The following is a 57671-nucleotide window of genomic DNA, read 5'->3' on the forward strand; positions in this document are numbered from 1 at the left end:
TTTGGTAGGCGGTAAAATTAAAGTAGCGCTTGAAGCTGCAGCTAGCGGTGCAGATAGCGCTAAAGTTGCTGATCTTACTAAAGAAGCATTGGATGCAAGCAAAGAAATCAACGCTAACGATAAAGTTGATATCGCTCGCTCAAGAGCAAATAACAAACTGAAAGCTGCTAAAAAACATGCTAGTGACGGTTCTGTAAAAGAAGCCGAAGCAGAGTTACAAGAAGCTGCTAAAATGTTTGCAGCTTTGAAAGGTTTAATCTAATATTGACCTGACCCTATCGGGACAACATTTGGTTTCCTGATAGGGTTTTAAAACTATTTACCGCTTCGAATCATTTTTTTCAACACAGCTGCTGCCTGATTGCACTACCCTCTCCTGAAGCACCTATTTATACACCTTCGTTATATTTTCTGAGTTCAAAGCGTAATCTTATTGTTGATTAGAGCACTAAACTTTGTTGTTAGAACGATATTGCTCCGATGCCAAAAGAAAAGCAGCCAGTTGCTTGTCAGTATTGAGTATATGATCGATTAGCCAATTGTTCAGAAAGGACAGCAAATCTTCCCGCGAAATCAGGATTCCGGCTTTAATATCATTGTGCACCGCGACCACCTTGGCCGAAAAACTCCGATGCTGCCTGATGTGCGTATTCATATCCTCAATCGTGTCCTCAATGTAGCTGTACTTTTGCATCAGCTCCTCTTCGGTTTCAAAATGGTACAACGCATAACTGAGCATATCACGAGTAATTTGTTCCAAAAATTCGGCGTTATTATTAACAGTTAGCTTGGTATTGGCCTCGTTAAAAAGATTGACGAGAATCTGATGCTGCTCGTCAATTTTATCAATTCCAGTGACCAGCCTGTCATTCCATACGATAAGATCATAATCGGCCATATATATTCCCTATGAATTTGCTATTTAAGTAATTCGTCAGCCAGCATAACCCGCAAGCTATGCAGGAGACTGATCATATTTTGCTGTAATACCAACAATTGTGCCTTGGCCGCGTCGGCCTCAATTTTCATACCGGCCCTATGATGCTCACACAAGCGAGCGGCGGTTTGGTGGACATTTTGGTGTACCGCGTCAAGTGCATGAAATTCGCTTATTGTATGGAAATGACTGGCGCTCTCGTCATAATACCACTGGCCAAATCGACATTGCCGGTAATCCCGTAGCGATTCCGGAGTGGTTTGATCGCGCGGATCGTCAAGATTGGTCAGTACCTGTTCAGTCCAATAGCGATGATTCACTTCAGCCTGCAGCAGCTCGAAATAATTCCGCGAGGTTAAATGAGAGGCGGATAAACTCCACAACGGATCCGGAGTAAATCCTACCAGCCATAAATTCATTTGTTTCGCAGTCATAGGTCTGGCGAGACCGTAACCCTGCATAACGTCACACCCCAGTTCCAATAACATTAATACCTGATCGACGTGTTCCACACCTTCGGCAACCACTTGTAACCGGAAAGACGCGGCCAAGCCGATCACACTTTTTACAATCGCCATATCTCCGCTGGTTGCCAACATCCCGGAAATAAAGCTTAAATCGATTTTCAAGACGTCGACCGCAAGATGCTTTAAGTTCGCCAGTGATGAAAACCCGGTACCAAAGTCATCCAACGCAACCCGAACACCCATAGAGCGGCATTTGCGGATGGCGTCGCCCCCGACAATCACGTTCTCCAATGCGGCCGTTTCGACAACTTCTATTTCCAGCCGCTCGATGATTTCAACATCATATCCGGCAAGTATTGATTGCAGACGTTCAGGAAATTCCTGATTGCGCAATTGGCGGGCGGAGATATTGACGCTAATCTGAATGTCAAATCCAGCCTTACGCCATTCGACCAGTTGCCGCAAAGCTTCCTGGATTGTCCACTCGCCCAAGGCGATAATCAGGTCGTCATGTTCGATCACCGGAATGAATTCGAATGGCGACAAAAGACCAAGAATCGGATGGTTCCAACGCACCAGCGCTTCGGCGCCCACCACCTTGCCTTGACGGCAATCGATCTTGGGTTGATAGTAAAGTTCAAACTGTCCTTTAATCAATGCGACACCGATTTTCTTAAGAAAGTCCTGAGCCGTTTGATTACGCTTTGCGTGTACCGAGTTAAACAGTTGATAACCGTTTTTGCTGGTTTGTTTGACCTCATACATAACCTGGTCGGCATGGCGCAACAATAAATCCGGATCGCTGCTGTCTTCGGGAAACAGGGTCACGCCGATGCTGGCTGAAATATGCGCCACCTGTCCGGCTATCCGGTATGGAGCCGCAATGGAGGTAACGATTCGTTCCAACGTTTGTTCGCACTCATCGACTTTTGTGAAGCCGCCGAGCAGCAGCGCGAATTCATCGCCGCCGAAGCGGGCAGCGGTGTCTTCCTGGCGTATGCATTCTTGTAAACGCTGAGCAACGTCGCATAGCAATTGGTCTCCTGCTGCATGACCGAGCATATCGTTGACTTGTTTAAAGCCATCCAGATCAAGCATGCAGATAGCGGCAATTTCCTGGTTGCGTCGACAGCGAGCCAAAGTCTGGTGCATGCGGTCGGCTAATAAAACTCGGTTAGGTAACTGGGTAAGGGGATCATAAAAAGCCAGATTATTGATTTTTTCCTCTATAACCTTGCGTTCGGTAATGTCGGTATAAGTGGCGACATAATTAATGACTTTTCCGTCATTGTTTTTCACCGCAGTAATGGTCACAAATTCAGGACGTATTTGACCATTTTTATGCCGATTCCAGATTTCGCCTTGCCATGTGCCGGTGCGAAGAAGGCTGTTCCACATTGCAATATAAAATTCCGTATCATGATAACCGGATTTTAATATGTTCATCTTACGATTAATCAGCTCCTCGCTTGAATAACCGGTGATTTTAGTAAAAGCTTGGTTGACTTTGACAATGACGTTATTGGTATCGGTAATGACCATGCCTTCCTGTGACTCGAAAGCAATAGCTGCGACTTGAAGCTCGGCTTCTACTTGCTTGCGCTCGGTGATGTCGGTGATAAAACCGTGCCAGAGCGTTGAGCCGTCAGCCAGCCGCTGCGGCAGCGCATTACCCAGCAGCCAGCAATCAGGCTCCTCGTCAAATTTTAATCGATACTCCTGAACCCAAGGCGTTAAGTCCTGCGCCGAGGTTTGTATGGAAGCTAGATGATTCTCTAAATCATCAGGATGTACTACGGTAAACACATAAGATGCATCTTCACGAACATCTTCCGGGCTAATCCGATAGATCTTGAGCAAGCTTTCATTGGCGTAAGGTACGCAGCAACTGCCATCGGGTCGCAGTTGAAACTGATACACAATTCCAGGCACTTGGCCGGCGATTTTCTGAAGTCGATCCAGCACTTCAAATTGCGTTCTTTCCGCTTGCTTCTGGTTAGTTAATTGAATTTTAAGCGGGCGACATACCAAAAAATAGATAGCAGGAAAGATCAAAGTCAAGAGCAACGCCGCATCGAGCAGCGCTTCATGCCATTGCGAAAGCGGCGGTAATCTGTCAATAAACAACATGACTAGTGTCTCGCCGACAAAAATGGAACCGATTAATGCCAACAGCAAGTGCTTGACTGATTGAGAATCTTTAATTGATATCACATCAACTTTGCTTCTCAAAAGCAAATTTCAAATTTATTTTTTGGAATAGGTAGCCGACTCATTAATGCCTTCAGACAATCAAGTTCTATGTAATCATTTGCTGATAGCCTGTCAGCATAACAACAATATACTAGTTTGTCTAACGGTGTTTATCCTTACCGAGTGCATATGTTTTAGGCTAGTTATCAAGAAGCTGCTTAACGCATTACATCATGAAAACACGAAGAAAAGCCGAGTAAAAATTTCGTGTTTTCATGATGGCTAATCAATGCGCCTACTATTTTTTTACATATTGATCCCTGTCTTTTTCGAGATTTCCGGCTTTAATTAAGCAGGCAAAAATCTTTCACTCAACACCTGCTTATCCGGCACCCCTTTAGCTTTCGCGGCCGCTTCGGCAGCGTCAATTAAAGCAGGGGGCCCGCACAGGTAAATGTCCGGCAATACAGTTGTGCTATCCAGATCTTGAGCCAGAGCATCTACCGGCGTACCGCAAAAGCCCTGCCAACTATTACCCGGCTTCCAGACACAATAAATCACCTGAAGCTGGGGCAGTTCTGCTTGCAACGCTTTCAACTCGGTCTGGCAAAACAATTCTTCGGCCCGGTTTGCGCCGAAGTAAAGCCGCGCCGGATGCGGTTCTTGAAACTCGGCCATACGCCTTAACATGGACAGCATAGGCGCAAGACCGGTGCCTCCGGCCACGAACCAGCGCGGCCTCAAACCGCTTTCAGATAAGCCGAAAGCGCCTTTGGGGCCGTGAACGATCAAAGTCTGTCCTACAGCAGCCTGTTCCCGTAGCCAGGTGGAAAAAAGCCCGCCGGGTTGCAGTCGAATCAGAAACTCCAGACGACCATCCCAGTTGCCTATATTGGCAAGCGAATAGGCACGCTTGATGTCCTGATCCGGCACTTCCAGTTCCATGAACTGGCCGGGTTCGAATTCGGCGACTGAGCCGCCGTCTTCATTCGGCGCAAGGCGTAATTCCAAGCGCAGGGTGTTTTCACCCACGGAATCGATAGCGGTAATTTCAGCATTTCGAATCTTGATTTCGCCAATCAGGATACGGTCATGATCGAAAGGCAGGTCAATGCGTAAATCGCTTTTAGGAAAGGTGCAACAGAGTAGGGTACCGCCTTTTGCTTCATCGTCTGCGGGTAGTGCGGCAGGATTATGTTTGCCCAACGTAAAGTCGCCATGGGTGACATCGGCATAGCAAGTGCCGCAATTGCCCTGTCCGCATTGGGCGGGCAGTATAATATGAGCATTGGCGGCAGCTTCCAGCAGATTCTGGTCAGCGGCGCACTCGAAACGAAGCTGTTCCCCGTCGCGAGTGGTAAGTTCAATAGCATGAGTGTTCATGATTTGTTTGGGCTCCAGAAAAAATACTGCCGGAAAATACAAACATCCAGGCTTCCTTCTTTGAAAAAGGGGGATTTCAAAGAAGGAAGGGATAAGGCTTTAGGGTTTCCGGCAGAGGAGGAAAGGTATAAATTAAGCAGCTTTGCGCGTCAGCGATGCTTCGATGTCGGCCTGCGCGGTGGTAATGGGTTGCAACCCGAACTTATCGACCAGCACCTGTACCAGATTAGGCGTCAGGAAGGCAGGTAGCGTGGGGCCGAGGCGAATATTGCGGATACCCAGCGCCAGCAAGGTCAGCAACACCGCGGCAGCTTTTTGCTCAAACCATGACACGACCAGGGATAAGGGCAGCTCATTCACTCCGCATTCAAAAGCGCCGGCCAGTGCGGTGGCAATTTTGATCGCCGAGTAGCTGTCGTTGCATTGGCCTATATCCAGCAGCCTCGGAATGCCGCCGATGTCGCCGAAATCATGTTGGTTAAAACGGTATTTGGCGCAGCCCAAGGTCATGACCACGGTGTCTTGTGGAGCCTGTTCGGCGAACTCGGTGTAGTAATTACGACCTGGCGCAGCGCCGTCGCAGCCGCCAACCAGGAAGAAATGCTGAATGGCGCCAGACTTGACTGCGTCTATGACTTTATCGGCCACGCCCAGTACCGCATCGCGGCCAAAACCGACGGTGACGAATTTTTCGCTGATGTCATCTTTAAAACCAGGCAATGCATTAGCGGCTTGAATTAAAGGCGCAAAATTTTTGTCGCTGATATGGCGCACACCGGGCCAGCCTACCGGGCCTGCGGTAAAAATACGCTGACGGTATTGAGCTTGCGGCTCGATGATGCAGTTGGAAGTCATCAAAATGGCGCCTGGAAACTCGGCAAACTCTTTTTGTTGATCCTGCCAAGCGCCGCCGTAATTACCGACCAGATGGGGATATGCCTTGAGCTTTGGGTACGCGTGGGCAGGCAGCATCTCTCCATGAGTATAGATATTGATGCCCGTGTCTTTGGTTTGCTCCAGCAAAGCGGCCAGATCGCCCAGATCGTGACCGGATACCAGGATAGCTTTGCCTTTGATCGGAGTGATGCGGACTTGCGTCGGCTGTTGCGCACCGAAATTACCGGTGTTGGCCTCATCCAGTAACGCCATCACCTCAAGGTTTAAAGTACCCAGCGCCATAGACTGGTTCAGCAGCGCTTCGACATCAGTGGGATTTGAGCTGAGAAAATCCAGCGCATCCTCGATTCCGGCGTAAATAGTGTTGCTTTCCTTACCCAGCACATAGGCATGGTGAGCGTAGGCGCAAACGCCTTTGAGGCCGTAAAGCACTAATGAACGCAAGCCGATAATGTCCGGGCCGACTTGGTCGAGTCCGGCATTAATGCCTACATTGGCGGCCTGTTTGAGCATTCCGTCCATATCGGCAGCAGGCTGCCAGACAGCTGGACCAGTGAGTTCTTCAGGCGTAAGGCCTGATGCAAGCGCAGCTTGCATGTAGCTTGCCTTGACTCGATCCCGTATCTGCGCGGCTTCTTGTATCATCGCAACGAAACGGGTCGCATTGAAATTCACGTTGGTCAAGGTGGTAAACATCGCGTAGAGGATGAAATCGTCGGCGGCGTTATCCGGAGCATTCAAAGCGCGAGCGCGTTTGGCATACTGGGCAATGCCTTTGACGCCGTGAACCAGTAAATCCTGCAAATCGGAAGTTGTAGCGTCTTTTCCGCACATGCCTTTGGCAGTAGCGCAACCGCTGTCGGCATTGGATCGGTCAGTTTGTTCGCATTGGTAACAAAACATCAGGTAGTCTCCCCAAATTAATAATTCAATTAAAGTCGCAGAAAAAACTGCGCCGTACGTATCTACCTAAGGTTTATCACCACGAAGACACGAAGTTTATGTTTTTCTTCGTGTCCTTCGTGTCTTCGTGGTGAATTAAATATTCAACTTAAGTTGATGCTTACAGATAACAGCACTTACCATGCCAAGCAAAAAACCTTGTGTTTACTGGCTTAGCCAAGGTATCGTTGTGTTTTTAACATCGCCTTTAAGTTGTGCAATTGACACCAGCGTTATCACTATGACAACAAACCTATTTTTTACCTCGCTAATTTCCATTGTTGCAGACCTGTCCACACGCATGTCGGCAGAACAACGCTACCAGCGCTTGTTAGAGCATTTGTGCCGAATTTTTCCTTGCAATGCGTCCGCGCTGCTTAAATTTGAAAATCCTTATTTGATACCGCTGGCGGTTAACGGCTTATCGGAAGATACCTTGGGTCGACGTTTTACAGTTAGCGAACATCCACGACTGGCGCAGATTTTGGCTTCCAATCAAGCGGTACGTTTTGCGGCCGATTCCGACCTGCCCGATCCTTATGACGGGCTGATTGAATCGGATAACGATCAACTGCTGGTGCATGATTGTATGGGGGTTACACTATTTATCGATGGGGAACCCTGGGGCGTTTTAACATTGGACGCGCTAACTCCCGGCACCTTTGATAATATCGACCCGATGCAGTTGAACACCTTTATCAGCCTTACTGCCGCCACGGTCAAGGCGGCTGGGCTGATTAGCTCTTTGGAACAGCGGGTGCGTTACGCGACTCAAACATTATTCAAAGAAAGTACCGATCAAGATATGATCGGTGACAGCGAATGCATGCGAAAATTGCGTAATGAAATTTCCATCGTCGCTCCGTCGGAACTTGCGGTTTTAATTTTAGGCGAAACGGGAGTAGGCAAAGAATTGGTTGCCCGGCGTATTCATCTGGAATCGAATCGCGCCGATCAAGTTATGGTCTACGTGAATTGCGCCGCATTGCCTGAGAGTATTGCCGAAAGCGAATTATTCGGTCATAGCAAAGGCTCGTTTACCGGTGCCGTTGGCGATAGAACCGGTAAATTCGAGCTGGCCGACGGCGGCACGATTTTCCTGGACGAAATCGGCGAACTGCCGCTTTCAATTCAGGCCAAATTATTGCGTACCCTGCAAAACGGCGAGATACAGCGCGTCGGCAGCGATCAGCCAATCAAAGTGAATGTGCGGGTTATTGCCGCAACCAACCGTAACCTGCAACAAGAAGTTGCGGCAGGACTGTTTCGCCCGGATCTTTATCATCGTCTAGCTGTTTATCCGATGAATGTCCCGGCTTTGCGGGAACGGGGCAAAGATGTTTTATTGCTGGCCGGCGCTTTCCTGGAAAAAAACCAGCAACGGCTGGGCATTAAAAAATTGCGTCTGGATCAGGACGCCAAAAAAGCCTTATTGGATTACCGCTGGCCGGGCAACATTCGTGAACTGGAGCATTTACTCAGCCGGGCAGCGCTAAAGTCGGCAACCCCGGAAAATCGCCAAGCGGATTTTATAACTATATCCCTGGACTATTTGGATATAGTGCCGGAGCCGTTGAATGATTCACATGCCGAAACTGTAGCAGATTCATCGACAGCTTTACCCACGCCGATGGATTTTAAAAATGCAGTTGACGAGTTTCAGCGTCGGCTCATCCAGCAGCAATTGGCGGCGCAACAGGGCAATATGGCGGCTACAGCACGAATGCTGGGGATAGATCGGGGTAATTTTCATCGTTTGCTGAAACGATTGGCAGTTAAAGTTGAGTAGGGCGTGCCGTGCGCGCCAAAGAGGTGTCGCATTGCTTGAAAAAAGGCGCGCATGGCACGCCCTACACTAAGCGTCCAATTTAAAACTCTACACGGACATGAAAACAAGATCGGTCCGGGAGTGTAAGCTTTGTTTGAATGTTACTTACCGATACAAAAGCTGGAAAATATTTTCCCCAGCAAATCATCCGAAGTGAATTTTCCGGTAATTTCCGCAAGGCTCATTTGCGCCTGTCTTAAATCCTCCGCGACCAGTTCTCCTGCTTGGCTGCTTCTTAACTGATTTAAAGCACTTTCAACAAACTCATGGCCTTTGTTCAAGGCTTCGATATGCCGTCTTCGGGCGATGAACACATTATCGGTAGCCTCATTAAAACCGACGCTCTGTTTGAGGTGTTGCTTTAACAGTTTCATACCGTTGCCGGTTTTTATCGACAAATAGATTTGGGTGCCGAGTTCCGTTTGCTTTATTTCCGGTTCTAGCCCCAGCAAATCTATTTTGTTGTAAATTTGGGTGACGTTGCTGCCGGGCGGCAGTGTTTTTAATACCGACTCTATATCCGGTTCCCTGGCATCGATCAGTAATAAAATCTTATCGGCGTTTTTGATTTCCAGATGAGCCCTGCGGATGCCTTCCTGTTCTATCGCATTGTCGCTTTCGCGCAGGCCTGCAGTGTCGATGATATGCAGAGGCATGCCGTCCAGCTGGATGCGCTCTTTTAACACGTCGCGCGTGGTTCCGGCTATGTCTGTGACTATCGCGGCTTCGTGTCCGGCCAGCGCATTGAGCAGGCTGGATTTTCCGGCGTTGGGTTTGCCGGCCAATACGACAGTCATACCGTCGCGCAGCAGGCGGCCTTGTTGCGCCGTTTGTTGGATTTGTTCGAGACGGTGCAGTATTTTAAGCATCCGGTTTTCGACTACGCCGTCGGTTAGGAAATCGATTTCTTCATCGACAAAATCGATAGCCGCTTCAACGTAAGTTCTGAGCTCGGTCAATTCTTCGACCAGTTCGTTGACCTGTACTGAAAAAACGCCCTGCATTGACTTTTGCGCAGAACGGACCGATTGCTCCGTACTGCTTTCAATTAAGTCGGCGACAGCTTCAGCCTGGGCTAGGTCGAGTTTATTGTTTAGAAATGCGCGTTCGGTAAATTCGCCGGGATTAGCTAAGCGTGCGCCTAAAGATAACACTCTACGTAACAGCATATCCAATACGACCGAGCCGCCGTGTCCTTGAAGTTCAAGGATGTCTTCGCCGGTGTAAGAAGCCGGGGCCGGAAAATAGAGAGTGATGCCGGAATCGATGACTGAACCGTCTTTATCTATAAAAGATGAATACAGGGCCAGTCGAGGAACTAATGGTTTATCTCCAGGGATGGAGTGTATGTCGCTGGCCTGCTGAGAGCAGGCGCGACGGATTAGGCGTTTGGCGATGTCAGAAACTAAAGTCCCCGAAATGCGGATGATACCGACACCGCCGTTCCCTGGCGGTGTTGCAATGGCTGCAATGGTATCTAGGTTTTCAATTTCCACAAAAGCTTAGAGTCATACAGTTTTAGCTATCTGTTTGGTGATATACGACTGTTGAATGATAGACAGGGTGTTATTGACCACCCAGTATAAAACCAAACCGGCCGGGAAAAACAAGAAGAAAATAGTGAAGACGATCGGGAACATCCTCATTACTTTAGCCTGTATCGGATCAATCGGCGCAGGATTTAAGCTTTGCTGGATTTTCATGGTGATACCCATGATGACCGGCAATACATAAAACGGATCTTGTATCGATAAGTCCTGTATCCACAACATAAAAGGCGCTTGACGAAACTCAACAGTCTCGCTCAATACCCAGTATAAACACATAAATACCGGAATCTGAACCAAAATCGGCAAACAGCCACCCAATGGATTGACCTTCTCTTTTTTATACAGGGCCATCATTTCGGTATTGAAACGCTGTCTGTCATCGGCAAAACGCTCTTGCAGTTCTTTAAGACGCGGCTGAATTTTGCGCATCTTGGCCATTGATCTGTAACTTGATTGCGACAATGGGAAAAACAGTAATTTGATACACAGCGTTACGCCGATAATGGCTATGCCCCAATTGCCTGCGGCATTGTGGATCTGGTTCAATAACCAATAAATCGGTTTGCCGATAAAGGTTAAAAAACTGTAATCGACGGTAAGCTCCAAACCAGGCGCTATTTTTTCCATCATAGGCTGGATTTTAGGACCGGCGAATAATTTGGCAACAAATTGCGCATCCGAGTTTGCGTTAACGGTAACCGGTGGAGAATAAGTCCCGATAACATAGCGTCCGTCATTCAGTGCCTTGGTATAAAAGTGATTTTCTTGATCGGTAGGCGGAATCCATGCGGAAGCAAAATAATGCTGAATCATTGCTGTCCAACCGCCTTTGGTCGCAACATCAAGATTCTCATCGGCCATATCGTCATAACTTATTTTTTGGTATTTCTCTTTTTCGGTATAGATAACGCCGCCTGCATAAGCTCTCATGCCGCCGGTCAACATTCCGCCACTGCTGCTTGTCGTATCCGGTGCTCTAAGCAACTGGCTGTATTGTCTGCCGGACCAAGGCTTATCGGAATTATTTTTGACTTTTTGTTCCAGCGTTATGTCATAACTGCCGCGTTTAAAGGTAAACAGTTTGGTAACAGTTAGGCCATTATCAGTCCATGTTAACGGTACTGTTAAACTATCTTGCCCGGGTTTTAGATCGTAACTGTCCTGTTCATTTTTAAATACCGTGTGATGAGTCGGCGCAGTTGCAAAACCGCTATCGGCAATTAAACCGCTTTGCGCGACAAATAACTTTTCCTGGCTGCTGTCAAATAGGCGTACCGGAGCAGTATTTTTTTCAGCAACAGATAAACCGACCATTGCGCGTAGCTTATCTACGACAGTGTTGGATTTCTCAACCGGATAGTCCAGTAAATCCAAATTCTGGATTGTGCCTCCTTGCAGATCAATTTGAAGCGCAAGCACATCGGTTTTGACGGTAATAATGTTGGCGGATGAAACTGTCGCCAATGGAACGGCTGCGGTATTTTGCTCTGCCGGTTCTGTTTGAGCCGATTCACCGCTGGCAGAAGGTAAATCTTCTTTAGTATTGGCGGCTATAGGATCTACAATAGGAGCAACTTCGGGTTTCGGGCCATAATCCAGTTGCCAAGCTTGTTGCATCAAAATAACAAGCGTCGCAAAAGTAACGATCAGTACAAATCTTATGTTATCCATTCTTATTACCAAATTTTTCCGGAACGGGATCAATGCCACCTTCATGGAACGGGTGGCATCTTAATAATCTTTTGAGGGTGAGATAAGAGCCGATAATGGCTCCATGGAGCTGAAGCGCTTCCAGAGAATAACTTGAACAACTTGGATAGAAACGACACCTGTTTCCAAGCAAAGGACTAATAAAGTACTTATAAAACTTTATAATTGCTATGAGCATGAATCGCATCGGGATACCAACTTAAGCCAATGCCTTTCCAACGATTTTCTCAACAAATCCAGCGGAGCATCTACGGCTTCTCTACGAGCCAAAACAACAATATCAATATTCCCCAATCCATGTTGTTTTATTCTAAAGTTTTCCCGGACAGTTCGCTTAATCACATTCCTTTGCACTGCCTTTCTTATATTTTTTTTAGCAATCGCCAAACCCAGCCGAGGATGATCGAAATCATTCTTTATGGCTAATAGAGTAAAATATTGGTCACTTGATTTTACAGGCTTAGCAAAAACCTTTTTATATTCAGCCGGTTTTTTTAACCGTAACTGCGGGGGGAAACTAAAAACTTCTTCAGCCACCAACCGTCAACTAAACGGTTAACTGGGCGCGACCTTTTGCTCTACGAGCATTGAGAACTTTACGGCCACCTACAGTTGCCATTCTTGCACGAAAACCGTGCGTTCTTACGCGTTTAATTTTACTCGGTTGGTATGTTCTTTTCATTTACTTAAAGCCTAATCGGATGAGAGTGTTAACAAAAACAGATAAAAAAGACAGCGGATGATAAAATAAACCATCAGGCGTGTCAATTCTGTAGCGTAATGTTTTATTGCGGTATAGTGATAAGAAGCTATATTACTTTATTAATTATAATCAAATTTTTACTATTTCGATGAGCTCAATTTGGAACAATTGTCTTTCTAAACTTGAAAATGAAATTTCAGGTTCTGACTTCAGTACCTGGATACGGCCTCTTCAGGCTATAGAAAGAAATGGACAAATAAAATTATTAGCTCCAAACCGGTTTGTACTGGATTGGATTAAAGAGCATTATTTTGCAAAAATTGAAGAGACCATTCATGAGTTTTCTAACGGCACATTAACGTTGAGCCTGGAAATCGGTACTAAAAGCTCATCCATTCCTCCGGCAGCTAAAATGGCCAAGCCGGCCGGAGCTCAAAAAACCAGTCCCAATTTTCTCAATAAAGCGTTTACGTTCGACAATTTTGTTGAAGGTAAATCCAATCAATTGGCTAGAGCGGCTTCAATGCAGGTTGCTGAAAATATCGGCAAAGCTTACAACCCGTTACTGATTTACGGCAGTTCGGGTTTGGGTAAAACTCATATGATGCATGCGATAGGCAATGCTGTTTTACAAAAAAATCCTTCTGCGACTGTTGTTTATCTTCATTCTGAAAAATTCGTTCAGGATATGGTCAGGGCTTTGCAACAAAATGCGATTAACGCTTTTAAAGAATTTTATCGCGGCGTTGATGTGCTTTTAATTGATGACATTCAATTCTTTGCCGGCAAAGAACGCTCTCAGGAAGAATTTTTTCATACTTTCAATACGCTCTTAGAAAAGAAACACCAAGTCATTTTAACTTGCGACAAATATCCTAAAGAAATCATAGGTCTTGAAGACCGCTTAAAATCACGGTTTGGTTGGGGGCTTCCTGTTTTAATCGAGCCGCCCGATATGGAAACCAGAGCCGCTATTTTAATGAAGAAAGCTGCTTTGGTTAATATTGAGCTGGTTCAGGATGTGGCTTTCTTTATTGCGAAAAGGATTCCTTCCAATGTTCGAGATCTGGAAGGGGCTTTAAGAAGAGTCATTGCCAACGCCCAGTTTACCGGTCGTGAAATCACCATTGAATTTACCAAAGAAGCTTTGCACGATTTAATTTCGCTACAGGATAAGCTGGTTAATATCGACAATATACAGAAAACAGTCGCCGAATATTTCAAAATCCGAGTCGCCGATTTGTCTTCTAAAAACAGGAAACAATCCATTACAAGGCCTCGGCAAATGGCTATGTGTCTGGCTAGGGAGCTGACATCACAGAGCTTTCCGGAAATCGGCGATGCTTTCGGCGGTCGCGATCACACCACGGTAATGAATGCCTGTAAAAGAATTACCGAATTAAAAGAAGCCGATAGCAAGATTGCAGAAGATTACTCCAACCTGTTGAGAACCCTGTCACATTGACGGGGAGCAACCTGTGGATAAAATGCATTTTTGTTAACAGCTTTTATTTAACTACAAACCGTACACGTTAAGGCAGCATACTTAACCACATTATTTATAACAACACAGCTAATTGATTATTAAGGAAAAAATACTGTTATCAACAACTTCCTTTTAACCTAGTAGTAATAATAGAAAAATAATATTTTATGAAATTTATTATTAATAGAGAAGAAATTCTGCTTCCGTTGCAGCAAATAGTCAGCGTGATAGAAAAAAGGCAAACAATGCCTATCCTTTCCAATGTCTTAATGGTTATCGAGGAAGATCAGCTGATATTGACGGGAACTGATTTAGAGATTCAGATCATCGCCAAAATCAATATTTCAACAGCTGTGCCAGGTTCAATTACGGTTCCGGCCAGAAAATTTTTGGATATTTGCAGGCTTTTACCGAGTGGTGCAGAAATTAAATTTGAATTGCATGATGATATCGCCAAGGATGGTGAGTATGCCGCAAGCCTGCCGGGAGCAGGTGCGGCAAAAGTAAAAATCGCCTCCAATCGCAGCCGTTTTTCTTTGAGTTGTTTGCCAGCTGCTAGTTATCCTGAATTTGCCGAATCGGAATTAGAGAATCACTTATTCATCAATGCCGGCAAGTTTAAAAAAGCACTTGATAAAACCGTATTCTGCATGGCTAACCAGGATGTTCGTTATTATCTGAACGGTTTGTTGCTTAATGTATCCAACAGCAAGTTGAAGCTAGTTGCTTCCGATGGACATCGCTTATCCATTTATGAAGACATTCTAGATCAAGCTACCGGCTTCGAATCCAGAATTATTCTTCCCAGAAAAGGCGTTCTTGAATTGAGCCGATTGCTTGACGATCCCGATGCTGAACTGAAGGTTGAGTTCTCCAGCAACAATATTAGAATTTTTATCAAGAACCTGATTTTTTCGGCAAAGCTGGTCGATTCAAAATACCCCGATTTCGGCAAAGTTTTTCAACAGGAATTTTTCAACCAAATTCATATTCAAAAGCAAATACTAAAAGATGCGTTGACCCGTGTTGCGATCTTGTCGAATGAAAAATTCAAAGGCGTCACTTTCGATATTACCTCCGAAAGCCTGAAAATCAGCACACATAATCCGGAGCATGATGAAGCCGAGGAGGAATTGTTTATTGAATACACGGGCGAACCTTTAACTATCGCTTTTAATGCCCAATATTTATTAGATGCTGTGTCAAATCTGGATTCGGAACTTGCGGTTCTGACAATTGCCAGTAACGCCAGCAGTTGTTTTATCGATGAACCGAGTGACTGCGGGTATAAATTTATCGTTATGCCCATGAGACTGTAATATCGCATTAATGAGTTTGTTGAAACTGGATATTTATGCTGTTAGGAATATCCAACAAGAATCGATCATCCCTTCTCCGGCAATTAATCTAATTGTCGGAAAAAATGCCAGTGGGAAAAGCGCACTTATTGAAGCCATCTTTATTTTGGGACGAGCCAAGTCTTTTCGTTCTTCAACCATCAAGCCGGTTATTAATTTTGTGCAATCTCATTTGATTGTCTCAGCACAAACTTTGCAGGCCAACGGTTCCCAGATGCATTTGGGCATACAGTTGGATGGTAAAAATATCGAGATTCATATCAATCAGCAATTAAAGCAAAGACGCTCGGATTTAGCCTATGCTTTGCCGTTGCAACTGATTCATCCTAAAAGTTACGAGCTACTCGATGCCGGTTCTCAGATGAGAAGAGAATTCTTGGACTGGGGTGTTTTTAATAATGATGAAAATTTTTTGCCAGTTTGGCGCAGATTTAAAAAGGCCTTATCGCAGCGCAATGCATTGTTAAAAACAAGACGGCTTGAACAAATCAATGTTTGGGATAAAGAATTGGTTTATTACGGTACAATAGTCGATTGTTACCGACAGCAATATTTAGAAAAATTCAAGCCGGTGTTTATTAAAATTATCGGCAGATTTTTAGCCCTTGATGGAATCGATTTGAAGCTTGTATCCGGATGGGACACAGCTAAGGAATTTAGTCATGTTTTAACCGAAGATCAGGATAGAGATTTGCGCTATGGATTTACTCATAGTGGACCGCATCGGGGAGATTTTCAATTATTGGTCAATAATCGGTTAGCAAAAGATTTTGTCTCACGAGGCCAATTAAAATTACTGGTCATGAGCTTGAAGCTGGCTCAGGTTCAATTGCTTGTCAATGAACAGAGCCAAGCCGGCTGTATTTTGATTGACGATTTCGCGGCAGAACTCGATGTAATTAACCGAGCTAAATTATTGCGCTATTTGTCCGAGATGGATTGTCAGGTATTTATAACAGCAACAGAAGCAATTGATTTTGGCGATTTAAGTCAGATAAAAAATTATAAAATGTTCCACGTGGAACAAGGTTCCATAAAACCCGTGTAGTGTTCCACGTGGAACATTCGCAACCAACAGGAAAGAAATAATCATGAGTAACCTTAGTGATCAAGTTGTCGAAACGTTAAGCCCAGCGGCTACGCCTGAATACGACAGCACCAATATTCAAGTATTAAAAGGGCTGGATGCGGTAAGAAAACGGCCGGGCATGTATATTGGCGATACGGATGACGGTTCCGGCTTGCATCACATGGTTTTTGAAGTTGTCGATAATTCAATTGATGAAGCCCTAGCTGGTTACTGTAAAGAGGTCAGGGTAGTTATTCATAGCAATGGTTCAGTCTCAGTTTCCGATGATGGCCGAGGCATTCCAGTCGATATTCATAAAGAAGAGGGCAGGTCAGCGGCAGAAGTTATTATGACCGTACTGCATGCCGGAGGTAAGTTTGACGATAACGCTTATAAGGTTTCCGGCGGCTTGCATGGCGTGGGGGTATCGGTTGTTAATGCTTTATCCGAAGAATTAAATCTCGAAATCCGCAAAAACGGCCAGCTTTACAAACAACAATATCGCATGGGGGAGCCGGTTGCTCCATTAGCCGCAGTAGGGCCTGCGGAAGGTTCCGGCACCTTGATAAATTTCAAACCCAGCGCAGAAACGTTTACCGATGTCGAGTTTCACTACGACATACTGGCAAAAAGACTCAGAGAATTATCCTTCCTGAATTCCGGTGTACGCATCAGCCTGGAAGACGAGCGTTCCGACAGACAAGATGTATTCGAATTTGAAGGCGGCATAGGCGCATTTGTCGAGCATCTGAATAAAAACAAAACGCCGCTGTTTCCCGAAGTATTCCATTTCGTCGCAGAAAAAGAAGGCGTTACCGTTGAAGTCGCTATGCAATGGAACGATTCTTACCAGGAAAACGTATTTTGCTACACCAACAACATTCCGCAACGCGACGGCGGCAGCCATTTGGCAGGTTTTAGGGGCGCTTTGACTCGAACCATCAATCAATACATCGAGTCCAGCGGTTTAGCCAAAAAAGAAAAAGTGCAAACTACCGGCGATGATGCACGTGAAGGTTTGACCGCAGTGCTGTCGGTTAAAGTACCCGACCCGAAGTTTTCCTCGCAAACCAAAGACAAGCTCGTTTCATCGGAAGTCAAGCCGCTGGTTGAATCGACGATGAACGAAAAGCTCCAGGAATTCTTGCTGGAAAAACCCCAAATAGCCAAAGCCATCGTCGGCAAGATTGTCGATGCGGCCCGTGCCAGGGAAGCGGCCCGTAAAGCGCGTGAAATGACCCGTCGCAAGACCACACTGGATATAGCCGGATTGCCGGGCAAACTTGCAGACTGCCAGGAAAAAGATCCCGCATTATCCGAACTGTTCCTGGTGGAAGGGGACTCTGCGGGCGGCTCGGCAAAGCAGGGTAGGGATCGTCGTACCCAAGCCATCCTGCCGTTAAAAGGAAAGATCCTTAACGTAGAGAAAGCCCGCTTCGACAAAATGATCTCCTCGGAAGAAGTCGGAACGTTAATTACCGCGTTAGGTTGCGGCATCGGCAAAGACGAATACAACCTGGACAAGCTGCGTTACCACCGCATCATCATCATGACCGATGCGGACGTCGACGGATCGCACATTAGAACCTTGTTGCTGACATTCTTTTACCGCCAATTGCCCGAGATTGTCGAGAAAGGTTATATCTATATTGCCCAGCCGCCGTTGTACAAAGTTAAAAAAGGCAAGCAAGAGCATTACGTTAAAGACGATAGCCAATTGAATGAATACCTGATCCAGCTCGCGCTGGATAAAGCCCAGCTTTTTACCGACGTATCGGCGCCGCCTATCCAAGGTCAAGGCCTGGAAAAACTGGCTAAATTGTTTACCGACGTAGACAGCATCAATAATCGCTTATCCAGACGTTACGATGAAGTTTTTCTGGAGCAGTTTGGTTATATGGATGTGATCAGTGACGAACTTAAGCAAGATCAGCAAAAGCTCGCAGCTTGGTTTGCCGATATGGAGCAAAGGTTGACTGACTCTGACAGCAAGGCGATATTCACCATTGAGTTGGATTACAAATCGAGCAGTGATTTTTCTGTCGTGGTTAATAAGCGCCTACACGCAATAACCAAAACCTTTGTATTGCCATCGACTTTTTTCAACGGCAAGGATTATCAAAAAATCGCGCAATATGCAGCAGATACCGCGGGCATGTTTAACGAAGGCTCCTTCATGCAAATGGGCGAAAGACAGCAGCCGGTCAGCAACTTTAAACAGGCTTTTGAATGGATGATGAAGGAAATCAAAAAAGGCCAGCATATCCAACGCTACAAAGGTTTGGGTGAAATGAACCCTGAACAGCTATGGGAAACCACATTGGACGCCAACAACCGGCGCTTGTTGCAAGTCAGAATCGAAGACGTGATTGCGGCCGATGAAATCTTCACGACATTAATGGGCGACGTGGTCGAGCCGCGTCGGGATTTCATCGTCAAGAACGCGTTGGATGTTACCAATCTGGACGTGTAATTTTTATTGTCAGTTCTCATAATTGTTATACGAATTCTCAAAATTTATTAACTGAGCATGGAAAAAGCCCGCTAGAGGCTGGTCGCTTTTAGCGCAGAACTTAAATAGGCAAAAGTGATTGGAGAAGGAATGTTTTTTAAACGAAAATTGACAGGCAAAAAACAACCCGTTACTGTCTTTCGGTCAATTATATTCAGTAAAATCAAGCGTAATGCTTTGAGGAGATCCCATTGACCAAAACGGTAATCCATATCGTCGATGACATTGAGCGACTCTTCGTGATCCGTTGGTCCAACAACCACGACATGCAGCAAATTCACGATTGGTTACAGGAAGAGGATGCGCAGGAAGTTTACGGCAATTTCCTCTGTAACTGGAACCTAACTCAGCAGTGCCATGAAGAAGGCACGCTGTTGGTTCTGATTGATGTAATTGAAGGTATTCCAGTCGCGTACCAGTGGAGCCAGTTGCTGAGGCCGGGCATCCTCCAAGTTCGTAATGATTGGAGAGGCAAAGGTCTTGGGCGGCTAATTGTTCAATATTGTATCGAGCTTGCATTGCAGCAGGATGAGATGGTTTTGGAAATTGAGTGCAAACCTTCTTCCTCTATCCCATTTTGGGAGGCAATGGGCTTCACGATCATTAAGGGTGAATTCGGAGAAACCGCCAAGGGCTTCAAGGTCTTGAGCAAAGAGCTAGCGCTACCGCCAGGCGGAAGACCGGCATTAGTGACGATTAGCTCGTTTCCCGAGGAAAGTAAATGGCGAGAGGGTGTTCCAGCAATAGTTAGTTATCGACTCGACGCCATCTTTGCTGATGATGAGAAGGTCCATTTGTCTGAGCGCGCGTCGTTTCCGAAGGACTTTCGCCGCATGGGTCGCGATCCAGTCATAGAAATCATAGTGGATGATAAGTTGATCTTCAGGGATAAGGCTAAGTATCAGACAGCCCAAGCTCACGGCGTGAAGTGGTGCCGCAATGGTTTCTACATCGATGCAGTCACAATATAAATGAGCTATATGCATTTCATGGTTCGATCTCACAACGCGATGAAGTGGCTGTACTCGTTTAATGCATGCTTGGTTGAAATCGATGCAAATTGGGAATCGATAATTCTCCTGGGATTGATTGGAATCCCAAAGCGTCCGGCTCCTGCCGGCCATTACCAGTCGATCATTCATTCCAGCTCAATGGCAGGTGGGAGCTTGAAAACTGCCATTCAACGGCACCTCTGCACCATTTGTTTTAATAGCGTCCTCTCCAAAATGATTTTTTATAGTTAGTTTTGAATAAAATCGTTTTACCAACTATAAGCACTCGCCATTTTCCCCATGATTTCAAACTCGAATACTCTTTTTGCTGCGGTGCTGGCGACGCCATAGCAAACATGTAGCGGCAACAAGTGCTCTTCTCTGGGATGGCAGTATCTTGCGGCAGGAGCGCGCTCCCAATTAATCAACCTGTGCTCCCGCTCCTCTTCAGTAATCTGTCTATTTGAACAGGTGTCAATCAACCAATGCTCGAAGGCCTGATTCATGGCCTGGGATTGTTGTGTCGATGGCGCAAAGAACGCTTTAAGATTATGAAATGAAAAACCGGACCCAATCACAAGTACATTATTTTTCCTCAAATCAGCCAAGGCCTTACCCATTCGGATATGCTGTTCGGGCTGCAAGTTATTGACCAAAGACAATTGAACACACGGAATGTTTGCTTCCGGATACATCAGCTTTAACGGCACAAATAAACCGCGGTCAAAACCTCGCTGATCATCAAACTGGGCGTCAATGCCAGCACGGCCTAATAGATTATAAATCTTGTTCGCTAGCTTAGGCGCACCCGATACAGGATACTCAATTTCATAGGCTTCTTTAGGAAAGCCATAATAATCATAGATCAGTGAAGGAAACACCCCGCTGGTAATAGTTGGCTTATTTTCTTCCCAATGTGCGCTAATGACTAAAATTTCAGACGGTTTTATAAGCGTTGGCGTAACCGTTCTAATAAAATCTATCATGTTTTGGTGGCCCTTATCGCCCAGCAGAGGCAGCGGGCCTCCTCCATGAGAAAGGTACAAAACAGAACTTCGTTGATTAGTTGATTCGTTGTTCATGTGAACTCAACACCTATAAACGTTGGTTAAGGATCGGTACGTGAAATCCGGGGTTAAGCCTTTCGGAACAGTTAAGGCGCCAAATCAAATACCAATATTTCTGCCTTCTTGGCATCCGTAATCTGGATTTGGCTTTCTTGCTCTAGCAATAGCGCATCGCCCGTACTGATTTTTTGGCCATTTACCTTAAGTTCTCCACGGATCAGGTGAACATAAGCCTTTCGGTATGGATCCAGCTTAAGGATAGTAGTTTCATTGCCATCAAATAATCCCGCATAGAGTTTGGCATCGGCATGAATGACGACAGAGCCTTGCTCTCCTGTGGGCGATGCTACTAGCCGCAATGCTCCCTGTTTCTCTGCTACTGGAATCGTCTTTTGTTCGTAACTTGGAGGGATTTCTTGCGCATTAGGCTCGATCCAAATCTGCAAAAAATGAGTTATGCTGCCTTCGGCGTGATTAAACTCACTGTGCGTCACGCCGCTACCTGCACTCATACGCTGCACATCGCCAGGTGGAATCCCTTTGATATTGCCCATGCTGTCTTGATGGGCAAGCTCCCCCAAAAGAACGTAGCTAATAATTTCCATATTGCGATGACTGTGCTTACCAAAGCCAGTACCCGGCTCAATGCGGTCTTCATTGATCACCCGCAAATTACCCCAACCCATATGATCAGGGTCATAGTAATCGGCAAATGAAAACGAGTGGTAGCTTTTGAGCCAGCCATGATCGGCATAACCGCGTTCTGAGGATTTTCTGAGTTTCAACATAGTAATCACCTAACTAGTTAACTGGATTATCCGTTACCGTTGACTGTTACCATTCTGGAACGAAATAACTTTAAGATTCGGCTTTAGCCTAAAGTTATTTTTTGACCGCTTCAACCGAAATAGTCAGCGTCACATCGTCACCCACGTTGGGGGCATATTTGCCCATGTTAAAGTCAGTACGTTTAATAACGGCTGTCGCATTGGCTCCGCAAGCATCCTTTTTCAGCATCGGATGTGGTATGCACTGGAAAGAGGTCAAAGTCAGTGTCACTGGTTTGCTGATGCCTTTAAGCGTCAGTGCGCCATCAACCGACGAAACTTTATCACCCTCGAAATTGACTTTACTGGAGGTAAAGTCAGCAGTTGGGTACTTGGCGGTATCCAGAAAGTCGGCACCCTGTATATGTTCGTTGAACAAGGGGTAGCCGGTATCAACCGGTTTATGTGGTCAATTTTCAACCGGTGTCAACAATTTAAGTCTAAAAAGGTACGCGATGCGTACCCTACGGGGCTTATTTTCCGGATAGACGATCAGATCGGCGGGGCGTTATCGCCGGGCTTGCGCCTCATCGGACAGACCGAGATTTTTCGTGGTTTCGATACTGAACAGCTGGATATTTCGTCTGTCGCACTGCAGCGCCAGCTTTTCCCCTTGCCGGATCGGCAGGGAGGGATCGAGGCGGGCGATCAGGCTTAACGCGCCGTCGGAGCCGATTCTTTCGCGGAGTGCTTCCGGCCAGGGATGATTCCGCCATTCCTCTGGAAGCCGGATCTCGCAATAGACATACAGTTCGGCGCCCAGCCATTCGAGCCGCTCCACGGAGGTATTCCAAATGATCGTATCGGGCATGGCGCTGACGGATGCGGCCAGCCGGAAATGTTCCGGACGAATGCCGGCAACGCCATAAGCGCCGTCTTTGATCGTTTCGGGCCAATCGACGGCACCGATGGGCAAATGCAGCTTTGGTCCGGCGATTGCCGCCGGCAGCAGATTCATGGCCGGCGAGCCGATGAAGCCGGCCACGAACAGATTGGCCGGATGATGATAGAGCGCTTGGGGTATGCCGATTTGCTGCAATTCTCCCCGGTTCATCACCGCGACCCGGTCGCCCAGCGTCATCGCTTCGGTCTGGTCGTGCGTCACATAAACCATAGTCGTACCGAGCCGCTTCTGCAGCCGGGCTATCTCGTTGCGCATCTGCACGCGCAAACGGGCATCCAGATTGGAGAGCGGTTCGTCCAGCAGGAACACCTGCGGTTCGCGAACCAGGGCACGTCCCATCGCGACACGCTGGCGCTGGCCGCCCGATAGGGTGGCCGGCTTGCGATCAAGCAATGGGGTCAACTCCAGAATTGCCGCCGCTTCGTCCACGCGGCGGTCGATTTCGGTATTCGGCAGTTTGGCCAGCCGCAACGGGAAGGCGATATTGTCGCGCACGCTCATGTGCGGATAAATTGCGTAGCTTTGAAAGACCATCGCCATGTTGCGGTTTTTCGGATCGAGGTCGTTCACGACTCTGCCGTCGACGCGGATTTCGCCTTCACTGACCTCCTCCAAGCCGACGATCATATTCAGCAGCGTTGATTTGCCGCAGCCGGACGGGCCGACCAGAATAAAAAATTCGCCGTCGCGAATGGTAAAGTTGGCGGCTTTCAATGTCACGGTGCCGTCCGGGAAGCGTTTGCCGACATGATTGAACTCAATCTTGGCCATCTTTTTCCTCCTAGCCTTTGACCGCGCCGGCCGTCAGTCCGGCCACGATGTGGCGCTGAAACAAAAGGACCATGATCACGATCGGCACGGTCACCACGACCGACGCCGCGGCGATCGAGCCGGTCGGTTGTTCGTACTGCGAAATGCCGGTAAAAAACGCGATTGCCGCGGGAACGGTGCGGGCGGCATTGGTGGACGTGAGCGAGGCCGCGAACAAAAAATCGTTCCAGGCGAAAATGAAGACCAGAATCGCCGAGGTGAACATGCCGGGCGCCGCCAACGGCGCCAGCACATAACGGAAGGCCTGGAACGGGGTGGCGCCGTCCACACGCGCAGCTTTATCCAAATCCCACGGAATTTCCCGAAAGAACGCCGACAGCGTCCAAATCGCCAGCGGCAGCGTGAACGTCATGTAAGGCAGGATCAGTCCGGCCCAGGTATCGAACAAACCCAGAAGCCGCCATAGCTCGAACAGCGGTCCGATAATCGCGACCCCCGGAAACATCGCTATTGCCAACGCCCCGGCCAGTAGCGTATTTTTGCCCGGAAATCTGAGGCGCACGATTGCATAAGCGGCGAACGTCGCCAGCACGACGGCCAGTAGCGTGGCGATCAGTCCGATCCCGGCCGAATTCCAGAGCGCAGACGGAAACTGAATGTCGGCGAATACGGCCCGGTAATTGTCGAAACTGACTTCGACTGGAAAAAAACGGCGGTCGTTCAGGTCAGCCGGACGCTTCAGCGACAGCGATACGATCCAGATGACCGGCAGCACAGCATAGAAGACCGTGACCAGGCTGGAAGCCACCCAGAACAGATATTCGATTGTATTGCCATTGCCCGGTTTCTTCATGGCCGCCCTCCAGGAGAGCGAGCGAAGGCGGGGCCGAAGCTTTTGAGGAACAGTAAAGCGATCGCCATCATGGTGCAAAAAATGAGTACCGCCACCGCCGCACCCAGGCCCAGATTGAGCCGCACGATCAGCGTATTGTAGGCGACGATCGAGACCGTTTCGGTGTCCTGCGCGCCGCGTGTCTGGACATAGACCGAGTCGAAAATGCGGAGGGCGTCCAGGGTGCGGAACAATAGCGCGACCCCGATCGTCGGCATCATCAAAGGCAGGGTAACTTTGCTGAACCGCTGCCACGCGTTAGCGCCGTCTACCCGCGCCGCCTTGATCAAATCGTCCGGAATCAGGGTCAGGCCGGCCAGCAACAACAGGGCCATGAACGGCGCGGTTTTCCAGATTTCGGTAAAGATGATCACAAATAATGCCGGCCCGCGTTGCGTGAACCAGGATATTTCGAGATCGAGCAGGGCATTCACGAAGCCGGTAATCGGATCGAAGGCGAATTTCCAGGCCAAGGCGGCGACTACCGTGATGATCGCATAAGGGATCAAGACAGCGGTGCGCACCGTGCGCCGGCCCCAGGCGGCCTTGTGCATCAACAGCGCCAGTGCGAGTCCAAGAATCAATTCGAACGCGACCGATATGGCCGTGATGACCAGCGTATTGGTCATGGCCTGCCACCAGACTTCCGAAGTCAGCACTTCCGTATAATTGGAGAAACCGACGAATTTTCGGTGCTCCGGAAAGCGCAAGTCGTAGCGGAACAACGAGAGCCAAAGCGCATAAAGGATAGGATAGGCCGTAACCAATAGCATCGCGGCAGCTGCCGGCGCACAGAGCAGCCACCCCAGCCGGTGCTCGGCGCGCTGCAGCCGGTTCATAATAGCCCTTCCGAATGCAGCGCCCGGGTGATGGCCTGGTGCAGATTCACCGCGTCCTTTTCGGGATCGATCGCATGCAAGGGATGCAGCGTGCGGCCGACGGCCAGGGAAATATCGTTATACGCCGGCGTCTTGGGCCGCAATGTCGCATCGCGCAGCGTTTCGCGCAGCACATCGGCGAACGGAAATCGGCGGCGGACCTCGGGATCGTCGTAAAGCGCTTCCAGGGTCGGCGGCAAGCCGCTTTTAACTGCGGCGCGGATTTGATTGGTCTTCGAAGCCAAACATTCGGCCGCCGCAAAAGCAAGCTGCGGATGACGGCTAAAGGCCCCAATGCCGAGGTTGAGACCGCCGGCCGCAACCCGGCTGGGCCTGTCGCGATAAACGGCCGGCCAGCGTGCGACCGCCATCTCGGACGCTACCTTCGGCGCGTTCCGCTGTGCGCTGTGCCAGACGTAAGAATAATTGACCATAAACACCGGTTGCCCGGTTTCAAACGCCATCCGCGCTTGGTCCTCTCTTGCCGTATCCAGCGCGATGTCGGCTGCCGGTGACTGCGCCAACCGTTTCATCAACGCCAGCGTCGCAACGGTGGACGGCCGATCCAGGGCCACGGCGTTGCCGGCCGTATCGAGGATCGAGCCGCCGGCCGAAGCCAGCAGCGAGACAAAGAATACGGTTAGCCCTTCATAGCGTTGCCCCTGGATTTGAAAAGTACCCGCTTTGCCCAAAGCTTCCGCCTGCTCGATCAGCTCGTCCCAGGTGGCTGGGGGCTTGTTTACTCGGTCGCGACGGTACCAGAGCAATTGCGCGTTGCTGGTGAACGGCGCCGCCCACAGCCGATCCCGGTACGTGGCGCTGGCCACTGTAACCGGCAAACGCCCCGAGGTAACCTGCTTGGCCGATAATTCGGGCCAGGGCAACACCCAGCCCGCTTCGGCGAATTCGGACGTCCAGATCACGTCCATGCCGATAATATCGATGTCCGCGTCTTTGGCAGCCAAACGGCGCACCAACTGTTCCCGCTGCGGGTCGGCATCGGGGGGTAACGGCGTCAGCACAATGCGGTAGCGGCCGGCGGACCGTTCGGTACAGTCTTTGGCAGCCTCGAGAAAGGCGCCGGAGGGTTCGTTGAAGACGTACCAGGCCAGCGCCGGCGTTTGTCGATCCTCGACGTGGCGGCAACCTGCCGCCGCCGTGAGCGCGCCGGCGAGCAGCAAGAGAAGACAGAAGTTGAATCCGGATCGACAATACACAGTGTTGAAATCCTCTTCGACAAGCTGGGCTAGGTTCGAAATCTCTTTTGCAGCCGCAAATAGGCTCCCTAAAAAATTAGACTCTGAAAATGGTATTCATACTGCATGCCGACTCCCGATTCCATCACAGCAATTTATCGAAAACAGGTGCTTGCCCGGTTCTTTCTCGTTCAGTAGCGTCTGTAGTAGTTCAAACCTAATCTGACAGTTACTGGTTTTTAGAGGTGTCTGTCTGGTTAAGTCTGAACTAATACACGTTATTGTTGTTGAGACATCTCTAAGCATTGCCTATACTGCAGTGGAAAGCAATAGCACCTCATTTTCATTGGCAAGTGTGCGAAACTTTTTAAACAGTTTCTTCAGGGCTTCGGTTGTTAACGTTGCCCCTTCTTGCTTTATTGTTTGCAGGAGTTGTTCACCGATATACTTTACCACTTCCGTAACTACTCCTAGGACTATTGGAGTGATCAACATCGCTGCTTCAGCGACTCCAAAGCCCAGCATCTCATCTTTAGCTGTATGACGTTGAAGTGTCTTTTCCGGATCTTTAAAATACGCTTCTTTAATAGGTCGGAAGAGTGGAGCTCCTGAGGAGCAATTTGGGCTACCAAGTCACGAGCTAGATCGCCTACCAATTCAGTTTGAGCGGGTTGCGTCATGTGCATGTGCACCTCCACATTCGTCCTCGTTAGTGAAATCGAATATCAGTTTCTATTGGCTCTGAAAGATATTGATTTTCTAAAACATTTAAAATACACAAGTACTATTCAGCTTAAGATTGCTAACTCATACACTTCAGATTAATGGTCAAAATATAGTATTCCGATTTAAATACAATACGCGCAGTTACCTAATTATAATTAAATCGGAAAGTAGGCGGACTTGGTAATTAAAAAACTGTTCAAGTTTTTTGTGCAGCAAACAACAGTAAAGATTATCAATATCTCTCAATGGCTGACTTAGTTCTTATAGCAGTCTTACTCTGTATATTTTGACTGTCTGTTGTGGGTCGATTGCGATAATTCACACAACTGCTTCTCTACTGGCGCAATCATATCGGAATTGGTCGCGGTTTTGCGACCGGAATTCGGCCAGTGCCAACCACGCTGAATCCAACCACGGTTTGCACAAAACGGACAGTTATCACTTTGGGCAGGAATGGAGCGGGCTTAGATACAGAAACTTAGGAAGTAGAGACCCGACAGACAGTGAACATTTGCTATCGACCCTGAGCTGCCCTTCACCGCAAGTGCGTGGACGGCTGGTTAGTATCGAACAACAGCCGGTCGATAGAGCATGTAAACCCTATATTAGCCGATACAGGAAGAGCATTTACAGGGGAATCACTGATGTATTGCCTGTAATGAGTCGATCATGGATGATATAAAGAAACCGTCTACTTGCTGTCAGACTTTATTGGAGCCAAATTGCAGAGCTAATGGCAATAAACAAGAATCAACATTTCGTGCCTCGGTGCTATCTTAGGCCATTCACTATTGATGAGGAGGGAGTCGCTATCAACCTCTATAACATCGATAAAGAAAAATTCATAGAGCTTGCGCCGGTTAAGAATCAGTGCTCCAGAGACTATTTTTATGGACAAGATGATTTGCTTGAGAGGGCAATCCAATCCGTTGAAGTCGGATATGCAACTGCATTACGCGACATCCTGAGACCTGGCTACACATTGACTGATGAACACCGGACCATATTGCGGATGTTTTGGTTATTTCAATATCTGAGAACAGAAGCCGCCGCAAAGAAGTCAGTAGAAATGCTAGCATCTATGGGTGATGTGACAGGAGTTACAGACCCTGTTTTTCAACTCAGTATTAAAGATGCCGTAATTATCGCTATGCGTCAATTTGCAAAAGTAATGCACGCAATTGACGACTTGAAAATCTGCCTCATCAGAAACAAAACGCAAATTCCTTTCTTTACTTCTGATGACCCTGCCGTTCTCACAAATAGATGGTGGCAAACTGACAAGCGAACCCAAGGACGCTCATTCGGGGTGGGTTCTGCGGGTGCCATTATCCTGCTTCCTCTCAGCCCGAAACTTTTGTGCCTTGGGTATGATGGTTATGTTTATAGTGTTCCGCATAATCGAGGCATGGTAGACGTGTGCAAAGAACAAGATATCGCTTCATTCAATCAGCATCAGATTCTCAAGTGCCACGCAAACTTGTTTGTTCAGCGTGCCGAACACTCTGGAATTATTCATGAGGCATTTGCGGAGGTTGCAAAGAACCGTCCGACGAATCGCTACAGAATCAACTATGCGGTGCTTGATTGTAGTGAAGGGGAATATACTCGATATCGTGTTGTCGCCCCAGATGAACGCGAAGAACACACTGACATACTGCTTCACACTCAGGAAATTCATCCTGTCCCTCTTTCGTGGCCAAGGCAAATAGCTTTCAGGAGCAAAGGCACAGTCTTTACAAATGGAACAGGAATTGGATTTATCAGAGATGCAGGAATAGCGCGACCAACTAGGAAGCCATTTTATAAGGAACCGGCATAGTTTGCCTGCTCGGCGCATGAAGCCCTTGACGTCGGGCCAGTTAGCATCCGTTTAATGGCGGTTTTTAAGCTTTCACCTGCCATTAGTCCGAAATTATTGATTAGTCGCTCTTGGCCGATCCTTGCCGGTCCAGATTTCATAAATTGTGAGATTTCGTTAGATTTTTACCTTTAATTATGAGATTTTTAACCAAAAGCCTAACCTCATAATTTGTGTAACCTTTTGATTTTTATAAATGGTGTTAAGCCATAAATTATGAGATCCGACAATACCGGATGAGTACAGTTGCACAAATCCATGCCGATATTGAAGCGCGCGTACAACTGATCCGGGGCAACAATCCCGATTGGTTGTGCGGTCTGGGGTGCGACGGGTGTTGCCGAAAACTCGCCGAAATACCATTGCTCATCAAGGCGGAATGGGATTTGTTGCGGGAGGGGCTGGCTGCATTGCCGCAGGAGCAGTTTCAGGAAATAGGCCAGGGCATCGCTGCATTAGCCGAGCAGTCATCGCGCCCCATAGTCTGTCCGATGTTGGATCGGTCGGCTGGGGCCTGCAGGGTCTATGCCCATCGCCCGGCAGCTTGCCGCACCTACGGGTTCTACGTCCAGCGCGATAAGGGACTTTACTGCAAGGACATCGAGTCACGCGTAGCTGGCGGCGACTGGGCCGAGGTGGTCTGGGGCAACCAGGATGCTATCGACCGCCGTCTCTGCGGTTTGGGTGATACCCGCGAATTGACCGAGTGGTTCATGAGCAGGAAGAAGGATGCAGACACCGTCTGAAAGGTGTAGCTGCTGATGATTCGCACTATCGAGTGGAGTTTCAATTTCCCAGAGGAACTGTATGACGGGGGAAAACTATTAGGGATGCGCTGACAAATTATTTCCGCTCATGATTCGACAAGGCTCTCCTGAGCGTAGGTATCTATCAAGTACTCTATTTCTAACAGGAGAAGGGGTAATGTAAATTTGCAATCCATTGTATTTATGAAATAAAAAAGTTATGTAGATACCTATGGAGAATGAGAGGGAGATTAGGTGAGCCAAGTTAAAAATGTTCGAAATTGTATATTCCTTAGCCACGCTACTCCGGAAGATAATGAGTTTACTCGTTGGCTCGCTGGAAAGCTTACACTTGCAGGATACAGTGTTTGGTATGACTTAGACCGGTTAAAAGGGGGTGATTATTTTTGGAATAAGATAGAGGACGCCATTCGCAATCACTCGATTCGAATGATCGCGATAGTTTCAGAAGTTTCCCACAATAAAGATGGTGTCCGTAATGAATGGGATCTCTCTGTTACGGTAGAAAAACAAATTCCAGGCTTTTTAATCCCCGTTCGTATAGATGATTTTGATTTCAGCAAGCTCCCCATCACCATACATCGGAAAAATGTTATTGATTTTTATCGAGGCTGGCACTTTGGTCTTGATCAACTTCTTGATACATTGGCAGATTCTAATATTGATAAGTCAGAGTCTTCCGACCCTCAAATCGCAAAATTGTGGTTGTCACCAATTACAGAACACGCAATAGACTGGGTAGACAATGAGGAAACGCTTGAGTCGAACTGGTTGCCGATTATTTCTCTGCCATTGGCCTTGGAAACCGCACGGATTCTTAGCGATGCTCGACGAATTCCGATGACAGATAGCACACGGAAACTGCCTTGGTTTGAATTCGAAGATCAAATAGTTGGATTTGCCCCGAGGAAGGATTTAGTGGAGCTGTTCAAAGATTTTGTAGCGTTGGAAGTTGATTCTGCTGTCGAAACTTCAAACTTCATCAAAAATGGGGTTACTTGGGGAACAAATAAAGTCTCTACATTTGATGCTCGTAATCGTATAGCCACACTCGTGCGCCAAGCATGGGATTTAAAAATGGAAGAATTTGGCTTAAAACGTTATGAGCTTTCAAACCAACGACTAAGTTGGTACGTACCATCTGGTTTTCTACCCAAAGATAAAGTTGAATTTCTGGACGCTAATGGAAAACGACGAAAGAAACAATTAACTGGAACCAGCAGTAAGTACAAAGTTAACTGGCATTACGCCATTAGCATTCATCCAGTATTGAACGATATTCAAAGAATAGAATTAACTGCACATATTGTTTTTACCGATTTAGACGGGCAATTAGTTGCATCAACAACTCGAATGCATTTGTTACGTCGACGATTCTGCAAGAGCTGGTGGAATGACCGTTGGAGAGGTTTCTTACGAGCATTCCTAGCGTTAATTTCGGAGAGAACTAACTCAATTTCCCTACCAGTTGGGGGACAACGCACCATTGAGATCAGCGCGTTACCGATGAATTTCCAATCCCCAAGAGGACTGAGCGATCTTGCGGATTTGACCGAAGAAGACGAAATTCAGTTGGAAGAAAACATTGACGATTCGCTGGACGACTTTTCTACTGAGAATGAGGATGAACTCGAATGAGTAACGCAAGAAAACTTTTAGTGTTACCTGAGCCATCGCTGACTTTCGGCTACGAACAGCAGTTAGAACACCCCAAGGACGGTTTGCTTCTATATGGTCCTTATTTTAATCCGCATAAAGGCGGACGAATTCGGATAGGGTTAATTGGAACAAAAGATGGCGCTATACGCTACGGAAAATGGGTGCAACGTCTTTCTAAAGTGATTGCTCCAAAAAAAGCCAACGATCCTAACCATACAATTTTTCCTGGATTCCAAGCAGTTTTTCAGTCTGAGTGGTCTGAAGAGCCAACAGCAAAATTATTAGTAGATCAGAAAGAACTACATCTAGCTATCTGCATGGAGGACAGGCATCAAGCGATATATAAAGCGGTATCACTTTACGCCAATTTAATAACATCTTTTATAAGGGAAAGCGAGGTATCCATTGATCTTTGGATAGCAGTAATCCCTGAAGAGGTCTACCGTTTAGGAAGGCCACAATCAAAGGTTACGAAAGACGAACGACAGCAATCAGAACTGTTAATGAATAAAAAGGTTGCAACAAGGCTGCTAATGCAACCTTCAATTTTTGATGAAGACAATCGCGCCGCAGAAATATACCAATATGAATTAAATTTTCACAATCAACTCAAAGCTCGGTTGTTGCAACATAAAGCTGTTGTCCAAGTGATCAGAGAAACTACACTAACACCAGATGAATTCACTAAAAGTAATGGAATGCCAGCTCGCCTTTTGCAAGACCCTGCGACTTTGGCTTGGAATTTGGCAACCACCGTGTTTTTTAAGAACGGCGGACAGCCTTGGAAGTTAAGTTCTCCAAGGCCTAGTGTATGTTATGTTGGTATAGTTTTTAAGAGAGAAGCACTTGGTGCCGATGAAAATAACGCTTGCTGTGGTGCGCAGATGTTTTTGGACTCTGGTGATGGTGTGGTATTCCGGGGAGCTGTTGGGCCTTGGTATTCTCCTACAAATAAGCAGTTTCATTTGACTCGCGAGAAAGCTCGCGAACTTATGACTCTGATAGTAAATTCCTACCGGGCGTACCATAGCGGAAACTCCCCATCAGAGCTATTTATTCATGGTAAGACGCATTTCTCGTTAGATGAATGGGAAGGCTTTCGAGAGACTGTGCCGGAAAATTGTCGTGTAGCTTGCGTAAGGATTCGTGAAGATCAATCACTAAAGTTGTTTCGGTTAGGAGCAACGAACATACCTCGTGGACTTGCTTGGGCAGAATCGCCGAGGAAAGGGTATCTATGGACTAAAGGTTTTATACCAAAACTCCAGACTTATCCTGGCAGAGAAGTGCCTAATCCGCTTTCAATTGAAATTGTTAGAGGTGAAGCCGACATCAATGTAGTGATGGCGGATGTACTCGCCCTAACGAAGTTGAACTACAACACATGCATTTATAGCGATGGGGTGCCAGTGACTTTACGATTCGCAGATACAATAGGCGAAATTTTAACTGCTGGTCCTATACAAAATGACTTACCTCCATTGCCATTCAAGTATTACATATAGCTCATAGTAGGCTTAACAAAGTGAAGCCCATCGTTCGCGATTGATGCGCTTCCTTGCGTAGGATGCATCTTACGCAAGTTGTTGCCCACTTTGGAATGCCCCTTTAATTTGATTTAAACATCCGGTTGTTTCTAGTATATGATAGTTGCGACAGTAGCAACCATTGGAGATGAATCTATGTCTATCACTATAGGCGTTAAGCTCGATGAAGAAATACGTGACCGCCTCAAGTCCTTGGGTACGGCTAGGCAGCGCTCTACGCATTGGTTAATGCGTGAGGCGATCCGTGAATACCTTGAAAGGGAGGAATTCATAGAAACACGAAACCGCGAAGCCGATGAGGCTTGGGCGGACTACAAGCGCAGCGGAAAATTTGTAAGCCATGACGCCATGGCTTCATGGCTCGACACTTGGGGGACTGATCAAGAAGGTCATGCGCCAGAGACTGAACGTTGATGCTGAAATGGTCGGAAACCGCCTTGGCGGATGTGCAAAGACTGCGCCAGTTTATCGAACCCCACAACCCGGAAGCCGCCCGCCGTGCCGCTGAAGCTTTGAAGAAAGGCGCGGCGATTCTTATCGATCATCCCGGCCTTGGCCGACGACTTGATGGCCGACATGACCGCGAAATTGCCATTCCTTTTGGAAAGCGAGGATATGTCATGCGTTATCGGCTTGATGATGACGATATTGTGATCCTGAAGGTTTGGCATACGTTGGAAGATAGGAATCAAGATTCCTGATGACTTTGTTTTTTCTAGTCTGTAGATACTTTGAACAAAGTAAAGCGCATCGTTCGCAATTGATGCGCTTCGTATCTCAGCACTCCTACGGTCTCAGAACAAGTGATGTTGATCTATCCGAACTGTTTTTTAGGAATAACCAATGATTCCAGGCGAATTTCTGTTATACGTGTCAATCAGCGCCGAATATTTGCCAGCAAACAGCGTCAAGATTTCCAGTTAAAAATTACTATCTAATTGATCTATAAATACCTTTATTTTTAGGGTGGCAAAAATAAATACTGAAACTGGTAAATATTGCACGCTGTTTTACACTCAAGGAAATCAATGCCAAATTGTTACCAACTAAAAAAAATTATCCTGATCGATAGCTTTTGGCCCGGCAAAACCGTGTTACTGAAACTGGACGGCCATACCAACCTCAGCGGCACCAATGGCGCCGGCAAAACCACGTTTTTGCGGTTGATGCAGTTGTTCTGGGGCGAACGGCCCAGCAACATCGTCGGCGGCAGCGGCAGCAAAAAAGGCTTTCTGGATTATTACCTGCCGCGCGCCAGCAGTTATCTGGTTTACGAATACCAGCGCCCGCCTCATCAGATTTGCCATGTGATGGTGCAAAGCGACGGCCGCGCCGCCAAATACAAGTTCATCGATGCGCCGTACCGGCAGGACTATTACATCAACGAAAACGACTACCCGCGCGACAGCCAGAGTATAGAGCGGCTTTACCGCAGCACGGCGGAGGTTTCCAAATTCGTCGCGGTCGACGACTATTGCAGCATCATCCAATGCCATCAACTGAGCGGCGTCAAGAAAGACTTGCGCCTATTGCAAAACCGTTATGCGATGGCCTCATCGCCGATCAACCACATCGAAAAAGTCATCGGTTCGGTGATCGAAAAAATCGGCGATTTCGACGTCATCAAGCAAATGCTGATCGATATTTCCCGCGGCAAACTCAGCCAAGCCTTCCTGCAAAACGAAGACGAACAACAACCCTTCCAGCTGAACAAGCAGCACATCGACGCTTGGCTGGCTGATTTGAACGCGGCGCGGGAAATCGAGGTCAAGCGCGCCGATTTCGACCGCTTGCTGCAAACCATAGCGGAACTGAAGCAAACTCTGAAGTCCTTGTCCCACCTGCATTTTTTGGCGCAAGGCCAATACAAAAGCTGCCAACAGGAAACGGAAGCACTGGACAACAGCCTCAAAGAGTTAAGCCGGCAGCGCGACCAATTGCAACAAGCGCATAAACAACAGTTGGAGCCCAAAGAAGATGCGTTGATCGAAGCCAACAGCCGCCTGAAAGACTTAAGCCACCAGATCGGAATGCTGGAAGCGAAAAAACTGGACTTTGAAGAGCAGGGCGCCGAAAGCTTTGCGATCAAAGCCGCCAAGGCGGAGCAATACGCTAAAGAACAGCAGGACATTCAAGCCGAGCTCGAAGCGCTGGAACACAAAACCCAGGAAATCAAACGTTTTTACGAAAAACAATTAAGCGAATTGCAGCACCGGCACGAAAAACAAATCCAACTCTACCAACAGCAGCGCTCCGACTCGCAACTGCGGCAAAGCCAAAACTTACGGGAAGCGGATGCCGAATTCCAGCAGCGTAAGGACCGCTTGCTTCACGACAAAGAAGCACGCTTGTATCCGGTTAAAGAGCAACGCGGGCAATTTTCGACTGAGTTCCAAATCAAACAAAGCCAACAGAAAAATCCGCCGGTTCCGGCCGCGTTGATCGAACAACAGCAGAAAAACCGGGAAGCTTTGGAAGCCACCGGCACAGCCTCCAAACAGGCTTATCAAGTCCAGGCCAAAGCGCAAAGCGATTACCAACAGACATTGAGCCATTTCCAGCAAACCGAACAGGAGCTCAAGGACAAAAAAATCGAACTGAAACGCAGCCGGGAGCTTCATGCCGACTGCCAAAAACGCCTGCGGCCGGAACCCGGCTCGCTGCAACATTTCCTGGAACAGGAAGCCGACGGCTGGCAGCAAAACATAGGCCGGGTCATCGCGCCGGAACTGTTGGACCATACCGGCCTGAATCCGCACTGGTACGGCCAGCCGAGCAACGACTTTTACGGCCTTAACATCAACCTAGAGGCTTTGGCCGACCGCAGTTATCCGACTGCCGACAAGGCCCGGCTGGAGCAACAGGAAAAAGCCCTGTTCGAGCAGGTAACTAAACTCAGCAAAGAATGCGAAGGGCTGGAAGCCGGCTTGCAAGCCGCCAATAAACTGCGCGAGCAAGCCAAGTCGGCAATGGACGCGGCTCAACAACGCGTGAAGCAGGCCGAGCATCAGGAGGAAACATTGCGCAACGAAGCCAATGTGCTGGCCGACCAGATCAAGGCTGAAACCGAAAAAGCCAGGCAGCAGCTGGAACAGGAAATTAACCGATTGTCCGCCGATGTCAAAGCCTGCGACCAAGCCCTGGCGAGTATCGAAACCGAACACCGGCAAGCGCTAAAGGCCTTACATGACGAACACCTGGCGCACAATGGCATCATCGAATCCGACTGCAAAAACTTGCTGGAGACGATAGCCGAGCACATCGAAGCCGATACCGCGCAATTCAAGCAGGAACAACGGCGCATTGAGCAACAACTGAAAAGCGATTTAAAGGCCAGCGGCACCGACGATACTGTCGTTACTCTAACCGTCAAGCTCAAGGAAGCCGAACGTCTGGAACGCGAAGCGCGGGGCTTTCAACGCAAAGCCGAAGACTACCAAGACTGGCTGCAAAATCGCTGGCAACAACATCCGGAGCTCTGCCGGCAACGCGACGACTGCCAGCGTCGAATTCAGCAGTTGCAAGACGAGATCGACCGGTTGAAACAGGATTTTCAACGGCGACGGGCGCAGTTGAATCAACAAATCGGCGTCCAGGAAGAGCTACTGAAGAAGAACAACAGCCTGTTGGCACAATTGGAACAATGTACCGATCAATTGCGAAGCTGCCCGCCGGTCTGCGCGGAAGACCAGCCCGAATACGCGCCCGGTACGCTGCCGCGCCTGACGCAGGACACCCTGAAAGCGCGCAAGCGCCAGGAACGCGACATTCAAAGCGGCAGGCAGGCCCTGGTTCAGTTCTTTAACAAGCACCAACGCAGCCAATTGGCCGAAGCCTGGTCGCAGGTCCAGAACGCCTCACCCCATCACAGCGAGTTTTTCCAGGCCGAAGCGTTGGAGATCGAGCAACCTTTGATCAATGTGTTGCAGATGGTCGGCCATGTCAAACAGGCCACGGCCCAGCAAATCGAATTGCACGCTTCCAGCGTCAACAACTTTTACCTACACCTGCATAACTTCGACCGAGCAATCAAAAGTACCGGCACGGAGCTGTCCAAGTACGTCAGCGAGGAACGTTATTTCGCCGCGCTGGGCGAGATTACCGTCAACATCCGTTCCAAGATGAGCGACTTGGAATATTGGCAGGCTTTGAAGAAATTCGGCGACCACTACGGCCAGTACCGCGACAACGCCTTGTTGAGCGGCCAAGAGGATATTCCCGATGCGCTGGTGCAGGCGATGGGCGAACTGACCGCCCTGCTGCCGGCCACCGGCGTCAAGATCAAGCATTTGGCGTTGTTCGATATTGAATTCAGCATCTTCGAAAACGGCCAGCTCAAGCATGCCCGCAACGCTAGGGAACTGAAGGACGTTAGTTCCACGGGGCTGTCCTATCTGGCCCTGATCACCTTTTTCACCGGCGTCACCGCGATGCTGCGCAAGCAAAGCCAGACCGTGGTTTGCTGGCCTATCGACGAATTGGGCGACTTGGCCCCGGAAAACATCGAAGCCATGATGAATCTGTTAGCCAAGCAGAACATCCACATTTTGTCGGCCACACCGACTGCCGACCGCCATGTGCTGGGCCTGTTCAATCGCCGCTATCTGCTGAACCAGCAAAAGCTGCACGAAGTGGAACTGCCGCAAAGCAAGCTGGATCAATTGTTGAACGCATTGCCCAAGGAGGCCGCCCATGTTTAAGCACGTCGCCGAAGCCTTGCTCAGCGGCCACTTCATCTGTCCGACCGCTTACCCCGACGCTTTCGAGTATTTATCGCAGCCGGCCAACGCGGACAAGATCAACGCTTTTTTGCAGCCGTTGGACCGGGAACTGCTGAATCTGGACGGCGAACTCTATTACGCCGCCTACACGGTGGTCGACGACAGCAACCGTGCGGCGATCAGGGAAGCTTTCTCCGAAACCCGTTCGCAATTGCGGCCGGTGGTCGAATGGATGGATATGGTCATGACCGCGCTGGGTCAGGATATGCCGATCCGGGCTCGCGACGAAATCCGCCTGCACCAGCTGTTACAAGTCATCGAGCACGAGCCGTCGCTGTCGGAACAACTGAACCGGCTGACCCAGTTGACGCTGTTCAAGACCAGCAAAACCACGATTGCCGAGCAGTTGTCCTGGGTGCTGCAAAAACTGGAACAATCGGGCTATCTGGCGCGGCCTAATGCGCAAGCCTCGGTTTATATCGCCACCGGAAAGATCAATTATCTGCATCGGATCATCGCCTTTTTGAACGACGCAGAAAACCTGGAACTGGACCAGCATACGGCCGGCGGCGAAGACGGCGAACAGCAGGAACTGTTTTTATGAGCTTCGACCACGAACAAATCGCAGGATTAATCCGCAAGCTGGCCGGCGCCGATCAACTGTTGGCGCAAACCTATATCAACGGCACGGTGTGTGCCGACGACGACAACCGCGGCGCGATCGACAGCCTGAAGAAATCCGGCATTTTGCGCAACGCCGATACCAGTGATGAATACCGCCTGACCGGCGATCTGAAGCGCCTGATCGACAGGCTGTTGCTGCGCAACCAGCGTTACCGGCAAAACATCAACATGGCCAAGATGATCGTCAGCGTCGAGCAGGACATTGAGGACTACCGCCGGGCGCTGGAGCAGAACAGCCAAGACGAGGCCCACTATCATCTGGAACAGATCGACGATACGCTGTACGAAGCGATCGAAGCGCTGGAAAACAGCCTGAGCGTGATGTTCGCGGCGATCACCAGCCAATTCGGCTTTGTCAGTTCGTTGAACAGCAAAATCCGGCAGAACCAGCGGGCGCTGGCCTATGCGCAGCAACTGGTGCAGGAACTGAACCAGGTCAGGATAACAGACTGCTACGACTGGCTGAGCTGGAGCGACATTCCGCCGGAACTGAGCCGGAAAATCATCCGCTTCATCGATCAATACAAAAGCATCGTCGAACGGCTGACCGGCATCGTCGGGCGCATGAAAGAGCTGTTGTTCAAATTGCGGTTGCAGGAACAAACAGCCAACCGCTGCCGGGCAATGGCCCAGTTTTTAAGGCAACATCCGGAATGGGAGCCTCTGGACTGGAGCGGGGACGCCGGCGTTCCCGACCTGTTGCGCCGGGGCACAGGCCTGAAACTCCAGCCGGGCATCGACACCGCCAATCCAGTGTTACAGACCGATCTGGCCGCCATCGTCCAGGAATTGCGGCGCCAGTCCAAACCCGTCGTGCCACTGGCTAGGGATAGTGCCGCAGCGCCTTTGGACACTGAGGTTCCCGGCCAGATCGAATACGGCCAAGACCTGTACGACAGCCATATCGAAAACCTGTTTGCGCGCGCCCTTGAACAGCACGGCCGCAAGGTTTCGGCGCTGTGTTATTGGGGCGAGCAAGGTTTGGCAATCAAAGCGGAGCTGTGGCTGGACATGGTGTTCGCGCAATATTGCTGCCTGCCGCAACGCATGCGCCGCACGATTGCGTTGGACATGCAAGGCGAAAATCTGGAAGGTTTCAACGGCAACCAGGTCATCGAAGAAATCCTGTTGCAGCGGGTTGCATGACATGGACAGGCAGATGTATCAATGGATCAGTAAATTGGTTAGAGGCAAGCCGAATCAAACTACCGATCACTCCTTAAGTCAAATTGGCCGGCAAGTACAGGCGCATTACCACTGCGGCTATGTCCGCAATAATCGTTTGTTTTTCAATGCGCAGGACAAACTGAATTTGCGCCAACGTGTCATGGATGAACTGGGCTTGGATCCTTTCATAGTCGAGCAGTTGCCGAACGACCGCTTGGAAATGGCCCAATACCACGCCAATGAAAAACTGGCCGCCAAACCAGCCGGCAACGACCAACTGTTATTGAACAGCGCGGACGGCATCGTCCGCGTTAATAATGAACAAATACAACTTTATCCCGAAAGCATAAAGACGGCTGGCCTGCTGTGCCTAAACTCCAGTATTAACACAGTCGAGCACCGGACTATCGTAGTCGTCGAAAACCTGGACATCATGCCGTTGTGCCATGCTTGGCAACTGCCAGTGGCAGACCGGCAAGCCCTATGGGTCTATCGCGGCGATCACAAAAGCGGCGCCAAGGCCGAGGCCTGCCGAGATTTTTTGCAGCGTTTCGGAAAAGATAAAACCGTCGTCGTCTTCAGCGACATGGACCCAAAAGGGCTGGAAATTGCACTGACCTTACCTTTTGCAAAATTCTGGTTAGGCCCCAGCGCGAATTCCTGGCAACCATTACTGAACAGCCAATATGCAAGTTGTATCGGTTTTGATGTCCAGTCTGAAGCGGCTGGCTATTTGCTTCGGCTATTAGATTCAAATTTATTATCCGAGCCGTTTAAGAACCTTATTTCAGTTATACGAGATCAACGAAGCTCATTCCGGCAACAACATATATATAGCCACAATGTACCTTTGGAGTTGATTCCGATCAGAGCGGAAGAGCATTGTGGACGTTGAAAAAACTCCCAACAATAATCGCGAATGGTTACTGCTAAGAATTGATGCTTTTTCGTGGTTCCAGACAGTATCGATACATATAACGACGAATCGGTTCAGTCATTTGGTTCGGCGAAGTTTTAAATCTGCTGCTGTATTTCGACTATTACTCGACCGATCGGTAAATAAAGGCAAATACTTGATCTACGACAGCATGTCGGCCTGCGCGACAGCGAGTCGGTGCCGCTGAGCGACAATTCATATTTCCCAGCGGAAGTCAGGCCGCATGTCGAAGAAGCCTGGATTAACCTCGATTCCACCAAAAACGGCTACGAGATCAGTTTCAATAAATATTTCTACCGCCACAAGCCGTTGCGCAGCATGGAAGAAGTGGCCCGCGACATCATTGCTATGGAACGGCAGGCGGAAGGCTTGATTGCCGATATTCTAGGTATTGATGTAAATCGATTTAGCCGCGGATTGAGTCATTATTGTTTTTTGATACGTTGGAAAATAAGTGCCGCGATTTTCTATGTGAATAGATACACAGCGTGTATCTATTATGCTAGGATCAACAACTTAATATCATCAAAGAGATTGCCATGCCCAACAAACAAGCAATAACCGACACGCAAACCCATGCAGTCAATTTACGCGTGCGTAGCGACATCCGTTCGTTGATTGACAGAGCGGCAAAGGCTCAGGGTAAGACGCGTTCCGATTTTATGATTGATGCTGCGCGTCGCGCCGCAGAAGAATCCTTGCTCGATCAAACGCTGGTGCGAGTAGACCCAAAAACTTATGACTACTTCCTTGAGGTTCTTGACCAGCCTCCGAGTGGGGAAGGGTTTGAACGGTTGATGTCTGCCGCAAAACCTTGGCAGGATTAATGCTCTCCGCCCCTGCTCCGCTAGTGGCGGAACATAGGCTTGACGATTTTACCTGCGGAGTCGACAGCCTGGATGACTGGCTCAAGCGGCGCGCACGCCTTAACCGGATTAGCGGAGCGTCACGCACCTATGTTGTCGCCGAAGGCGCCAAGGTGGTCGGTTATTAATGTCTTGCCCCCGGCGCGTTGGCTTTGAACGATGCGCCTGCCCCGGTTCGCCGCAATATGCCCGATCTCGTGCCTATAGCTATTTTAGGGCGTCTTGCTATCGACAAATCCTGCCAAGGCCGAGGACTGGGGGTCGCCCTGTTGCAAGACGCCGTGCTGCGCACAATACACGCGAGCGACATTCTCGGCATACGAGGGCTTCTGGTTCATGCGCTTTCAGGTGAGGCAAAAGCTTTTTACGAGCATCATGGATTTGTTGCATCGCCGAGCCAGCCGATGACTTTGATTTTGTCACTCAAGAAAAACGTTTCCGAACATAAAAACAATGATGCAGGGCATTGAAAACACTGAAACTGTCAACCTCCCAGCCAGCGGTCAATAGCGTGATGGTGCAATGCTACTGGCAATCGGCCGCCTGATCGTCGAACATGAGCAACAGGGACAGGCTCGCGCCGCAAACTTAATTGAAAGAATCAAAATGCTTTATGTTACGGAATCCTATCGATTCGAAGAAATCATAAAAAAATCGCGATTTATCAGCGTAATTTATCCCTGCACCAGTGAACAAGCCGTTTGGCGGCAATTAAAAACAGTACAGGCCGAACATCCGCACGCGAATCATATTGCTTTTGCCTACCGTATCAAAACCAATGAAGGCATTATTTACCGGTTCCATGATGCTGGCGAGCCAACAGGAACAGCGGGAAAGCCGATCTTTCAATACATTGAAGGCAAAAATCTCATTAATGCGTTGATTGTTGTGATCCGCTATTTCGGTGGCGTCAAGCTGGGAGCAGGCGGGCTTACCAGAGCTTATGGCCAAATGGCGAAACAGGTGATCGATGTAGCGGCATTGCAACCTTACATTGAAATGACAACACTCCATTTCACGCTGGATTATGAAAAATTTCAGGCTTTTGAGTACGCGTTGAAAAAACTGAATGGGCAAATTATCGAGCAAGAATTTGCCGGACAAATTCATCTTACCGTTGCACTGCCTATTGATAAGCAAGGGGATTTGGAAAGCCAGTTTGCTCCTGTGTAGCCAGCGTAATCGGAAGCTTTTGAGTCAAGAAAATGCGTACGATTAAGCCAATGGTATGCAACCCATACCTTTAACAATCTTTACGCAACATAGCTATTCAAAAAGGCGAGCGATGCGTACCGGTTCTGATCCGAGACCTAATACACGTCGATACCGAGCGGCAGATGCACCTCCAGGCGGTTAATCTCCCGGATATCTGTTCACTTAGCTTCAGGATGCCGCCGCCTTTGGTCATGGATTCCGCTTGGGCTATTAAGCAAAAGTGGTAAACACGCGGTCAACATTGCCACTTCAAACAATCAATTGCCCTTGCGTTGCCGCCAAATTGACCGTCACAACGGTGCCGGAATTGAATGCCAGATAGTCGGACTCAATGCCGTCCGAAAAGATCACGCCGTTTTCCGGCATCTGCGATTCCAGCGTCAACGGCATCTCCGGCGTGATGGCTCCGAACACCAAACTGGTGCCGGTCATCCGGCTCGGAAACGGTTCGCGCACGGTGAATTGCAGGCGCCGTTCGTGCCACGCAAAGCCTTGTTGCAGCGGGTGGGATTCGCCGCCGGAAACCGCCAAGGCGCCGGCCAGTAACGACTGGAACCAGCCGGTCGAGCCGAAGCCGGTGGAGACGATAATGCCGGATGACGACTGGTTTTCCTGACGGCCGTTCCAAGATAGTTGATAACGGGCCGAAGTATGGCTTTTCGGGCCGATGAACAGATCGTTAACTGCGAGCAGGTGTTGTCCGTCGTTAGTCGTCGCCTCGGCAAAGCTGATGGTTTTGCATGCCGCTTTGCCAGCCAATGTACGCGTCACCGCGGCCTGTAAATCGCCGATTTCGAACGGCAGCAGCTTGCCGTCCCAACGGCCGGGATCGGGGTTGATCGCAATGACTGGTTGGCCGTTGAGATATTTCAAGGTGTTGGCGACCAATCCGTCTTGACCGATGGTGACCACAATGTCCTCCGGACTGAAGCGGTAATTGGGCATTAGTCGCCGTTCCAGCAGCTGAAACCGACCCAAGGATTTCAACGTCCGCTCGGCCTCCTGTAAGCGTTGTTGGTAAACATCGTGTTCGTTTAAATAATCCTGGGCATCGACATGATTATGTTCCAGATAAAAGCGCGCTTGCGGCCAAGTGTTGAAGCGTTCGATCAATTCCTGCAAACGGGTTGGGCGGATCACCAGAACGAAGCGGTGTTGAAAACTGTTGCTCATGGCCGCACCGATCTTTTGATCGCTTGCCCAAATAAATCCGGCGTAATCGTCAATTCGCCGATCTTGCCGGCATTCTGCGCCAGCGTTTCGAAAGCCATCGCCAACAGCTGTTCCGGCTCCATTTTGGCCAGCGCCATGGCCTTGAGATTTTCCACCGGCAACTCCCTAAAGGCTTTCATGCGCTCGGTAATCGCATAGGCTTCGGCATCGGCTTGGCGGCGGCTGTTTTCGCTGCTCAACTCGACCAATTCCAGGCGTTGGGTTTCGGCGGCGATTTCGGCTTGCAGGTGTTCGCGCTCGGTTTCGGCCTTACCGCGCTGGATGGTGCGTTCATTGAGGATGCGCGATTCTTCGATCTCCTGTTCTTTTTGCTGTACCGACAACTCGGTTTGCAACTCGGCTTCCTTGATGGTGCGTTCCTGTTCGACGGCGGATTTGCGGCGATCGTAAATCGCATCGTCGGCTTCTTTCAGAATCGCTTCCCGGGCTTCCGCTTCCAAGGCTCGTGCGGTTTCCGGCGTCGGTTGCACAGCGCTGATCGAAACATCCAGCAAGGCAATGCCTAAGACCGCGAGGGGAGAGTTTTCCGCGAGTTGCTCGCGCAGCAAGGCGACTAAGGTTTGTCCCAGCTTCAACGCATCGCGCAGCGCGGTGTTTTGCACCTTGGTCTGTACGATCGCTTGCACGATATGAATCACCCGGTCCGACAATTTCAACGGATCTTCGGAAACGTAGGTCGATCCGTCGTTTTTCAAGTTGTAATTGAGCAGTTCAGCCATTTTTTCCGGCGACGCGATCCGGTAGCTTACTTGGCCTTGTACGGTCACCGATTGGAAATCCGCGGTTAACAGCTTGAAAATGAAGGGCGTTTCTTGGGCATTGATCGGTACTGCGGCGATCGAGGCGGTGGCGGTGTTATAGAAAAAGCTCAAGCCCTTGCCGGCTTGTTTCACTTTGCCGTTGACGGTTTTGATAACAAAGGTCGACGAGTTCGCTTTGAAATATTGAATGCCTAACATGGTTTTCTCCTATTTGTGTCTAAAAGTTACTTTTGTGAAATAGTGACCTATAGACACTTATTTGTCAAGCACAAAAGTGTCAAAAAGACATAAATTCTGCGACAATAGCCGCATCAATCAAAACCAATGACGGAAACAAACCAGCTCAATTACAATGGATGAACAACAGTTTCTAGCCGACTATGACAAACACCAATACGACAGCCCGCTGCTGACTATCGACGCGGTGCTGTTTACTTATCACCAGGAATGCTTGAAAGTGTTGCTGGTCGAGCGCTCGAATTACCCCGAGCGGGGCAAATGGGGGCTGCCGGGCGGCTTTGTCGATCTACAGCGGGATAAAACGCTGGAAGACACGGTGCGGCGCAAGTTGGCCGAAAAAACCGGCGTTGAACCGCCGTATTTAGAGCAATTGCAAAGTATCGGTAATACTCAGCGCGACCCGCGCGGCTGGTCGGTGACTGTGGCTTATACGGCATTGATGGCGTTCCAAAGCTGTGAGACGCATGTCGCCAGTGTCGCCGACGTGCAATGGCTGGAGTTGGATAGAGTTAGCCGGATGGATTTGGCATTCGATCACCAGACGATCATCGGCCTGGCGCGGGAGAGGATGCGGCAAAAGGCGTTGTATTCGATCGTACCGGCTTATGCGCTACCGGAAACATTCACGTTGCCGGAACTGCAGCATTTACATGAAGTGCTGATCGGCAAACCCTTACAGAAAAAATCTTTCCGCCGCCGTATCGAACAGGCGGAATTACTGATCAATACCGGCGAAAAGCGTTCCGAAGGCGGGCGTCCGGCGACGTTGTACCGGATGAAGCAGACTTCCGGGGCCTATACGTTTGTGCGGAATTTAGAGGATTAAGGCAGTAGGTTTGCCCTCTATCACTTGCAAGCCAGCGTAGCTCCGATTAGCGAAGCGTAATCGGAGGAATAAGCTGGATAATCAGCGAAATCAACATTGAAAATTTTCCAAGCACCAAATGTACCGTTTATTAAATCAACATCTTAAAGTACATTAAGCCGGTGCAATGTCTGTTGATGATTGGAAATATCCGGCATTTGTTGACTAGGCGCAAAAATTCTCTGCCTCTATCCGATTGATCGACGGCACAAAAATTTTTTGAACGAAATATATGGAGTGTAAACATGAAAGCAGCAAAGTTAATCCTGATAGCCATAATGACGATGCCAATGTCGGCGAACGCCGGTTTCAATGCTTTTATAGATGGGCATAAACTTCACGACAAGTCTAGGGCCTATAAGAGTGGCGATATAGACGATGCCGACTTATACGATGCAGGGGCGTATGTGTATTACATAATGGGTGTTATCGACTCGAATATTGGTTCGGGCTTATTTTGTCCACAAAATATAACTTCTGACCAAGCCGCGAATGTTGTGACTAAATACTTAAACGAGCATCCGCAATCGTTGGACTCTAGCGGCGAGGCGCTCGTTAAAGCGGCACTTGCCCAAGAATGGCCTTGTCCGAAGTGACAAGACAGGTCAAAACCACCTATAGTACCTAAGGGCCAAGTCTTACATTATGCATTTCTCCATAGCGGCCTGAGTGCTGAAGAAAGACCTAGCCCGTCTTTTTTGATCGATACATCACTCTGCTCCAGGTCGGGTGAAAAGACTCAAAATTTGCTGCAACAAATGCTTGACGATGCCGAAGCAGAAGCCCGCCTCGCCGCCCGGCAACGTTATGAGATTGCCGGACAGGATTGAGCATGCCGGCTTTGATTCGAGTTTGTTTTAATGCGTTTTTTCCGCTTCGACTTCAATCATGACCATAGCCACATGCGCTTTACCGTCATCTCCAAGCGGCACTTTATCCAGATATTTTGAGCAAATCTCTTCGATAAATAGCTCCCATTAAGGAAAAGCGTTAGCGCTATAGTATCCGATTTAAAGCGATACATGATCAGATCCAAATCTTATGGATGAAATCACATAAACAGCCTAATATATGATTTACTATTAAACCGACATGTTGTTGTAATTATGAAGCTGTAATGTCTTACTGGAACTAAATCCGGTTTGCGAAGATATCATAAATAATGAGTGCTCGAGACATACCTGGGTATGAAGGGAAGGACAATCATATGCTTAAAGATGAATTTGATACCAGCAAAAACCGGAAAGGAATTCTATCTGCTGATGAGCCTGTTACTGATTCCGACGACGGTCAGCAGCGAGACAGTTTAGTAACTGATACTGCCTTTGATGATAGCGACAGTTCCGATTTACAAGATTCGGAAAGTATGACTGATTTATTGGATGAGCAGCCAAAGCTTAAAAAAAATATTCGTGTCGCAACACGCTTTATCCGAGAAGATATTGCCGCCTCTATCAACATTCCGGGCCTATTGAGTTTCTCTAAAACCATTCCTGTTAATTTGATGGACATTGCCAGTAAAGGTGTACTGGTTTCAACGGACCAACGGCTCGGCATCAATAAAAAAATCATTCTGACGCTTCAGTTTAAATCGGGTAAGGTATTTGAAATAAAAGGGATAATTGTCCGACGTTCCAGTTTGTCACAAAAAGAATACGGAATAAAGTTTGATCATTATAACAATGAGCTAGGGGACTATCTGCTTGAGACGCAAGGAAAGTTAATATTCAAATAACCTATAGATTTACCTGGGCGAGCGAATATTCAATCAGCTACATCTCTCCGGTTGTAGATGTAGCCAAATCTGCGCATCCGTCGGCAAACGCGCATGAGCCGAAATCCCGTTGGGTATTTTGGCCAAGCCGGGAAAAATAACCCTGGCTTCAAACACCAATACCTTCTCCACACCGGCAATACATGCAGTCAGACCGTACTGTGTAAACGTTGATTTCAACGCCTGCGGATAAGCCGGGCCGTTCAGCAGTATGCGGACGCGATGATTGTCGCTTTCGCCGGCTTTTTTAGGGCGTCCCCGTTTTGAGCTCCAATCCGGCGACTGCGCAGCGGATTTTGCCAAGTCTTGCGACCACTGCGGATAATTGATCAACCGGCCAAGATACACGGTACGAATCGGCAAGCTGTTATTGGGGAACAGGCCATGAAACCCGGTTTTCAGAAGTTGATTCAACGATTGCAGCGACAGCGGACAATCGCTTCTTACCAATGCCACCTCCGGTTCCGTGGCTCGATGTTCTATTCTTGCCGTGCACTCGGGCAACTGAACCGCAAACGAGTCGTCCGCTTGCAAGCATGTCGCTTTGATCAGCAACAGAACAACGGATAGAGTTTTCATGATAATCCTCGGAATATGTTGGTAAATTTCCAACGTTGGACACCGTTTTACAATGTCTGGGAAAGCTGTATCGCTTGAGACATGATGGCTGGCTGAAAAATCATTTTTTCTGTTCTGCCCGCTTAAGCAATGAAAATAAATCGCTGTTGGTTGAAAGAACGAGGGTCGCATCGGTGTTAATAATTTTGCGATAAGTCTCCATGCTCTTAATAAACTTGTAGAACTCTGCGGCCTCAGGCTTTTGAGCATAAGCCTTGGCGTAGATTTCCGTGGCTTTGGCATCAGCCTCGCCCTGAATTTCATGGACTCGCTTATAGGCTGCGGACTGGATCTGGTTAAGGTCCCTGTCCTTGTTGCCATTAATGCGTGCAGCCTCGCCTTCGCCTTCGGAGCGGAAACGTTGCGCAATCTGTAACCGTTCGCTAATCATTCGCTGGTAAATGCGTTCGAGCACTTGATGATTGTAGTTAATGCGCTTGAAGCGGACATCAAGCAGCTCAATGCCAAACTCGGCCAGCTTCGGCGCTGCCGCATCGAACACGTCTTTTTCAATCCTGACTCGGCCAACGTGTATCGGCCGTAATACGCCAAGTGTGCCTTCACCGGTTAAGGGGCCGGTCAAGCTCTCATCCTGCAAAGGCTTGCGGTCTTTATCGGTGCGCACCACTTCAATCAGCTCGTGCCGAGCAATCGCCGTACGGGTTTCGCTGCCTAAAATATCCTCCAGCCGTGACTGGGCGCTACGTTCATCCCTAAGCCTTAGGTAATAGCGCATCGGATCGGTAATCCGCCAGCGGGCAAAAGTATCGACTTGTACGTAGGTTTTATCCTTAGTCGACATCTCAACCATCGGCCCATCCCATGCCAAATAGCGTTTATCGAAGGTGTTGACCTTCTGGATAAAAGGCATTTTGAAATGCAGGCCCGGACTGGTAATAGGATCGCCGACCGGACTGCCGAACTGGGTGATGATGACCTGTTCGGTCTGATTAACAGTGTATATTGACAGTAATAATACAGCCGCCAAGGCTACGATGAGTAGGCCGCTTTTTCCCGACATATTCATTTTTGTTCCTCCACGGTTTTAGCTGGAAAAGGCAGCATCGGCAATATTTGCTGAATCGCGTCATCAACGATAATCTGTTGTCTTGCTTGGGGCAGAATATCGCCCAAAGTTTCAAGATAAATACGCGTACGAGTAATATCAGGCGCTTTGAGATATTGCTCCAGCACTTGGTTGAACGCGGAAACATCGCCTTGCGCTTCATTAATCCGTTTAAAGCGATAGCCTTCGGCGCCACGGATTTTCTGGTCGGCTTCGCCACGGGCGCGAGGCACTGCCTTGTTGTACTCGCCATTCGCCAAGTTGATCACATTTTCCCGGTCTTGCTGGGCGCGATTCACTTCATTAAACGAAGGCTGCACCGGTTCGGGCGGATTGACGTTCTTTAACTGGACTTGATTAATGGAAACGCCGAGCTGGTAACGCTTGGCTAGCTCACGGGTGCGTTCGAGCGCAGTTTCCTCAATCTCTTGACGGCCAATGGTGATGATTTCATCGACTGTCCGATCCCCGATAACTTCACGCATGACGGCTTCCGATAGGTCTCTTAAGGTTTTCCCTGGATTGCGCACATCGAAGAGATATTTTTCAGGATCGGTAATGCGATATTGCACAATCCATTCCACCAAGGCTGCATTCAGGTCGCCGGTCACCATCGACTTTTCCAAGGCTGGCTCGTTGCTGATTTGATCGGGATTGGTGTAACCGGGCGTCGCAAAACCGAACTCCAGTTTTTGCTGGCGTTGAGTTGGCACAGGAATAATATTGTCGATGCCAAACGGAAGCTTGGCATGTAATCCGGACGGCACTTTTTCGATGTACTTGCCAAAGCGGAGCACGATACCTTCCGATTCAGCTGGAATGGTGTAAAACGACATCGTCACCGCAACCAGCAATGTGACGGTTAGAAGTACTGCCAGCGGTGAAACAGGCAGTGAACTTAGAAAACGCTCTAAAAAAGGTTTGAGATCATCCACGCACAACCTCCAGTTTGAACATCGGCAAGTTTGAACAGCACTGAGAAGACCGATTCTATTGACCCTATGGTTCAAAGAACCGGATAAAACAGAATCCGATCCGAATCTTAAAGACTATATTTAAGCATGAACTTAGTCGTTATCCACGTCAACGAATATTGAAAATATTGCCTGATGAGTGAAAAAGATGCATAAGGCCAAGAAGTACAGTCATATTAACTCGAGTGATTGGGACTCAGCCGCAGTCATGCCGGATAATCAGTTAGCTGGTGGATCAATTGCGATTAATCGGCAAAGCCTCCACACGCCGCTCAATTTCCCTCATCATTTGCCTGTATGGCCCACCTTGTAAGCCACCGAAGCGCCGCTTAAATTCGGCCTCCGGCATAAATTCGGGTAAATCGGTTGTCATCGGCATAATATCGCGTTCGTTTGCGCTAGCCATCAGCATCTGTATTTTCTTCGCTTGCGGCTCATTGCCGATTAACAGTTCCCCTGCTCGAGTGCCTGCACGATCTGCGGCGATGTCGTTAAACGAAAAGCCGCTACCTCCTCGCGAGTCTTCTATTTCTTTAAATAACCCTACAGCATTTGACAAAGGCGTTCCTGAATAGGCGGCCAACATCGAAGAAACGAGAAAATGCTTAGGAAAGTCGTCCCGGCCGTTTAAGGTAATTGTCCGCCAGACCGGACGCGGCCATGTTTTAGACTGGGGGATGAGCTTATTTAAATCACGTTGATTAGCATAGAAAGTGAGAGCCAATATCACCGCCCGGTTTTCCTCAACCGCGTCGCCGTTATCGCTACGCTCCTGAGCCAATTGAAACAGCGGCTTCGTTAACTCCGTTAAATTAAGACTGCTTTTGCCGCCTTGTGTAAGTTCGGCTAAACGCCGATGATAAACCTCTATCCGGCTTTGATCCTGAGCAGACAACAAGACGCCGCTTAATTTACCAGGCAAATCGTCTTGCCAGCGATAGGTAACAGTCATCCGCCGATGCTCGAATTTGACATTTTTAATCATACTAATAAATGTTTGCCAGTCGGTTAACGTTTGCACTTTGGACAATCCGTAATTTAACAGCATATCGACCAGCACATTGGGAACCCATAATTTACCGAGCATCACATTGTCGATCTGCGGCAACTTATCGGTTTGTTTGAATCCAAGTTTCAGATTTACAAACCGGCCCAAGGGATTGGCGGGTAATTGCAACGTGCTTTCAACGGTTGCATGGCCTTTAACAATGTCCAATCCCGCGACACCTCCAGCATATTGATTAGCGAGATAATTAATCGCCAAATCCAATTCTTCCTGTCCTAAGTCAGCTTTGGCAATAGAGTTGGATTTTATTCGGCGAGGATCATTTTGTTCAAAAACGCGTTTTCCATGGGCAATCTTCTCGGGCGTCAAATCGGCCCTATCATGAAGTTTTGGCTCATTCTCTACAACTAAAGTAAGTGCACCGATTAAAATCAGCGGCGACAGGAAAATCGTCAGCACAATTAGCTTTAAAATCAATTTCATTGGTGAATCCAGGAATTAGCTTTTTATCGATGAGAATATGTTGTGTATATCATATTTGAACGAATGAGTTATATATTGCAGAAACAAACAGCAAGTCAAACGCATATTTTTAATAGTAAGTAATACCACGGGTTTTATTAAATCAATAATTATTGGAAAATTTTGGCACTTTTCATCGAAAATGCTCAACGCTTTTTTAATCTTCAATATTGAACTCAAGGCTCCGAAAACCACGTATTAATAAATAAATCCAAATAGCGTTTTCCATGTTCGAATCAATGGGTATCGCTATCTTTGCTGATAGGAATTATTGATATGTCTACTCATTCAACTTCGGCCCGCTTGAAGGTCATTCTGCGCTGGATTGGTATAACGCTCCTGTTTTTATTTCTTGCCGGTTTTGCCGTGATATTTTTTATGCCCAGCGATTGGCTGCGCAATATGGCCGGTACCACAGGAAGCGCTTTGTTGGGGCGGAAATTCGCTATTGATGGCGATATTAAGATCGATTGGGATTGGACAACGCCTGAAGTGTCCATTCGTAAACTGCGAATTGCCAATATAGCTAAAAGCAAAGACCCTAACATGGTGGCAATTGACGAGATCGATTTCCAAATCAAGATATGGAAACTGCTCCAGGCGGAGTTGAATTTACCTAAACTCAAATTTACCAAGCCCAAAGTTATATTGGAGAAGTTTTCTGAAGCTGAAAAAAACTGGGATTTTCCAGCACTCGCTGGGGATGAAACAACGTCCGAAGATCGTAAAAATCTCCCTGTAATTGGTTCGGTATCGATAGATGACGGCAAGTTAGCCTACCGGGATCTTCCTAAAAAGCTGGCCGTTATGCTGAATCTCGATACCGCCCGGGGTGGGGTGGAAGCTCAAAAAGGCATGTATAAACTGTCCGGCCAGGGTACGTTGCAAGACCAGCCGTTTAGTCTTCAGGCCAAGGGCGGATCGTTATCTATGTTACAAAATAGCACTGCGCCTTATCCGCTTACTCTCGACATTAAAATGGGCAGCACCCGCATAGACGTAGAAGGAACTATCGCTAATCCGGCGAAGCTCGCAGGCATGAATACGCAACTTAATTTGCAAGGTAATAATCTCGCCGATCTATTCCATCTTACGCAAATACCTCTGCCGCCGACGCCGCCCTATCAATTGAGCGGCCACTTGCAACAGCGGAATGAAGTCTGGAAATTTAACAAATTCAAAGGAAAGGTGGGCGATAGCGATTTATCCGGCGATTTAGTTTACCAGACTAAAAGTGAACGTAATTTTGTAAACGCCAATTTGGTCTCGCAGAAGCTGGACATGGATGACCTTGCCGGCTTTATCGGCGCTGCGCCATCCAAAGGAACGATGTCCCCGGAACAAAAGGCCCAGGCCGAACGAGAAAAATCCAGCCCGCGCCTATTGCCTGACGTCCCTATCGATTTAACACGGCTACGCGCCACCGATATGGAAGTACACCTTAAAGGCAAACAAATTATAGGGACAAAATGGCCGCTGAACGATCTGGATATAGGTTTCAATTTACAGAAAGGCGTGCTGCACCTGGATCCGCTTGATTTCGGCGTTGCCGATGGAACAATCGGCGGCAGTCTTATATTGGATGGGCAGAAAGATGTTCCGCAAATTCAATCGGATCTGATGCTCAAGCGCTTAAGCCTGAAACCATTCTTCACCGATCCGAAATTTGAATCTTTATCGGCCGGGTATTTTGGCGGGCAGCTTAAAGTGAAAGGCAACGGCCGCTCGCTTGCCGAAGTGTTGGCAACAAGCGATGGCCGCATTACCTTGATGATGACGGGCGGCAAAATCAGCTTGCTTATCATAGAAGCCGCGGGGCTTGACCTCGGCCAAGCCACTCCCTTGCTGCTAGGTAAAGATAAGTCTACCGATATCCGCTGTGTAATCGGTGATTTCAAGGTTGATAATGGACTATTGAATTCGGAGATTTTTGTGTTTGACACAACGGATTCGAATATAGACGGGTATGCGCACATTAATCTAAAAGATGAGACCATCGATGCCAAAGTAGAGACTCATCCGAAAGATATTAGTATCGGTAGCGCCCGCACGCCTATAACAGTTACTGGCCGCTTGAAGCAGCCGACTATTGGGCTTGACCCTAAACAACTTGCAGCACGCGCTGCGGGCGCTGTAGTTCTGGGTGCTTTTCTTACCCCAGTGGCGGCTATTATCCCGTTTATCGAGCTGGGCCTTGGTAAAGACAGCGATTGCCGGGGATTAATTGAACAAGCCCGCAGCCATTCAGGGACTAATCCGCCGATAGAAGAACCGAAACAAGAGCAACCTAAAACGCGCCCTAAGAAGCCCTAGCTGGGACTCAGGATTGTTCGGAATTATCTTTTTATCAGCAGTTTTGGCATATTAACTTTGCGGTTTCAGAACCATGAACGAAGATTTAATGCAGCGCTTAAAAGTACATGTCGATGAACTTGCCGGTAAGATCGGCGAGCATAATGTGTTTCACCCGGAAGCTTTGCATGCCGCAGAGGCTTATATTACGCAACAGTGGGAGCAGCAAGGCTATGCCGTTCGTAAACAAACTTATACCGCGCAAGGGGTTGAGTGCGCCAATCTGGAAGTGACTTGTCCCGGTCACAGCCGTAGCAACGATGTCATTCTGATCGGCGCTCATTATGACTCAGTCTTGGGCAGTCCGGGCGCTAATGATAATGGCAGCGGCGTTGCAGCATTGCTTGAGCTTTCTCGCCTGTTCAAGGATGTTACGCTTGAAACCAGTCTGCGTTTTGTCGCTTTTGTGAATGAAGAGCCGCCGTTTTTCTACTGGCCCGGCATGGGCAGCATGGTGTATGCCAAAGCCGCCAAGCAACGCGGCGACCCGATCCGTTTCATGATCTCGCTGGAGACCATCGGCTATTATCGGGAACAGCACGGCAGTCAAACTTATCCTCCCTTGTTGAAATATTTTTATCCCGATACCGGTAATTTTATTGCCTTCGTTTCTAATTTGCGCTCCCGGAACGTCATGCGGGACTGTATTCAGGCGTTTTCCTCAGTGACGGATTTTCCGATGCAATCCATTGCCACTCTAGCCTTTGTACCGGGAGTATCCTGGAGTGACCATCTGGCGTTTTGGCGGCACGGTTACAAGGCTTTGATGATTACCGATACCGCTTTGTATCGTTACCCCTATTATCATACGGCTCAGGATACGCCGGATAAGCTCGATTATGTGCCGTTTGCAGAAGTAACTAACGGCCTGTTTTTGATGCTATGTCGGTTGGCGAACACAATAAGGCCCGAGCCATAGAAAGTTTTCAAGGTTCGAAATAAACATCCAATGTCGGACTAGGGCCGATTTGAGACTGCCGTGGCCGGCTGAGGCTGCGCAATACTGCTTTTTTGCAAATCGCAATAACTTATACTCATTGAATTCAAACGAGAAAGTAAATGCCCACGCCCAGCCATGTCAGCAACAGTAGCAACCAAGGAAGCCAGTGCTGTCTATAAACTATCCGCTCTTGTATCTCGTGATCATCCGGCTCAATCGATTGCGCCTTTTGATTTGATATTTTCTTGAGTTTTCTGTTCAAGTCCCTGGCTTTTTCTTTTTGCTGTTTTTTATAGAGATCGATTCCTTTTTGAATGCCTTGAGCAATCAGCCTGGTTTGTTCTTTGGTTTGAGCGGGACGTTGAGTTCCTCTGGCTATTTTCAACGCTTCCTCTTGAGTTTGCTGCGATGACTTTTGATAACTATTTTTAGTCATGATGGTATTTTGATAATGAAAGCATCAATTTTAACGGGAAGCAGGCCGGCTGCGGACTACTGTCCGGCAGCCAACCGCCAATAGTTGTTGGTCAATATAATGTTTGGGCGCTATATCAAGTTCGAGCTGGTCAACGTATCTATTTATTCAAAATCAAGACCAGCCTTACTCCAAGCCTTCGCGCCTCCTTCAAGATTAGTTAAGTTACGGTAACCTAATTCATAAAGAGACTTTGCCGCTGCATTTCCCATAGGGCCACTTTCGCAATAAAGATAGATAGCCGTATTTTTATCTTTGGGAAGCTTGTCTTTGTATTTCCCGATTTCGTTGTAAGGAATAAAAAGATCAGTGCCTTTTATATGCCGTTGTTCGGGCGTGTGAACGTCAACAAGGAAAATATCCTCGTTTTGCATGACCCGGTTTAATTCAGTCGCGGGTATAACTTTTAGATAGTCAGGCTTTTGAAACGCGCAGCCGGTAACGATAAAAATAAAAGCTATGATGGGATAAAGTTTTTTCATAACGATAGTTTGGGATTTCATAAAGACAGGCTCCTCATTCATGTTGGGCAACCGAGTGATCCAGATATTGATTCAACTGAAAATCACAGGAAATTGAAGACGTAATTATGGCTATTTGCAGACGAGTATATGTGCTTTAACAATGGCTAACAACTTTATCTAAACTGATTGACCAATCCGTTGGTTTATGCGCAGCTGCGAAAAGCCGGTTTGATGCGCGATGCCAAAAGCAGGCATCTCTACGACTGCAGGGACAGGAAATGATCCTGCCATTTCTCTGCATTGCCTACACGGATGCAGGAGCAGTTGCCGAGGCGACACGGATTAGACGGGTTTGATTTTCCTTGTCATTGTCCAGAAAGATCTGGTTCCCTGCATAGGAATATCCTTCGTAGGGCGTGCCGTGCGCGCCTTGGTTCCTAAGGCGCGCACGGCACGCCCTACTCATTACTACCCCATTCGTCACGGCCGTTCAGTCAAAGTACGTTCATTTATTTTTGCGGCAATGCGTAACATCAGATGGTAAATAGTAACAACTACTAATTTATTTGCTGATCGCCTTTAGAATATCCTGCTAAAAAGACATATGAATTTCGGGTGAGGTTTATGCATTATCCAATCAATAGTCCTAACGCTAAAGCTTCCGGAATCATTGAAGTTTTTTCACCCTATGACGGAGAACCGGTCGGCTCGGTTGAATGCATCGATGCCAAAGGGGTTGAGGTCGCTTTAAAAAACATGGCTGAGGTTTTTCGTGACCGGAACAACTGGTTGCCGGCCCATGAGCGTATTGCCATCTTGGAACGTATAGCCCAGACTATGCAGACACGTTCCGAACAATTAATAGCCATCGCGATTGCCGAAGGCGGCAAACCTTATTCGGATACCCAAATTGAACTGTTACGGGCTATCGACAGTATCAAAATTTGTATCGAATGCCTACGCTCCGAACGCGGTACGGAAATACTCATGCAGTTAAATCCGGCATCCATGAATCGACTGGCTTTTACCCATAGAGAACCTATCGGTCCTGTCGTTGCGGTCAGTGCCTTTAATCATCCGCTTAACTTAATCGTCCATCAGGTCGGCCCGGCGATTGCGGCAGGTTGCCCGATCATTATCAAACCGGCACGGGAAACTCCGCTATCTGCTTTTGCACTGGTTGAACTATTCCACCAAGCCGGGTTACCGGTTGCTTGGTGTCAGCCGGTTATGATTGACGATAACAGGGTTACCGAAAAATTGGTGACGGATAAGCGGGTGGCCTTTTTCAGTTTTATCGGCAGTGCCGACGTTGGCTGGGCATTACGATCAAAGCTGGCCCCCGGAACACGGTGCTCTTTGGAACATGGCGGGGTTGCACCGGTGATTATTGCCGAGGATGCGGATCTTAATAAGATATTACCTTTAATGGCCAAAGGCGGCTTTTATCATGCGGGGCAAGTCTGTGTTTCCGTGCAACGCATTTATGCTCATCAAGCCATTGCCTATAAAGTTGCGTCCGAACTTGCGGCATTGGCAGAACAGATGACGGTAGGCGATCCTGCCGATACCGGCACTGATATAGGGCCTCTTATCCGGCATCGGGAAGTGGACCGCGTTGAATCTTGGGTCAATGAAGCCATCGCCGAAAATGCCGAATTGATCACCG

Annotated in this window: 53 protein-coding genes and 1 pseudogene (1 of these 54 running past the window's edge); 29 read left to right on the forward strand and 25 right to left on the reverse strand. The window is 48.2% G+C overall.

Annotation, left to right across the window (positions count from 1 at the left end):
* Window positions 1-262: hypothetical protein (locus tag EPO18_RS06880; protein WP_292432399.1), on the forward strand; the 262-nt coding region annotated here is incomplete at its 5' end.
* 186 nt (window positions 263-448) lie between these two features.
* Here the strand turns inward: EPO18_RS06880 and EPO18_RS06885 are convergent.
* From EPO18_RS06885 to hcp, 4 genes are all read right to left on the reverse strand, one after another.
* Window positions 449-898 (reverse strand): bacteriohemerythrin, encoded by a 450-nt coding sequence (locus EPO18_RS06885; protein ID WP_292432401.1) that lies wholly within the window; start codon window positions 896-898, stop codon window positions 449-451.
* A 20-nt stretch (window positions 899-918) separates the two neighbouring features.
* Entirely contained in the window at window positions 919-3618 is a 2700-nt protein-coding gene (locus tag EPO18_RS06890) for an EAL domain-containing protein (protein WP_292432402.1), read from the reverse strand.
* Window positions 3619-3945: 327 nt separating this feature from the next.
* The gene (mmoC, locus tag EPO18_RS06895) at window positions 3946-4980 is read right to left on the reverse strand and encodes an aromatic/alkene monooxygenase hydroxylase FAD-binding subunit MmoC (RefSeq protein ID WP_292432403.1); all 1035 of its coding nucleotides are present in this window, start codon (window positions 4978-4980) and stop codon (window positions 3946-3948) included.
* A 132-nt stretch (window positions 4981-5112) separates the two neighbouring features.
* Entirely contained in the window at window positions 5113-6780 is a 1668-nt protein-coding gene (gene hcp, locus EPO18_RS06900) for a hydroxylamine reductase (protein WP_292432404.1), read from the reverse strand.
* Between the two features lie 280 nt (window positions 6781-7060).
* Between hcp and norR the strand changes: the two genes are divergently transcribed.
* Window positions 7061-8608, forward strand: a complete 1548-nt coding sequence (norR, locus tag EPO18_RS06905) for a nitric oxide reductase transcriptional regulator NorR (RefSeq protein ID WP_292432406.1) — start codon at window positions 7061-7063, stop codon at window positions 8606-8608.
* A gap of 140 nt (window positions 8609-8748) precedes the next feature.
* Here norR and mnmE read toward each other — a convergent pair whose 3' ends face one another.
* Genes mnmE through rpmH form a run of 5 tightly spaced genes read right to left on the reverse strand, consistent with a single transcriptional unit; the run spans window position 8749 to window position 12589 of the window.
* Window positions 8749-10143, reverse strand: a complete 1395-nt coding sequence (gene mnmE, locus EPO18_RS06910; protein ID WP_292432408.1) for a tRNA uridine-5-carboxymethylaminomethyl(34) synthesis GTPase MnmE — start codon at window positions 10141-10143, stop codon at window positions 8749-8751.
* A gap of 12 nt (window positions 10144-10155) precedes the next feature.
* Window positions 10156-11868 (reverse strand): membrane protein insertase YidC, encoded by a 1713-nt coding sequence (gene yidC, locus EPO18_RS06915; protein WP_292432409.1) that lies wholly within the window; start codon window positions 11866-11868, stop codon window positions 10156-10158.
* The gene (gene yidD, locus EPO18_RS06920) at window positions 11861-12094 is read right to left on the reverse strand and encodes a membrane protein insertion efficiency factor YidD (protein WP_292432410.1); all 234 of its coding nucleotides are present in this window, start codon (window positions 12092-12094) and stop codon (window positions 11861-11863) included. The genes yidC and yidD overlap by 8 nt, the downstream gene beginning before the upstream one ends.
* Window positions 12076-12444 (reverse strand): ribonuclease P protein component, encoded by a 369-nt coding sequence (gene rnpA, locus EPO18_RS06925; RefSeq protein ID WP_292432411.1) that lies wholly within the window; start codon window positions 12442-12444, stop codon window positions 12076-12078. Before rnpA ends, yidD begins: the two co-directional genes overlap by 19 nt.
* Window positions 12445-12454: 10 nt before the next feature.
* Window positions 12455-12589, reverse strand: a complete 135-nt coding sequence (gene rpmH / locus EPO18_RS06930) for a 50S ribosomal protein L34 (protein WP_081466895.1) — start codon at window positions 12587-12589, stop codon at window positions 12455-12457.
* 169 nt (window positions 12590-12758) lie between these two features.
* Here rpmH and dnaA point away from each other — a divergent pair, with 169 nt between their 5' ends.
* The 5 genes from dnaA (at window position 12759) to EPO18_RS06955 (ending at window position 20006) form a co-directional block, all read left to right on the forward strand.
* Complete coding sequence (dnaA, locus tag EPO18_RS06935; RefSeq protein ID WP_292432414.1) at window positions 12759-14075, forward strand: chromosomal replication initiator protein DnaA; 1317 nt, start codon at window positions 12759-12761, stop codon at window positions 14073-14075.
* A gap of 188 nt (window positions 14076-14263) precedes the next feature.
* Window positions 14264-15415: a DNA polymerase III subunit beta gene (gene dnaN / locus EPO18_RS06940; protein WP_292432415.1), complete on the forward strand. Its 1152-nt coding sequence runs from the start codon at window positions 14264-14266 to the stop codon at window positions 15413-15415.
* Window positions 15416-15425: 10 nt separating this feature from the next.
* The gene (gene recF / locus EPO18_RS06945) at window positions 15426-16502 is read left to right on the forward strand and encodes a DNA replication/repair protein RecF (protein WP_292432416.1); all 1077 of its coding nucleotides are present in this window, start codon (window positions 15426-15428) and stop codon (window positions 16500-16502) included.
* A 43-nt stretch (window positions 16503-16545) separates the two neighbouring features.
* The gene (gene gyrB / locus EPO18_RS06950) at window positions 16546-18996 is read left to right on the forward strand and encodes a DNA topoisomerase (ATP-hydrolyzing) subunit B (protein ID WP_292432418.1); all 2451 of its coding nucleotides are present in this window, start codon (window positions 16546-16548) and stop codon (window positions 18994-18996) included.
* 230 nt (window positions 18997-19226) lie between these two features.
* Window positions 19227-20006 (forward strand): GNAT family N-acetyltransferase, encoded by a 780-nt coding sequence (locus EPO18_RS06955; RefSeq protein WP_292432419.1) that lies wholly within the window; start codon window positions 19227-19229, stop codon window positions 20004-20006.
* Between the two features lie 290 nt (window positions 20007-20296).
* Here EPO18_RS06955 and EPO18_RS06960 read toward each other — a convergent pair whose 3' ends face one another.
* The 8 genes and pseudogenes from EPO18_RS06960 to EPO18_RS06995 form a co-directional block, all read right to left on the reverse strand.
* Window positions 20297-21109 carry a DODA-type extradiol aromatic ring-opening family dioxygenase gene (locus EPO18_RS06960; protein WP_292432420.1) on the reverse strand — a complete coding sequence of 271 codons (813 nt, stop codon included), beginning with the start codon at window positions 21107-21109 and terminating at the stop codon, window positions 20297-20299.
* A 71-nt stretch (window positions 21110-21180) separates the two neighbouring features.
* On the reverse strand, window positions 21181-21882 hold the full coding sequence (locus EPO18_RS06965) for a pirin family protein (RefSeq protein WP_292432421.1): 702 nt from the start codon (window positions 21880-21882) through the stop codon (window positions 21181-21183).
* A 94-nt stretch (window positions 21883-21976) separates the two neighbouring features.
* Window positions 21977-22306 (reverse strand): annotated as a pseudogene (locus EPO18_RS06970) (YceI family protein); the annotation flags it as partial.
* Between the two features lie 123 nt (window positions 22307-22429).
* The gene (locus tag EPO18_RS06975) at window positions 22430-23596 is read right to left on the reverse strand and encodes an ABC transporter ATP-binding protein (protein WP_292432423.1); all 1167 of its coding nucleotides are present in this window, start codon (window positions 23594-23596) and stop codon (window positions 22430-22432) included.
* 10 nt (window positions 23597-23606) lie between these two features.
* Window positions 23607-24449, reverse strand: coding sequence for a carbohydrate ABC transporter permease (locus EPO18_RS06980; RefSeq protein ID WP_292432424.1), 843 nt, complete (start codon window positions 24447-24449; stop codon window positions 23607-23609).
* Window positions 24446-25327: a carbohydrate ABC transporter permease gene (locus tag EPO18_RS06985; RefSeq protein ID WP_292432426.1), complete on the reverse strand. Its 882-nt coding sequence runs from the start codon at window positions 25325-25327 to the stop codon at window positions 24446-24448. Before EPO18_RS06985 ends, EPO18_RS06980 begins: the two co-directional genes overlap by 4 nt.
* Window positions 25324-26583: an ABC transporter substrate-binding protein gene (locus tag EPO18_RS06990; RefSeq protein WP_292432427.1), complete on the reverse strand. Its 1260-nt coding sequence runs from the start codon at window positions 26581-26583 to the stop codon at window positions 25324-25326. The genes EPO18_RS06985 and EPO18_RS06990 overlap by 4 nt, the downstream gene beginning before the upstream one ends.
* 288 nt (window positions 26584-26871) lie before the next feature.
* Window positions 26872-27087 (reverse strand): hypothetical protein, encoded by a 216-nt coding sequence (locus EPO18_RS06995; RefSeq protein ID WP_292432428.1) that lies wholly within the window; start codon window positions 27085-27087, stop codon window positions 26872-26874.
* 934 nt (window positions 27088-28021) lie between these two features.
* On the opposite strand from EPO18_RS06995, the gene EPO18_RS07000 reads away from it, so the two are divergent.
* The 15 genes from EPO18_RS07000 (at window position 28022) to EPO18_RS07070 (ending at window position 42670) form a co-directional block, all read left to right on the forward strand.
* The gene (locus EPO18_RS07000; RefSeq protein ID WP_292432430.1) at window positions 28022-29110 is read left to right on the forward strand and encodes a DUF4238 domain-containing protein; all 1089 of its coding nucleotides are present in this window, start codon (window positions 28022-28024) and stop codon (window positions 29108-29110) included.
* Between the two features lie 275 nt (window positions 29111-29385).
* Window positions 29386-29895: a YkgJ family cysteine cluster protein gene (locus EPO18_RS07005; protein WP_292432431.1), complete on the forward strand. Its 510-nt coding sequence runs from the start codon at window positions 29386-29388 to the stop codon at window positions 29893-29895.
* Between the two features lie 255 nt (window positions 29896-30150).
* Window positions 30151-31554, forward strand: a complete 1404-nt coding sequence (locus tag EPO18_RS07010) for a toll/interleukin-1 receptor domain-containing protein (RefSeq protein ID WP_292432433.1) — start codon at window positions 30151-30153, stop codon at window positions 31552-31554.
* On the forward strand, window positions 31551-33080 hold the full coding sequence (locus EPO18_RS07015; RefSeq protein ID WP_292432435.1) for an argonaute/piwi family protein: 1530 nt from the start codon (window positions 31551-31553) through the stop codon (window positions 33078-33080). The genes EPO18_RS07010 and EPO18_RS07015 overlap by 4 nt, the downstream gene beginning before the upstream one ends.
* A gap of 177 nt (window positions 33081-33257) precedes the next feature.
* On the forward strand, window positions 33258-33536 hold the full coding sequence (locus EPO18_RS07020; protein ID WP_292432437.1) for a CopG family ribbon-helix-helix protein: 279 nt from the start codon (window positions 33258-33260) through the stop codon (window positions 33534-33536).
* Window positions 33536-33823, forward strand: a complete 288-nt coding sequence (locus EPO18_RS07025) for a type II toxin-antitoxin system RelE/ParE family toxin (protein ID WP_292432439.1) — start codon at window positions 33536-33538, stop codon at window positions 33821-33823. The genes EPO18_RS07020 and EPO18_RS07025 overlap by 1 nt, the downstream gene beginning before the upstream one ends.
* A gap of 327 nt (window positions 33824-34150) precedes the next feature.
* Window positions 34151-37822, forward strand: coding sequence for an ATP-binding protein (locus EPO18_RS07030; RefSeq protein ID WP_292432441.1), 3672 nt, complete (start codon window positions 34151-34153; stop codon window positions 37820-37822).
* Window positions 37815-38447, forward strand: coding sequence for a condensin complex protein MksE (locus EPO18_RS07035; RefSeq protein ID WP_292432442.1), 633 nt, complete (start codon window positions 37815-37817; stop codon window positions 38445-38447). The genes EPO18_RS07030 and EPO18_RS07035 overlap by 8 nt, the downstream gene beginning before the upstream one ends.
* On the forward strand, window positions 38444-39673 hold the full coding sequence (locus tag EPO18_RS07040) for a hypothetical protein (protein ID WP_292432444.1): 1230 nt from the start codon (window positions 38444-38446) through the stop codon (window positions 39671-39673). Before EPO18_RS07035 ends, EPO18_RS07040 begins: the two co-directional genes overlap by 4 nt.
* 13 nt (window positions 39674-39686) lie before the next feature.
* A complete protein-coding gene (locus tag EPO18_RS07045) occupies window positions 39687-40589 on the forward strand; it encodes a DUF7281 domain-containing protein (protein WP_292432446.1) in 903 nt (300 codons plus the stop codon).
* 219 nt (window positions 40590-40808) lie between these two features.
* Window positions 40809-41192 (forward strand): hypothetical protein, encoded by a 384-nt coding sequence (locus EPO18_RS07050; RefSeq protein ID WP_292432447.1) that lies wholly within the window; start codon window positions 40809-40811, stop codon window positions 41190-41192.
* Window positions 41171-41458: a type II toxin-antitoxin system TacA family antitoxin gene (locus EPO18_RS07055; RefSeq protein ID WP_292432449.1), complete on the forward strand. Its 288-nt coding sequence runs from the start codon at window positions 41171-41173 to the stop codon at window positions 41456-41458. The genes EPO18_RS07050 and EPO18_RS07055 overlap by 22 nt, the downstream gene beginning before the upstream one ends.
* Window positions 41458-41625 (forward strand): hypothetical protein, encoded by a 168-nt coding sequence (locus tag EPO18_RS07060; protein WP_292432450.1) that lies wholly within the window; start codon window positions 41458-41460, stop codon window positions 41623-41625. The genes EPO18_RS07055 and EPO18_RS07060 overlap by 1 nt, the downstream gene beginning before the upstream one ends.
* Before the next feature lie 24 nt (window positions 41626-41649).
* Complete coding sequence (locus EPO18_RS07065) at window positions 41650-41967, forward strand: GNAT family N-acetyltransferase (protein WP_292432451.1); 318 nt, start codon at window positions 41650-41652, stop codon at window positions 41965-41967.
* Window positions 41968-42019: 52 nt separating this feature from the next.
* Window positions 42020-42670: an IMPACT family protein gene (locus tag EPO18_RS07070; RefSeq protein ID WP_363331483.1), complete on the forward strand. Its 651-nt coding sequence runs from the start codon at window positions 42020-42022 to the stop codon at window positions 42668-42670.
* Window positions 42671-42961: 291 nt separating this feature from the next.
* Here EPO18_RS07070 and EPO18_RS07075 read toward each other — a convergent pair whose 3' ends face one another.
* Both EPO18_RS07075 and EPO18_RS07080 read right to left on the reverse strand, forming a co-directional pair.
* Window positions 42962-43885, reverse strand: a complete 924-nt coding sequence (locus EPO18_RS07075) for a diacylglycerol kinase catalytic domain-containing protein (RefSeq protein ID WP_292432453.1) — start codon at window positions 43883-43885, stop codon at window positions 42962-42964.
* The gene (locus tag EPO18_RS07080) at window positions 43882-44904 is read right to left on the reverse strand and encodes an SPFH domain-containing protein (RefSeq protein ID WP_292432455.1); all 1023 of its coding nucleotides are present in this window, start codon (window positions 44902-44904) and stop codon (window positions 43882-43884) included. Before EPO18_RS07080 ends, EPO18_RS07075 begins: the two co-directional genes overlap by 4 nt.
* A 154-nt stretch (window positions 44905-45058) precedes the next feature.
* On the opposite strand from EPO18_RS07080, the gene EPO18_RS07085 reads away from it, so the two are divergent.
* From EPO18_RS07085 to EPO18_RS07100, 4 genes are all read left to right on the forward strand, one after another.
* Entirely contained in the window at window positions 45059-45772 is a 714-nt protein-coding gene (locus tag EPO18_RS07085) for an NUDIX hydrolase (RefSeq protein WP_292432456.1), read from the forward strand.
* Window positions 45773-46056: 284 nt separating this feature from the next.
* Window positions 46057-46407, forward strand: coding sequence for a Rap1a/Tai family immunity protein (locus tag EPO18_RS07090; protein WP_292432458.1), 351 nt, complete (start codon window positions 46057-46059; stop codon window positions 46405-46407).
* 102 nt (window positions 46408-46509) lie between these two features.
* Complete coding sequence (locus EPO18_RS07095) at window positions 46510-46641, forward strand: hypothetical protein (protein ID WP_292432459.1); 132 nt, start codon at window positions 46510-46512, stop codon at window positions 46639-46641.
* A gap of 377 nt (window positions 46642-47018) precedes the next feature.
* Complete coding sequence (locus tag EPO18_RS07100; protein WP_292432461.1) at window positions 47019-47546, forward strand: hypothetical protein; 528 nt, start codon at window positions 47019-47021, stop codon at window positions 47544-47546.
* 33 nt (window positions 47547-47579) lie between these two features.
* Here EPO18_RS07100 and EPO18_RS07105 read toward each other — a convergent pair whose 3' ends face one another.
* From EPO18_RS07105 to EPO18_RS07120, 4 genes are all read right to left on the reverse strand, one after another.
* A complete protein-coding gene (locus tag EPO18_RS07105; protein ID WP_292432463.1) occupies window positions 47580-48164 on the reverse strand; it encodes a hypothetical protein in 585 nt (194 codons plus the stop codon).
* Between the two features lie 100 nt (window positions 48165-48264).
* Entirely contained in the window at window positions 48265-49230 is a 966-nt protein-coding gene (gene hflC, locus EPO18_RS07110; RefSeq protein WP_292432464.1) for a protease modulator HflC, read from the reverse strand.
* A complete protein-coding gene (gene hflK, locus EPO18_RS07115) occupies window positions 49227-50204 on the reverse strand; it encodes an FtsH protease activity modulator HflK (protein ID WP_292432466.1) in 978 nt (325 codons plus the stop codon). The genes hflC and hflK overlap by 4 nt, the downstream gene beginning before the upstream one ends.
* A gap of 274 nt (window positions 50205-50478) precedes the next feature.
* The gene (locus EPO18_RS07120; RefSeq protein ID WP_292432468.1) at window positions 50479-51732 is read right to left on the reverse strand and encodes a YfiM family lipoprotein; all 1254 of its coding nucleotides are present in this window, start codon (window positions 51730-51732) and stop codon (window positions 50479-50481) included.
* Window positions 51733-52047: 315 nt separating this feature from the next.
* On the opposite strand from EPO18_RS07120, the gene EPO18_RS07125 reads away from it, so the two are divergent.
* Window positions 52048-54084 (forward strand): AsmA family protein, encoded by a 2037-nt coding sequence (locus EPO18_RS07125; protein WP_292432470.1) that lies wholly within the window; start codon window positions 52048-52050, stop codon window positions 54082-54084.
* Window positions 54085-54157: 73 nt separating this feature from the next.
* Window positions 54158-55042, forward strand: a complete 885-nt coding sequence (locus EPO18_RS07130; RefSeq protein ID WP_292432472.1) for a M28 family peptidase — start codon at window positions 54158-54160, stop codon at window positions 55040-55042.
* A gap of 124 nt (window positions 55043-55166) precedes the next feature.
* Here the strand turns inward: EPO18_RS07130 and EPO18_RS07135 are convergent, their stop codons facing one another.
* Together EPO18_RS07135 and EPO18_RS07140 are read right to left on the reverse strand one after the other, a co-directional pair.
* On the reverse strand, window positions 55167-55499 hold the full coding sequence (locus EPO18_RS07135) for a DUF2956 domain-containing protein (protein ID WP_292432474.1): 333 nt from the start codon (window positions 55497-55499) through the stop codon (window positions 55167-55169).
* Between the two features lie 143 nt (window positions 55500-55642).
* Entirely contained in the window at window positions 55643-56041 is a 399-nt protein-coding gene (locus EPO18_RS07140; protein ID WP_292432476.1) for a rhodanese-like domain-containing protein, read from the reverse strand.
* A gap of 585 nt (window positions 56042-56626) precedes the next feature.
* Here EPO18_RS07140 and EPO18_RS07145 point away from each other — a divergent pair.
* Window positions 56627-57671, forward strand: partial view of an aldehyde dehydrogenase family protein gene (locus EPO18_RS07145; RefSeq protein WP_292432477.1) — the 5' portion only. 386 nt of this gene lie beyond the right edge of the window; only the first 1045 of its 1431 coding nucleotides appear in the window; its start codon is at window positions 56627-56629; its stop codon lies off the right edge, out of view.

The organism is Methylobacter sp. (assembly GCF_004322395.1).
Lineage (GTDB): Bacteria > Pseudomonadota > Gammaproteobacteria > Methylococcales > Methylomonadaceae > Methylobacter_A.

What these genes read in the sequence shown, in the direction of transcription:
- EPO18_RS07135 (WP_292432474.1), bottom strand. Translation starts at nt 55,499, where the DNA reads ATGACTAAAAATAGTTATCAAAAGTCATCGCAGCAAACTCAAGAGGAA.
- EPO18_RS06975 (WP_292432423.1), bottom strand. Translation starts at nt 23,596, where the DNA reads ATGGCCAAGATTGAGTTCAATCATGTCGGCAAACGCTTCCCGGACGGC.
- EPO18_RS06995 (WP_292432428.1), bottom strand. Translation starts at nt 27,087, where the DNA reads ATGCTGGGCTTTGGAGTCGCTGAAGCAGCGATGTTGATCACTCCAATA.
- EPO18_RS07130 (WP_292432472.1), top strand. Translation starts at nt 54,158, where the DNA reads ATGAACGAAGATTTAATGCAGCGCTTAAAAGTACATGTCGATGAACTT.
- EPO18_RS07070 (WP_363331483.1), top strand. Translation starts at nt 42,020, where the DNA reads ATGCTACTGGCAATCGGCCGCCTGATCGTCGAACATGAGCAACAGGGA.
- EPO18_RS07000 (WP_292432430.1), top strand. Translation starts at nt 28,022, where the DNA reads ATGGCAATAAACAAGAATCAACATTTCGTGCCTCGGTGCTATCTTAGG.
- EPO18_RS07085 (WP_292432456.1), top strand. Translation starts at nt 45,059, where the DNA reads ATGGATGAACAACAGTTTCTAGCCGACTATGACAAACACCAATACGAC.
- EPO18_RS07105 (WP_292432463.1), bottom strand. Translation starts at nt 48,164, where the DNA reads ATGAAAACTCTATCCGTTGTTCTGTTGCTGATCAAAGCGACATGCTTG.
- EPO18_RS07035 (WP_292432442.1), top strand. Translation starts at nt 37,815, where the DNA reads ATGTTTAAGCACGTCGCCGAAGCCTTGCTCAGCGGCCACTTCATCTGT.
- EPO18_RS07075 (WP_292432453.1), bottom strand. Translation starts at nt 43,885, where the DNA reads ATGAGCAACAGTTTTCAACACCGCTTCGTTCTGGTGATCCGCCCAACC.
- EPO18_RS07015 (WP_292432435.1), top strand. Translation starts at nt 31,551, where the DNA reads ATGAGTAACGCAAGAAAACTTTTAGTGTTACCTGAGCCATCGCTGACT.
- dnaN (WP_292432415.1), top strand. Translation starts at nt 14,264, where the DNA reads ATGAAATTTATTATTAATAGAGAAGAAATTCTGCTTCCGTTGCAGCAA.
- yidD (WP_292432410.1), bottom strand. Translation starts at nt 12,094, where the DNA reads ATGCGATTCATGCTCATAGCAATTATAAAGTTTTATAAGTACTTTATT.
- mmoC (WP_292432403.1), bottom strand. Translation starts at nt 4,980, where the DNA reads ATGAACACTCATGCTATTGAACTTACCACTCGCGACGGGGAACAGCTT.
- hcp (WP_292432404.1), bottom strand. Translation starts at nt 6,780, where the DNA reads ATGTTTTGTTACCAATGCGAACAAACTGACCGATCCAATGCCGACAGC.
- EPO18_RS06960 (WP_292432420.1), bottom strand. Translation starts at nt 21,109, where the DNA reads ATGAACAACGAATCAACTAATCAACGAAGTTCTGTTTTGTACCTTTCT.
- EPO18_RS07080 (WP_292432455.1), bottom strand. Translation starts at nt 44,904, where the DNA reads ATGTTAGGCATTCAATATTTCAAAGCGAACTCGTCGACCTTTGTTATC.
- yidC (WP_292432409.1), bottom strand. Translation starts at nt 11,868, where the DNA reads ATGGATAACATAAGATTTGTACTGATCGTTACTTTTGCGACGCTTGTT.
- EPO18_RS07030 (WP_292432441.1), top strand. Translation starts at nt 34,151, where the DNA reads ATGCCAAATTGTTACCAACTAAAAAAAATTATCCTGATCGATAGCTTT.
- dnaA (WP_292432414.1), top strand. Translation starts at nt 12,759, where the DNA reads ATGAGCTCAATTTGGAACAATTGTCTTTCTAAACTTGAAAATGAAATT.
- EPO18_RS07060 (WP_292432450.1), top strand. Translation starts at nt 41,458, where the DNA reads ATGCTCTCCGCCCCTGCTCCGCTAGTGGCGGAACATAGGCTTGACGAT.
- EPO18_RS07055 (WP_292432449.1), top strand. Translation starts at nt 41,171, where the DNA reads ATGCCCAACAAACAAGCAATAACCGACACGCAAACCCATGCAGTCAAT.
- EPO18_RS07100 (WP_292432461.1), top strand. Translation starts at nt 47,019, where the DNA reads ATGCTTAAAGATGAATTTGATACCAGCAAAAACCGGAAAGGAATTCTA.
- hflC (WP_292432464.1), bottom strand. Translation starts at nt 49,230, where the DNA reads ATGAATATGTCGGGAAAAAGCGGCCTACTCATCGTAGCCTTGGCGGCT.
- EPO18_RS06980 (WP_292432424.1), bottom strand. Translation starts at nt 24,449, where the DNA reads ATGAAGAAACCGGGCAATGGCAATACAATCGAATATCTGTTCTGGGTG.
- EPO18_RS07125 (WP_292432470.1), top strand. Translation starts at nt 52,048, where the DNA reads ATGTCTACTCATTCAACTTCGGCCCGCTTGAAGGTCATTCTGCGCTGG.
- EPO18_RS07040 (WP_292432444.1), top strand. Translation starts at nt 38,444, where the DNA reads ATGAGCTTCGACCACGAACAAATCGCAGGATTAATCCGCAAGCTGGCC.
- EPO18_RS07120 (WP_292432468.1), bottom strand. Translation starts at nt 51,732, where the DNA reads ATGAAATTGATTTTAAAGCTAATTGTGCTGACGATTTTCCTGTCGCCG.
- EPO18_RS06965 (WP_292432421.1), bottom strand. Translation starts at nt 21,882, where the DNA reads ATGTTGAAACTCAGAAAATCCTCAGAACGCGGTTATGCCGATCATGGC.
- EPO18_RS07045 (WP_292432446.1), top strand. Translation starts at nt 39,687, where the DNA reads ATGTATCAATGGATCAGTAAATTGGTTAGAGGCAAGCCGAATCAAACT.
- rpmH (WP_081466895.1), bottom strand. Translation starts at nt 12,589, where the DNA reads ATGAAAAGAACATACCAACCGAGTAAAATTAAACGCGTAAGAACGCAC.
- EPO18_RS07090 (WP_292432458.1), top strand. Translation starts at nt 46,057, where the DNA reads ATGAAAGCAGCAAAGTTAATCCTGATAGCCATAATGACGATGCCAATG.
- EPO18_RS07005 (WP_292432431.1), top strand. Translation starts at nt 29,386, where the DNA reads ATGAGTACAGTTGCACAAATCCATGCCGATATTGAAGCGCGCGTACAA.
- norR (WP_292432406.1), top strand. Translation starts at nt 7,061, where the DNA reads ATGACAACAAACCTATTTTTTACCTCGCTAATTTCCATTGTTGCAGAC.
- EPO18_RS06885 (WP_292432401.1), bottom strand. Translation starts at nt 898, where the DNA reads ATGGCCGATTATGATCTTATCGTATGGAATGACAGGCTGGTCACTGGA.
- gyrB (WP_292432418.1), top strand. Translation starts at nt 16,546, where the DNA reads ATGAGTAACCTTAGTGATCAAGTTGTCGAAACGTTAAGCCCAGCGGCT.
- EPO18_RS06985 (WP_292432426.1), bottom strand. Translation starts at nt 25,327, where the DNA reads ATGAACCGGCTGCAGCGCGCCGAGCACCGGCTGGGGTGGCTGCTCTGT.
- EPO18_RS07140 (WP_292432476.1), bottom strand. Translation starts at nt 56,041, where the DNA reads ATGAAATCCCAAACTATCGTTATGAAAAAACTTTATCCCATCATAGCT.
- EPO18_RS07025 (WP_292432439.1), top strand. Translation starts at nt 33,536, where the DNA reads ATGCTGAAATGGTCGGAAACCGCCTTGGCGGATGTGCAAAGACTGCGC.
- recF (WP_292432416.1), top strand. Translation starts at nt 15,426, where the DNA reads ATGAGTTTGTTGAAACTGGATATTTATGCTGTTAGGAATATCCAACAA.
- EPO18_RS07020 (WP_292432437.1), top strand. Translation starts at nt 33,258, where the DNA reads ATGTCTATCACTATAGGCGTTAAGCTCGATGAAGAAATACGTGACCGC.